Below are 42,803 nucleotides of genomic sequence, written 5' to 3'. Positions count from 1 at the left end.
ACAGGATTTGAACCTGCGGCCTCCCGCTCCCAAAGCGGGCGCTCTACCAAGCTGAGCTACGCCCCGAAACCGTGACCGTGGACCACGTCAGCGTCACGACAGGGCGTCGCGTCGAAAAATGGCCTCGGCAAGTCTAGCCGAGTCGTGCGGGGCTGCCGCCGGGAGCCGAGCTAGATGCGTTACGCTGGATAGTGGGTACGAAAACCGGCGGAAATCCGCCGAATTCGGGGCTGTAGCTTAGTGGTAAAGCCTCTGTCTTCCAAACAGATGATGCGAGTTCGATTCTCGTCAGCCCCTCGATATTCACTTCTTGCTGCGCCGCCGCTCCTGCGGCGCAGCGCGCTCCGCGCGACGAGCGCGGTCGTCGCATTCCGCGCATCGCGACCCTCGTTGCTCGCACCGCCGCTCCCGCGGGTCAGCAGCTGTAGCCCACCGAGGCACCGCAGCGCTCGACCGACAGAGGTCCCTCCTGGCCCGCCGAGTCGACGGCGCGCACGCGGTAGAACGCCACGGTCGCCGACGAATCGACGAAGGGCGCGAACTCGAACTGGGTTACCTCTTGGCGCGACGCCGAGCCGATGCGCGTCAGAGCGCCGCCCGAAGTCGTCGCTCGGAACACGGTGTACGAGACGACATCCAGCTCGGGGTTCTGAGCCCAGCGCACCAGCACTTCTCCGCTTCCTCCCCCCTCTGCCGTGGTGAGTCCTTGAACCTGCTGCGGCACGGCATTGGACGGAGGGGGCGGCGGAGCGGTCGTCTCCGGGGTGGTGGGAACCGTCGGGGTCGCCGTCGGTGATGAGGAAGAACTCGTGGTCGACGGCGATGCCTCTGCGGAGGGCGTCGACGCTGAGGGCGCGGGTGACGAGGGATCAGCAGATGGCGAGGATGCGCACGCCGCGAGAACCATGCAGAAGACCACTGCGGCCACCGCGCTCAGAGCTCGACTCGACATCGCATCATGATGCGGCAGTGCGAGAGCGCGCACCAGAGTAGAAGGTCCCGACCCAGATCACGCCGAGCCCGGCACTGCACCGGGCATCGTTGACCTCCTGCGCACGACGACGCCCCCGCGGCCCAACCCGCGGGGGCGACGTCTTCAGGAGGGTCTAGTCCTCGACCACGGTCTCTTCGACGTAGGGCATGATCTCGCCCTCGAAGGGGGCCGGCAGCTCGATGACGCCCTCAATGAGGGAGACGATCGTGTTGAACCAGCCGTCGGGGTGCGGCATCGCGTAGCCGGGCACGAGCCAGGCGTTGCCCTCGGAGTCCCACATGAGCAGCAGCGTGGCCTCGGCCTCGTCGATCGTGATCGTCACCGTCTCCGGCTCGGGCAGGGGTTCCGGCAGCGGCTCGGTGCCGGGGTCGACGGGCAGCGGCTCCTCGCCCGTGCCGGGGTCGGTCGGCTCGACGGGGTCAGTGGGCTCCGTGCCCGGGTCGACCGGCTCGGTGGGCTTGGCAGGCTCGGTGGGCGCGGGCTCACTCGGCTCGGTGGTGCCGGGCTCGGTGCTGACCGGCTCCTCGACCGGCGACGACACCGACGTGTCGGGCGAGCCGACTGCGGCATCAGCATCCCGCGCCACTCCTGTCTCGGCCGCCAAGATGCTCATGCCGCCCTGGTAGTCGGGGCCCGCGGCGCCGAACCAGCGCCAGTCGCTCAAGCGCTCGACGGCGGTGACGGCCGAGACGGTGTCGAACTCGCCGCGGTCGACGACGTCGATCGCGTGACCGGTGGCCCAGGCGATGTCGCCGGTCGGCGACCAGGCCATGGCGTACTCGACCGCAGTCGCGACACCGTCGACGGTGAGGCTCGCGGCGGCCATCGTCTGCCACTCGTCGGCGATGATGCGCACGTCGTCGGCGTCGACCTCGAGGCCCGTCGAGGCGAAGACTTCGGCGGCGAGCGCCTGGGCCTCAGCTCCGCCCGGCGCGAGCGAGTTCTCGATCTCGGGCTGCACGCAGTCGTCGTACTCGAACGATTCGCCGTTCTCGTCTTGCCCGGTGACGCGCTCGCACACGGGCGGCGGGTAGGCCAGAGGGTTGCTGTACCACCAGCTGCCGGTGCCGGTCCAGGTCACGGTGAGCGAGGGCGCGGTGCCGTCTTCGGCGCCGATCACGTAGGTCGGATAGGCGGGGTCGAAGTAGGCGCTCTCTACCGGGTCACCTGCGAGCCCGAACTCGGCGGCGGCATCACGGAGCACCTGCTCGGGGGTGCCGACTCGTTGCAGTTGGTAGACGCTCCCGCGACCGGAATCACTCGAGAGGCCCTCGCCGGCGAGGTACTCGTAGTTGATCCACATCGCGATGCGGGCGTCTTCGGCGAGCGCCGACGATTGCGCCGATGCTGGGCCGCTGCCCTCCGCCGCCGTGAACAGCGGTGCCCGCGGAGCGACGGGGTTGGCGATGACCAGCGACCCGACGGCCACGGCCGCGACCGCTGCCATCGAGACACTCGCCGCGCGCGTCACCCGACCGTGGTTGATGAGACGAGGGGCGCGACGGCTCGAGGCCGACGTCACGAGCTCGGGCGCGAGCTCAGGGGCGGTATCAGCTGTACCGGCGCTGCGACGAAGGCGCTCAGCCGGGTCATCAGTGGTGTTGTTCATACCCGGTTTATGTCGCGGGGCGGCCTGATCTTTCAGAATCGTCGGCAGAATTCTGAGCGAGCTGGTCGGCGAGCGCCTTCTTGGCGCGATGAAGGCGGATGCTCACGGCATTCGCCGACACCCCGAGCGTCACAGCGGCATCGCTCACCGACAGGTCGTCGAGCACGACGAGCGCGAGCACTTCGCGATCGCGCGGGCTGAGGGCGTTCCATGCGCGGGCGAGCTCGGCGTCTGCCGTGACGAGAGACTCGGCCGACGGGGCCGAGTCGGGCACCGACAGCAACCCGAGCACCGACGCCCGGGCGGCGAGGCGGCGACGGTGGTTCGCCACGAGGTACCCCGCGATGCGGTACAGCCACGGCAGTTCTTCGCCGGGCCGCACTGACGCACGCTTGCGCCACGCGACCGCAAACACGTCGGCGGCGAGATCGTCGACGTCATCACGGGCGACGCGTCGAGCGAGATAGCGGCTCACGGCACCGAGGTGCTCGGTGTAGACGGCGGCGAACGCCTCCGGGGTGTCGGGCATGGGCTCATTCTGGCGAGCGCGTCGCCGAAAGTGCACCCCAACGTTTTTCGAGGCTGCCGTGCACAGGCTGCACTCGCTTCGTGACCGCGGGGCAGCGAGGGCAATAGTGTGTGCGGCATGACAGCGACGCCACCGCCACCCGCCGACCCGACTGGTGACCGCGCGTGGGCAGGCCGCGTCGTGTTTCCGCGATCGAGCGCCGAACTGCGGTCGACGACGAGCTGCCCTGCCTGCTTCGTGCCGCTGACCGCCACGGTGTGCGCCTCGTGCGGGCTCGATCTGCGGCACGAGGCCTCGGCAGAGCTCGCGCGTGCCTCGGTCGCGGCCGCCGATGCGGTGGATGCTCGCCTCGACCTCATCGGCCGAATCCGCCGCGAGACCGCGAGCGCTGCGGTTCGACCCGCCACCGCGCCCGCCGCATCGCAGTCCGCTTCGACCGCGGCCGCTGCCGTTGCGACCTCCGCTCCCCCGCTCCTGGCCGCACCGGCCGACCCGCAGACCGGCGCGGCTGCACCCTCTGAGCCACGGCGCTCGGGCATCCAGATCGCCCTCGTGGTCGTGGGCGTCAGCCTGCTCTCGGTCTTCGCGGTCTTTGCGCTCGTGTTCGCCTTCGTCACCTACGGCACCGAGGTGCGCATGGCGATCATCACGGGCGGCACGCTGCTGACCATGATCGCGGCGGGCGCCCTCAAGCGACGCGGTCTGGATGCCACGGGTGAGGGCATCGCCGTGCTCGGCACGATCATGCTCATGCTGGTCACCTGGGCACTGCGGGTCGACAGCCCCATCGGGCTCGATCTCGTGCCCGACGAGCTGTACTGGGGCGCCGCCCTCCTGATCGTGGCGGGCTTCTGCGGTCTGTGGTCGCTCACCAACCGCCTCAGCACTCCGGCCATCGTGGCCGCAGGGCTACTGCCCGTCGGCGCCGCACTGTTGACGGGGCACCTCGTCGATGAGGTGCTGCCGAGCATCGGCGGCGCCGCCCTCACGGCGGGAGCGCTCGCCAGCGTCATCACCGCCGCTCTCTCGTGGCGCATCGTGCGACCGGTGTTCGCGCGCACACGCGATGCTGCGCGCATCGTTGCGCAGTCTCTCGGCGCGATCGGCGCGACCATCGCGCTCGTGAGCCTGGGCGGGCTCGACGATGGCAACCGATGGGCGCCGGTCGTCGGCGGGCTCGTGCTCGCCGCTGCCGCGCTGCTACACGTGGCGACGAGCGCCTCGGCCGTTCGGCGACCTCGGCGAGCCCTCGACACGCTGCTTCTGGTGGCGCTTGGCGGCGGAGCCGTGTTCGCGGCCATGGCCGGAGCCGTGCTGTCGGCGCTGCGATTCGACCAAGATCGCGTGATCGTCAGCGCCCCGGTGATCGCCGCCGTCGTGCTTGCCGTCGTCGCCGAGCAAGCGTGGCGACGGTCGGCCGTCGACTCTGCCGCACGCACGGCGTTCGCGAGCGCCACGCTCGTCGCGGCCGCGCACGCCGCCCTCGCCGGCGGGCTCACGGCGGTCGTGGGCGCATCCGCTTTCGCCGAGGCGGCGACCCAGTCGCTGCGCACGCTTCCGATCGGGGTGGGCGACCCGGTCACCTCAGCCGAGCCCGCGACCGTCGCGGCCCTGGGCGCTCTCGCGATGTCGCTGGGTCTGATCGCGGTGAGCTGGGCCACACTCGGCGTGCTCGTGCACCGCTCTCGCGTCGTCACCCTCATCGGTTCGATTCTCGTCGTCGCGATCGTTCCACTGCTCGGCCCGTGGTGGCTCGTCATGGCGCTCTTCGCGCTGCTCGCCGTCGGAGGTGCAGTGGCCCTACACCGCATCGCCGCGGTCAGGTCGTCGGATGCTCGCCGAGCGCTGCTTGCCCTCTGCATCACGCTCGCGTCAGGTGCGGCTTTCGGCGCCTTCCTCACGGGCTGGGCGACACCCCGCGGAGGCGTCATCGGTCTCATCATCGCGCTCGTGGCGATCGGCATCGCCCGCCCCGCGACGGCGCAGCGGTCGTTGCGCGCGGCAGCCATCGCACTCGCCGCCGCGCTCGTGCTGGGCAGTGTTCCTTCGCTCGCGCGTGATGCAGCCCTCGTCGGCCTGCCTGACCTCAGCACCGCGGCCGTGCTCGTGCTCACCGGCGCCCTGCTCATCGCCCTGACGCAGTTCGGCCGCCTGAGCGCCGCCGAACGCCACGCGGGCGGTGGTGTCGCCGTCGCGGTGGCTCTCGTAGCGTCGATCGCTCTCGGGCTCGCCGCTCGCCCTGGCTCCTCCAGCGTCGAGGGGCTCGACGAGATCGTGGCCCTCTCTGCACTCGTGGTCGCCCTCGGCCTCGTGGCCGTGCGTCGACCCGGCATCGAGCGGTCGATCGCTCGCGCAGCTCTGCCACTGCCCGTCGTCGCCCTCGCACTCTCGGCCGTGTCGCCCTGGCAACTCGAGGCCTCGGTCAGCGCGACCGTCGCCATTGGCGCGATCGTCGTCGTCGGCGCCTTCGGTCTGCTGCAGGGGCGCGAGGCGACCGGCTCGCGCATCGATCGCGTGCTGGGCGACGTCACCGGCGGCGTGCTGGGCATCGTCGTTCTCGCAGCGGGCTGGGGAGCATCGCCGACCACCGCACACGCCTGGGCGCCCGTACTCGCCCTCGCGGTGCTCGAGCTCGTCACGGCCATTAGCCGCGACGGGCTCATCGGCTCGCGGTCGCGGCGTCGCTTCATCGGCTGGGTGGCTCTCGCCCTCGGCACGGCCGCTCTCTGGATCGCCCTGGTCGACAACGGCATCGATCAGCCCGAGGCCTACTCGTTGCCCCTCGCCGGCGCGGTGCTCGCGATCGCGGCGGCGAACGCCCTCCTCGCCCGGAGGTCGGCTGACGGCGAATCGGTCGATCGCACCGCCGCCCCGCTCACCGCAGCCGCTCTCATCGTGGCGCTCGTGCCGACGGCGCTCGCGAGCGTCGACGGCACCTGGGCGCGATACGTCGCCGTCGCCGTCGTAGCGATCGCACTGGCCATCGTGCCCTTGCTGCGACCGGCAACGATCGACGCTCATGTGCCGCGCCTGTCGAGCGCGCTCGTCGCCACCGGTTTCGCAGCGCTCGGGCTGCTGACGATCGCCCACACGCTAGACCTCGTCGCCGTCGGCGCCCTCGCGACCGGCGCCGAGCTCGTGCGGGCCGTCGTCATCGTCGCGCTTCCCGCCGCGGCTTCGGTAGCGGCGTGGATGCTCGCGACAGGCCGCCTGCGCGATGCCGTCACCGCTGCCGGCACGGGCGTGACCGCGCTCAGCGCCGGGCTGCTCGGTCTCACCGGCATCGTCGATCCGGTCGAGCTCGTGAGCCTGCCGCTCGCAGCCTGCCTGCTCGCCATCGGGGCGATGAAGCTGAGCGACGAGCCGACCGCGCGCAGCTGGCCGTGGCTCGGCCCCGGAGTCGCAGTGCTGCTCGTTCCGTCGCTGCTGGCGATCGACGCCGTGGGCGAACCACTGTGGCGCGCCGTCGCCCTCGGGGTCGTCGCCGCTGGCGTCTTCGTGCTCGCGCTGCGTCTGACGCTGCAGGCGCCCTTCGTCATCGGTGGCACCGTGCTGCTCGTGCACCTGCTCGTGCAGAGCTGGCCGTTGCTCGAGCTCGTTGGCGACACGGTCGAGTGGTGGGTGTGGCTCGGCCTCGCGGGCATCGCCGTCATCGCGCTGGGTGCTCGCTACGAGCGCCGCCTGCAGAACGTGCGCGCGGTCGCCGTGCGCATCTCACATCTGAGGTAGCTGCTCGCGTCGTGTGTCAACCCCCCGCGGCCGTCCAGACGGCTGTTCTACCGTGAATCGACCGCTGGTGACACACGGAAGGACACCTCATGACGACTGTCGATGCCGCCCCCAAAGGCGCAAAGGACCCTGAACTGACCTCGGGGGTCGCCCAATACCTGGGCCCCGTGGTGATCGACCTGACGGCGCTCGCGCTCGAAGGCAAGCAAGCGCATTGGCACGTGCGCGGCAGCAACTTCATCGCCGTGCACGAGCTGCTCGACACACTCGTCGACCACGCACGCGCCGGTCTCGATCAAGCCGCTGAGCGCATCGCCGCACTCGGTCTTCCACTCGATGCCCGCACGACGACGGTCGCCAAGAAGACCTCGGTGCCGTCGGTGCGCGAGGGCTTTCAGCAGAGCGACCTGCTGATCGCCGACATCGTGACAGCGATCGACGCTGTGCTCGTGACCCTGCGCGCAGCCATGGAGGGCCTCGGCGAGCTCGACCCGGTGAGCGAAGACATCGTGATCGGCATCACCGATCAGATCGAGCTCGACCGCTGGTTCTTGTTCTCCCACATCGCCGAGTAGTCGAGCGCGCGGTCGGCGTGCGTCACGCGACCGCCGAGCAGAGTCGCCGCGACCGGCATGGTGCGCAGCGTCGCCGCATCGGCTGTGAGCGGGTCGACGTCGAGAACGACCAGGTCGGCGGCCTCGCCCATGCTGACGAGCGTGCGCGTCGACGCCGCGAGCGCTTCGACGACAGTGATCGCCTGCTCGGGGTGGAACGCGGGGCGCTCGTCGCGCGTGCGTGCCGTCGCCGCGGCGATCGCGACCCACGGGTCGAGAGGCGCGACCGGCGCGTCGGAGCCCAGCACGACGTGCGCGCCGGCGTCGAGCAGTGAGCGCAGTGCGAACGCCCGTTGCGTGCGGCCGGGCCAGTAGCGCTCGGCCACATCGCGATCGTCGAGGGCATGCTCGGGCTGCACGCTCGCGGTGACGCCCAGGGCCGCGAAGCGGGCGAAGTCGCTCTCGTGCACGAGCTGCGCGTGCTCGATGCGTCCGCCGCGGCCGAGCTTGGCGAACACATCGAGAGCCAGACGGTTGGCCGCGTCACCGATCGCGTGCACGGCGAGGTCGAAGCCCGCATCGCTCGCGCGGGCGAGCAGTGGGTGCAACTCGCAGGGCGGCACGTTGAGGCGGCCGTACGACCCGGCAGGAGCATCCGGATACGGGTCGCAGCAGTAGGCGGTGCGCGTGTTGAGCGAGCCGTCGGTGATGACCTTGAGCGGCCCGACGGCGACCGTGCCGGCGACGGCCGTGCCGGTGCGCAGCCCCTGCTCGATCGCGCGATCGAGGTGCTGCGGGTAGACGCCGAACTCGACGCGGAGGTCGTCGAAGCCCGCCTCGACGCGGCGTTGCCAGTCGTCGTGGTTCCAGCGCATCTCGAGGTCGACGACACCGACGACACCGCGGGCCGCTGCCTCGCGCGCGGCCTCGCCGACCCAGCGGTCGAGCTCGTCGTCGCCCGCCGAGTCGAGCCGGGCGGTGATCGCGAACGCGGCGTCTTCGCGCAGTACGCCGTCGCACTCGTCGGCGACCGACGCGTCGACGCCGAAGCGCACGAGCGCAGCGCTGTTGAGCCAGACGCAGTGCACGTCGCCGCTGATGAGCACGATGGGCCGGTCGAGCGCGATGGCGTCGAGCAGGGCGACCGAGGGCGCATCCGGCCAGAGTCCGTCTCTGAAGCCGACGCCCACGACGACCTCGTCACGCGCGTCGCCCTGGTGGATGCTCGATCGCACGATCGCGGCCGCCTCGGCCGCGCTCTCGGCGGCGCTCAGGTCGATGCGGCGGCGGTGCTGCGCCCACTGCGTGAGGTGCACGTGCTCGTCCCACAGCCCCGGCATGATGAAGCGGCCGCCGAGGTCGAGGTCATCGGGGCCGACCGCCTCGATGCCGGCCGGCAGAATCGCGGTGATGAGACCGTCGTCGACGATGAGGTCGATCGGGTCGTGGCCGCCGAGCGGCCGCGCGTTACGCATCGCGCGCATCGTGGTGTCTCCTCATCTCGCGTGCCAACTCGGCATGCCCGTACGGTGCGTCGCTCTCGAGGGCGCCGATGATGTTCTCGACGACCTCGGGCGGCTTGTTCTGGCTCAGTTTTGCGCGGGCATCGACCCTGGTCACCCGCACTCGAACGCCGACCGTGCCGCGGGCGATACGTCGAGAATACTCGGGGTCGAGGTGCAGCCCGCGGGGCTTGACAACGCGGCTCTCGAAGTGGTCGGTGAGCTCGGTGAGCGCCTGCAGATTCTGCTCGTCGGTGAGCAGCTCGGGTGTGCCCCAGAGGTGCGCCGTCACGTGGTTCCAGGTCGGAATGATGTCGCCTTCGGCGTACCAGCTTGGCGAGATGTAGCCGTGAGGGCCCTGCACGATGATGAGCACCTCGTGCGCACCGAGCTCGTGCGCCTGCTCGTCGGGCCGGCCGACGTGGCCGATGAGCACGATCTCGTCGCCGGTCGACGCCGCTTCGTCGAGCAGGAAGGCGTAGTGCGAGGCGACGATGCCGCGGTCGGGCGGGTGCGACACGATCGTCATCCACGGGTTCTCGCGAATCAGCCGCCGAATCTCGTCGCGGTCGTCGAGCACGAAGTGCGGCGTGTGCCTCACGGATGCTCCTCTCTCGTCGCCCGCTGGCGCGACGCTCTCGTGCTCACGACGCTGGCGCCTGGCAGCTCGGGCACCAGTAGAGCTTGCGCGCCGCGAGCAGCTGCATCGTGATGTGGGTGCCGCAGATACGGCACGGCAGGCCTTCGCGCTTGTAGACCCAGTGGCGGTCGGCTCGATTGCGCAAGGCCGCCCGCTGGGCGTCGTCGTCGAGGCCGTCCATCGTGAGCATCTGGCCGGTCTCGATGCCGACACCGAGCAGGTAGCGCCAGTCGCGCCACAGATCGCGCACGAGCTCATCGGGCAGCGAGGCGCCCGTCGCGAAAGGGTCGAGCCTGGCACGAAAGAGCATTTCGGCGCGGTACACATTGCCGATGCCGCTTACGACTGACTGGTCCATGAGCAGCAGAGCGATCGGCACGCGGCGGCGCCGCACGCGCTCGACCATGCGCTGCTCGCCGATCTCGGGGTCGTCGTTCTCGGGGTCGGGGCCGAGCGCGTCGACGACGGCCTGCACGGCCACCGCATCGAGCACTTCGCACGCCGTCGGCCCGCGCAGGTCGGCGACGGCCGTCTCGGTGAGCAACCGCACGCGTACCTGCCCGACGGGCTCGGGAGGAAAGGTGCTGTCGACCTCGGTCTCAGAGTCGGCCTCGGCCATGCGCAGACGCGTGCGGCGAGGAGCCCCGATCGAGGCGAGCGAGTCTTCGTGCTCGCCGACGACCGTCGTGCGGGCATCCGGCGCCTCATCAAGGTCGGTACCGCGCTGGTTCGTCTGGCCCATACGCCCGCCCGCCGAACGCTGCGTGGCGTCTTGTTCGATAGAGCCGAAGAAGTCCCACGCGCCGTAGATGCCGAGGTGCACCCGCAGCCAGATGGCGTCGTCGAACTCGAGGAACATCTGCTTGCCCACCGCTCGCGCATCGGTCATGGTGCGGCCGTCGAGCACCTTCGCACCGTCGGCGAAGCGACCCTGCGGCGAACTGACCGCCACCTGTGCGCCGACGAAGTGCCGCGCGAACTGACGCGCGATGCGGTGGACGGAGTGACCTTCGGGCACGACGACGCTAGACGATCTCGTGCCCGGCGATGGCCCCAGTGGTCTCGTACTCGGCGAGTTGTCCGATGCGACGGGCGTGGCGCTCATCGCCGGGGAACGGGGTCGAAACGAAGACGTCGATGAAGCTCAGGGCCTCATCGACGGTGTGCTGACGGGCGCCGATCGCGATGACGTTGGCGTCGTTGTGCTCGCGGGCGAGCTGCGCGGTCGCCTCGCTCCAGACGAGGGCGGCGCGGATGCCCTGCACCTTGTTCGCGGCGATCTGTTCGCCGTTGCCTGAGCCGCCGAAGACGATGCCGAGGGCCTCGATTCCCGCCGCCTGGTCACGCGCGACGGCGCGGGCGGCGTTGATGCAGAAGCTCGGGTAGTCGTCGAGCGCGTCGTACTCGACCGGCCCGTGGTCGTGCACCTCGTGCCCCTGGGCGGCCACGTGCTCGCGCACCGTCTGGCTGAACTCGAGGCCGGCGTGATCGGTCGCGACGTGGATGCGCATGGCCTCGATTCTACGAGGCGCGATTCGGCGGCCAGGACGTTCGGCCCTTTACGCGGCCGACCAGCGGTGGCACCGTGGAGACCACCGAGCGAAAGGAATCATCATGACTCGCACCTACCTCGTCACCGGCGCGGCGAGCGGCATCGGAGCCGCCACCGCCGCCGCACTCACCGCCCAGGGCCACCGCGTGATCGGCGTCGATCTGCACGATGCCGACATCACGGTCGATCTCACGACGCACGAAGGCCGCGATGCCCTCGTCGCGCAGGCGACCGAGCTCAGCGGCGGCACGCTCGACGCCGTCATCGCCAACGCTGGTCTCGCGACCGAGTCGGTCGCCACGGTCGCGGTCAACTACTTTGGCGCGCTCGCCACCCTCGAAGGGTTGCGTTCGCTTCTGACGGGGTCGGATGCTCCGCGCGCGGTCGCGACAGCCTCGATGGCCTCGCTCTTCCCCGTCGACGATGAGCTCGTCGACGCGTGCCTCGCGCACGACGAGCCCGCCGCGCTGCACCGCGCGCACGAGCTGCTTGACGCCGGCAAGGGCGGGCTCATCTACGGCTCGACCAAGAAATCGCTCGCACTGTGGATTCGCCGCAATGCTGCGACGCCCGAGTGGGCCGGTGCGGGCATCCCGCTGAACGCCGTGGCTCCTGGCATCATCCGCACGCCGATGACCGCCGACTACACCGCGACCGACGAGTCGACGAAGGCGATTCTCGAGATGGTGCCGATGCCGCTCAACGGCATCGCCGAGCCCGCCGTCGTGGCGAACCTCATCGTGTTTCTGTCGAGCGTCGAGAACTCGCACTTGTGCGGTCAGGTCGTCTTCGTCGACGGCGGCAGCGACGTCGTGATTCGAGGCGACTCGACCTGGTGAAACGCGGCGCGCTGCGCTACGCGAAGTAGATCTTGCGCAGCGTCTCGTGCACCTGCCACTCGGTTTCTTCGCCGTCGTCGAGGCGGCCGATCGAGCCCGCGACGAGCTCGACCTGCGTGCCGTCGCCGCGCGTGAGGGTGGCGTGACCGCGCAGCACGATGAAGATCTCGTCGACCTCGACGTCGGTGACGGTGCCGGGCGTGATTTCCCACACCCCGACCTCCCAGTCGTCGAGCTCGGTGAGTGCGGCGATGCCGGTGGTCGGCGTTCCGTCGACAACCTGCTCGGCGTCGACTGGCTCGTGCTCGAGTTCGATCTCGAGGGCCTGTAGCACGGTGGCTGCATCGAGGGGAAGGGTCACGAATCGAACCCTAGACCCACCTTGTCGAGCGTGCGCAAGAAGAGATTTCTCGTGCCCGAATTGTGATCGGCGCGGTCGAGCGCCCAGCGCACCGACTGCACGGCCGGGTAGGTCGCAGGCTCGGGCGGAAACGGCAGAGGCATGCTGCGCACCATGTCGAGTGACGTGCGCTCGGTGGTCTCGCCGGCGAGCTGGTCGAGCATGACGTTCGCCGCGAAACGGGTGGCGGCTACACCGAGCCCGGTGAAGCCCGCCGAGTAGGCGACGCGACCCTGGTGGGCCGTGGCGTGGAAGGCGCAGAAGCGACTGCACGTGTCGATCACGCCCGCCCAACGGTGACTGAACCGCACACCCTCGAGCTGCGGGAAGGTCGTGAAGAAGTGGCTCGCGAGCTTCTCGTACGACTCAGCCCGGTCGTCGTACTCGGGCCGGATGCGCCCGCCGAAGTGGTAGATCGCGTCGTATCCACCCCACAAGATGCGGTTGTCGGCACTGAGGCGGTAGTAGTGAAACTGGTTGGCGCTGTCGGCGATGCCCTGCCGGCCCTGCCATCCGATCGAGGCGAGTTGAGCATCCGTGAGTGGTTCGGTCATGAGCACGTAGTCGTAGACCGGCACGGTGTGCAGGCGGTAGCGCTTGAGCAGCGAGGGAAACGCGTTGGTCGCGAGCGCGACGCGATCGGCGCGCACCGTGACGCCGCTCTTCAGTCGCAGCTCGACGGCGTTCGGCTCGGCCCGCAGGTCGACGACGGGGCTCGATTCGTGAATCTCGACGCCGGCCTCGAGGCAGTCGTCGCGCAAGACCGAGGCGAGCTTTCCGGGATGCACGAGCGCCGTATCGCGCGTCGACCACAGCCCGCCCTCGTAGGTCGGCGAGTTGACGAGCGCGCGCATCGCGGCGGCGTCGTAGAAGTGCTCGGTCTCGCCGTCGTGGGCCGCGGCGAGGTCGGGCACCTGGTACGACTCGGTAGCGACGGCGATCGAGCCGACCCGCTCGAAGTCGACCGCCCAGCCACGGGTCTCGACTGTCGCCTGAATCTCGTCGAGATTCTGCATGCCGAGTGCGTCGAGCGTCTCGAGCTCGTCGGCGAAGCGGGTCTCGCCGTTCTTCTCGCCGTGCGTGAGCGTGGCTTCGACGAAGCCGCCGTTGCGGCCGCTCGCCGCCCAGCCGATGCTCTTGCCCTCGAGCAGAACGACGCGTCGGCTCGGGTCGCGCTCTTTCGCGAGCAGCGCCGTCCAGAGCCCGGTGTACCCGCCGCCGACAATCGCCAGGTCGCAGTGCACGTCGCTCGTCGGCGCCGCGAGGGTCGGGCGCTCGGGCAGGTCGTCGAGCCAGAACGGTGAGAGGCGCGAGCCGGCGAGGCTCTCGGCGATGACGCGGGCGTCGGGTCGATCGCGCTCGAAGACGGTCGTGTGCATGAGCACCATCGTCGCACGAGTTATCCGCTTGGACAACAGCCAATCCCGCCTGGAACCGGTCCCAGCACGTCGACGTAGACTGGCGCGCGTGCCGATCACCGACGACAGGATGCGGGCGCTCAACGACGTGCGCCGCCCCGACACCGCGCCCGCTCGCTGGTCGGCCCTGGTCGCGCGCATCGAGCGCGAGCTGCCCCGACTGCAGAGTCTCTTCGAGCGCATATACGGCGAGTCAGATCAGACCGAGGCCGAGCTGCGCTCTCTGCTCGTGCAAGTCGCCGTCTCAGCGCAAGAGCGCAGCGACGAGCTGACGGCGCTCGACGCCCGGCGCGAGAGCAACCCGACCTGGTTCCAGTCGAACGACATGCTCGGCGGCGTCTGCTACGTCGACCGCTATGCCGAGACGCTCGACGGGGTGCGGGCGCGCATCCCCTATTTCAGAGAACTGGGCCTGACCTACCTGCACCTCATGCCGCTCTTCGCGGCGCCGGAGGAGAACAGCGACGGCGGGTACGCGGTGTCGAGCTACCGGCAGGTGAACCCCGCCCTCGGCGACATGCAGCAGCTCGAAGCGCTGGCGGCCGAGCTGCGCGCGAACGGCATCGCGCTCGTCGTCGACTTCATCTTCAACCACACCTCGAACGAGCACCAGTGGGCGAAGCTCGCGCAGAGCGGCGATGCGCGCTTCGAGCAGTACTACTACGTCTTCGACGGGCGCGAGATGCCCGACGCCTACGAGCGCACGGTGCGCGAGATCTTTCCCGACGATCACCCCGGCGCGTTCGTGCCCTTCCCCCTCCCCGACGGCACCGTGCCGAGCCGCGACGAGGCCGAGCGCTGGATCTGGGCGACCTTCCACAGCTTCCAGTGGGATCTCAACTACAGCAACCCCGCGGTCTTCCGCGCGATGGCGGGCGAGATGATGTTTCTCGCCAATCGCGGCGTCGACATTCTGCGCATGGACGCGGTCGCCTTCATCTGGAAGCAGCTCGGCACGACGTGCGAGAACCTGCCCGAAGCGCACCTGCTCATCCAGGCGTTCAACGCCGTGCTCGCCATGGCCGCGCCCGCCGTGCTGTTCAAGAGCGAAGCGATCGTGCACCCCGACCAGGTCATCGAGTACATCAGTGTCGACGAGTGCCGCATCAGCTACAACCCGCTGCAGATGGCCCTCATCTGGAACTCGCTCGCCACTCGTGACGGCCGGCTGCTGCAGCAGGCGCTCGACCGCCGCCACACCCTGCCCGAGGGCACCGTGTGGGTCAACTACGTGCGCAGCCACGACGACATCGGCTGGACCTTCGCCGACGAAGACGCCGCAGAGCTCGGCATCGACGGCTTCGACCACCGCCGCTTCTTGAACAGCTTCTACGTCGGCAGGCACGAGGGCAGCTTCGCGCGGGGCATTCCCTTTCAAGACAACCCCGCCACGGGCGACTGTCGCATCTCGGGCACGACGGCGTCGCTCGCAGGGCTCGAAGCGGGCGATGCCGGTGCGATCGGCCGCATCCTGCTCGCGCACTCGATCATTTTGTCGACCGGCGGAATCCCCCTGCTCTACCTCGGCGACGAGGTCGGCCAGCTCAACGACCCGCACTGGGCCGACGACCCCGCGCAGGCCGACGACAGCCGCTGGGCGAACCGCCCGCCCTACCCCGCCGAGCGCTACGCCCAGCGACATGACCCCACCACCGACGCGGGCCGCATCTACTCCGGCCTGCAGCACCTGCTCGAGGTTCGCCGCACGACACCCGAGTTCGCCGGCACGACGCTCATCGGCTTCGACGCGAAGAACCCGCACATCGTGGCCTACCAGCGCCCTGGCCCCGACTCACTCGTGCTCTGCCTCGCGAACGTCGCCGACACCGAGCAGCTCATCGCGCCGCTCACCCTGTCGGGTCTGCCGCCCCTCGCCGTCGACCTGCTGACGGATGCCCGCCACGACCTGCGCCGCGGCCTGAGTCTGCCCGCCCACGGCGCACTGTGGCTGCGCGTCTAGGCTTGTCTTTCGTGCGGCCACGAGCCGCGCATCCGTACCCCGAGTGCTGATCAGCACCGTGCCCCAAGGAGGCCAACGCCGTGCCCGCAGAGAACCTGACCCGCGTCGAAGCGCAAGAGCGCAAGGCCATTGTCGAGACCGAGAGCTATGTCATCGGTCTTGACCTGACGACGGGCGACGAGGTGTTCCGGTCGACGTCGACCGTCACCTTCTCGGCCACCGCGGGCGCGAGCACCTTCATCGATGCGATCACCCGCACGGCGCACAGCGTCACCCTCAACGGCGTCGAGCTCGACGCTTCCGCGGTCGCCGACGGCACGCGCATCCAGCTCGATAACCTCGCCGAGCAGAACGTGCTCACGGTCGTCGCCGACCACGAGTACACGAACTCGGGCGAAGGCCTGCACCGCTTCGTCGACCCGGTCGACGGCGAGGTCTACCTGTACTCGCAGTTCGAGGTGCCCGACAGCCGCCGCGTGTTCGCGGTGTTCGAGCAGCCCGACTTGAAGGCCACGTTCCAGTTCACCGTCACTGCGCCCGCGAGCTGGGTCGTCGTCTCCAACGCGCCCGTCGACAACCGCACCGAGAACGGTGACGCAGCCACGACGGTCTTCGCCGCCACGAAGCGCATCTCGAGCTACATCACCGCGATCATCGCTGGCCCCTACCAGAGCGTGCACAGCGAGCTGACGAGCAGCGACGGACGCACGATTCCCCTCGGCATCTTCGCCCGCGCGAGCCTCTTCGAGCACCTCGACGCTGACTACATCTTCGACATCACGCGCAAGGGCTTCGAGTACTTCGAGTCGAAGTTCGGCGTCGCCTACCCCTTCGAGAAGTACGACCAGCTCTTCGTACCCGAGTTCAATGCCGGCGCCATGGAGAACGCGGGGGCCGTGACCTTCACCGAGGTCTACATCTTCCGCAGTAAGGTCACCGACGCGGTGAAAGAGCGCCGCGTCGTCACGATCTTGCACGAGCTCGCGCACATGTGGTTCGGCGACCTGGTCACCATGAAGTGGTGGAACGACCTGTGGCTCAACGAGTCGTTCGCCGAATGGGCGTCGACGATCGCCACGGCCGAAGCCACCGAGTGGACCGAGGCGTGGACAACCTTCCAGGCCATGGAGAAGAGCTGGGCATACCGTCAAGACCAGCTGCCGAGCACGCACCCCGTCGTCGCGACCATCAACGACCTCGAAGACGTGCAGGTCAACTTCGACGGCATCACCTACGCCAAGGGCGGCAGCGTGCTCAAGCAACTCGTCGCCTGGGTCGGCCAAGACGCCTTCTTCGCTGGCGTCGGCCGCTACTTCGACAAGCACGCCTGGGGCAACACCGAGCTGAGCGACCTGCTGCACGAGCTCGAGCAGACGAGCGGCCGCCAACTCGGTGACTGGTCGAAACTCTGGCTCGAGACCTCCGGTGTCAACACACTGCGCCCCGAACTGACGGTCGACGAGTCGGGCGTCATCACGAGCTTCGCCGTGCTGCAGAGCGCGCACCCCGACTACCCGACGATCCGTCCGCACCGCATGGCGGTGGGCTTCTACGAGCTGGTGGATGGTGCGCTGACGCGCACTCACCGTCTCGAGCTCGACGTCGACGGCACCCGCACCGAGGTGCCCGAGCTGATCGGCATGCCGCGCCCGGCGCTCGTGCTGCTCAACGACGACGACCTCGCCTACGCCAAGATTCGCCTCGACGAAGACTCGCTCGCGGTCGCGATCGAGCACCTGGCGAAGATCGAGAACCCCCTTGCCCGCTCGCTCGTGTGGGGCTCGGCGTGGGATTCGACGCGCGATGCCGAGACGGCACCTCGCGACTACGTGCGCCTCGTGCTCGGCAACATCGCGAGCGAGACCGAATCGACCACGGTGCGCACGACGCTCACGCAGCTGCTCACCGTGGCCCGCCTCTACGTCGACCCGGCTGCGCGCCCCGGCACGATCGCCGAGATCGGCGATGCGCTGTGGTCGCTCGCTCAGTCTGCCGAGGCCGGAAGCGACAGCCAGTTCCAGTTCGTGAAGTTCTTCGCGAACGTCGCGAGCACGCCGTCCCACGTCGAAACGCTCGCTGGCTTGCGCGACGGCTCGATCACCCTGCCCGGCGTCGAGATCGACACCGACCTCGAGTGGGAGCTACTCGAGGGCCTCGCGATCAACGGCGCAGCATCCCGAGCCGACATCGACGCAGCGCTCGCCCGCGACAACACCTCGAACGGCCAGCAGGCGGCCGCTCGTGCCGCGGCTGCACTGCCCGGCGTCGACGACAAGCGCGCGGCGTTCGACTCGCTCGTGGCGAGCGACGAACTGCCCAACGTCATCGTGCGCATGACGGCGATGGGCTACACGCACGTCAACGACCCCGCCAACCTCGAGCCGCTCGTGGCCCCCTACTTCGACGCCCTGCGCGAGGTGTGGTCGAGCCGCACGCACGCGATCGCCGAGTACATCGTTCTCGGGCTCTACCCGGCGCCGCTCGCCTCGAGCGAGCTCGTCGAGGCGACGAACGCCTGGCTCGAGGCGAACAGCGATGCCCCGCCCGCCCTGCGCCGCCTCGTCACCGAGAACCTCGCTGGGGTCGAGCGCGCACTCGCCGCGCAAGACCGCGACCGAACGTGAGCTGAGTGGCGGCGAGAATCACGACCATGGGGCGGCCCGAAACGCAACCCCTGTCGAGCGTGACGCACCCGAACTACCGTGTCGTGCTGACAGCACACCACACGACAGGACGGAGTTGTCATGGACATCATTGAGCAGGTTCGCGAGGGAATGGACGTCGTCGACGCGAACGGGGAGAAGATTGGCACTGTGCGCTATGTGCGCATGGGCGACCCCGACGCGGCCACCGACGAGGGGCAGTCGGTGCCTCGTGAACCCATGGCTGACTTTCTCGTGAGAATCTTCGGGTCGACCCCTGATCTGAGCGACGAGCAGGCCGCGAGGCTGGCCCGCGTCGGTTTTGTGCAAGTCGATCGCGCCTTGTTCGAGAGCGATGTTTTCGTGGCGAGCGACCAACTGGCTCGGGTCGATGACGATGTGCTGCACCTGAGCATCGCCGTCGATTAGCGCCCAGACTCGTCGATGCAGGCCACGCCCTAGACTCGGAGTCGATGGAGACCTTCGACTGGGCAGCCTTCTGGGCTGCCATCGGCACGTTCTTGACGACGTACGACGCGCCCTTCCGCATCGTCGGCGTCATCATCGGCGCGATGCTGCTGCGGGTGATTCTCGTCGCCATCATCCGCCGGGTGGTCGACCGGGTCGTCTCGGGCGTCAAGAAGTCGCAGAACGTCGATGACACCGTCGAGCTCAACGCCTCCCCTCTCTACGCCGTGCGCGTCGTGCAGCGCACGCGCACGATGGGCTCGGTGCTCAACAACCTCGTCACGTGGGGCATCGTCTCGGTCGCGTTCGTGCTCATTCTCGGCGAGCTCAACTTCTCGGTCACGGCGCTCATCGCCTCGGCCGGCATCTTGGGCGCGGCGCTGGGCTTCGGCGCGCAGAACGTCGTGAAAGACATGCTCAACGGCCTATTCATGGTGTTCGAAGACCAGCTCGGCGTCGGCGACATCGTTGAGCTGCAGTCGACGCAGGGGCCGGTCGGCGGCGTCGTCGAGACGGTCGGCGTGCGCGTCACCCAGGTGCGCGACGTCGGCGGAACCCTCTGGTACGTGCGCAACGGCGAGATCATCAATGTCGGCAACAAGTCGCAAGGCTGGGCGCGCGTCATCATCGACATTCCCGCCCCCTACTCGTCTGACGTCGACGCGGTGCAGCAGGTGCTGCTCGACACCGCTCAAGCCATGGCCGACGAGCCCGAGTACAAGCGCAAGGTGCTCGAGAAGCCCGAGGTCTGGGGCATCGAGTCGATCTCGGCCGAGGCCCTCGTGATCCGTCTCGTCATGAAGGTACGCACGGCCGACCAGTTCGACATCGCCCGCGTGCTGCGACTGCGCCTCAAGCTCGCGCTCGACCAGATGGGCGTTGCCGTGCCCTCGCTCAACCGCGTGGTCATGGACGGCCTCGCGTCGCCGTCGCCCAAGTCAGGCAGCCGCCGCCCGTCGGCCGCGCCGCCGGAAGACAGCGACCTGTGACCGCCGTCGGCGGGGAGGGGTGACGCATGGTCGAGCTCGGTCAGCGCAGCGGTGATGACCCGCAGACCACCTTTTACGAGCAGGTGGGCGGCCACGAGACGTTCGAGTTGCTGGTGCGCCGGTTCTACGACGGCGTCGCGGCCGACCCGGTGCTGAAGCCCATGTACCCCGACGACGACATGGAGGGGGCCATCTGGCGCCTGACAGCCTTTCTCGAGCAGTACTGGGGCGGGCCGGGCACCTACAGCCAACAGCGCGGGCACCCTCGCTTGCGCATGCGGCACAACCCCTTTCACATCAATCCGGATGCTCGCGATCGGTGGCTCTCTCACATGAGGGCGGCTGTCGAAAGCCTGACCCTGTCGCCCTTGCACGAGGCGACGCTCTGGGACTACCTGGAGCGCGCCGCCTTCGCCATGGTCAACACCTTCGAGGAGACCCCATGACCGACCCTGACCCCACCACGCCTCGGCCCGACCCGTACGCGTCGGCGCCCAACCCGTACTCGCGCGAAACGCCCGCGGCAGCGCTGCGCGCCCCCGAGGGCACCGACCCGTACACGCTGTGGATCTGGCTGATCGTGGCCCTTCCGGTCGTGCAGACGCTGCCCATCTTCTTCATCGACTGGTCGAGCTTCATCGACGCGAGCCTCGCCGACCCGACCGGACTCGGGGCCTACTCGGTGCTGTTCTCACCCGCCTACCTCGTGCTCATCGCGTTCGGCTGGATCGGCACCGGGCTGATGTTCTGGTTCGCCTATCTCGACTGGCGCGAGTTGCAGCGCCGTGGCGTGCCACAGCCCTTCCACTGGGCCTGGATCTTCTTGACCCTCGCCGTGAGCTACGCCGTCTACACGATCGGCCGATCGGTCGTCGTCAAGCGCCGCACCGGCCGCGGCTCGGCACCGATGTGGATCACGATCGCGACGATCGTCGCCGGGTTCGGCGTCGGCATCTGGATCACCGTCGTCATCTTCCAAGGGCTCTTCGACGTGCTGTCGACGACCTCGTTCGGTCCCTAGACCGACTCGCTCGCTACGACGCGACTCGTGCGCGCTGCAGTACACGGCGGGCGTGGCGAACCACCGGCTCGTCGACCATGACGCCGTCGAGCACGAAGACTCCCGATGCGCCTTGCGCGGCGTCGACGACAGCGCGAGCATGAACGATGTCGGCCTCACTCGGCCGGTACGCCGCGCGCACCGTCTCGACCTGGCCGGGGTGAATGCACGCGGTCGCCGCGAAACCCTGCGCCGCCGCGTCTCGAGCTTCGAGCCCCAGGCCGTCAAGGTCGGCGATGTCGAGGTGCACCGCGTCGATCGCGGTCTTGCCGTGAGCGCCGGCGGCGACCAGGATGCGCGCCCGAGCGTGCACCGCGACATCGCGATAGCGGGCGTCGTCATGTCGGCTCGACGAGCCGCCCAGTGACGCGACGAGATCTTCGGCTCCCCACATGAGGGCGACGACGTGCGGCTGCGCGGCGAGCGCCTCGCTCGCGAGCACTCCCGCCGCCGTCTCGCACAGCGCGATGACCGAGTAGCTCTCGAGCCCCGTGGCATCGACCGCCTTCGGCAGCATGATCGTGCGGTAGGCAGTCTGCTCCAGTGCGGCGACATCGAGCGTGTGGTCATCGGTGCCGCGAGCGTTGACCCGCACGATCGTCGTGGCCGGGTCGAGTGGGTGGTCGATGAGGGCGCGGCGAGCATCCGTCTTGTCGGCGGGCGCGACAGCGTCTTCGAGATCGAGGATGACCGCGTCTGCCCGTTCGGCGGCTTTCTGGTACCGATCGGGGCGATCGGCCGGGCAGAAGAGCAGCGCGGGGCCGAGGTCGAGACTCACGACCGCGCGCCCTCGCACCACACGAGCGCTGATCGCTCGGCTGTCGCCACGACGACACCCTCCTGATTGCGAGCGCTGTGATGCAGCACGACGATGCCCTGTCCGGGTCGCGACGACGAGAGTCGCTTGCTCTCGACGAGCGTCTCGAAGTAGAGCGTGTCGCCGTGCCTCACCGGGTGCGGAAAGGCGACGGCCCCGAACCCGAGGTTGGCCACGATCGTGCCCTGGGTCAGTTGAGCGACGGATGCTCCGACCATGGTCGAGAGTGTGAACATCGAGTTCACCAGCCGCTCGCCGAAGGGCTGCTGCGCCGACCACGCCGCGTCGAGGTGCAGTGACTGCGTGTTCATGGTCATCGTGGTGAACAGCACGTTGTCGGCCTCGGTCGCGGTGCGGCCCGGCGCGTGCGCGTAGGTCGCCCCGACCTCGAACTCCTCGAACCAGAGCCCGCGCTGTTCGATACGGCGACCCGTCATGCGAGCCCCAGCTGTCGCGAAATGATCATGAGCTGCACCTCCGTCGTGCCTTCGCCGACCTCGAGAATCTTCGAGTCACGGTAGTGCCTTGCGACCGCATTCTCGTTCAAGAAGCCGTATCCGCCGAAGATGTGGCTCGCATCGCGCGCATTGGCCATGGCGGCTTCACTCGAGACGAGCTTGGCGATGCTCGCCTGCATCGAGAACGGGGTGCCTTCTACGATGCGGCGGGCGGCGTCATAGGTGACGAGCCGGGCCTGGTGCACCCGCGCCTGCATGCGGGCGATCATGAAAGCGATGTGCTGGTTGTCGCCAATCGGCCGACCGAACACGACGCGCTCTTTCGCATAGCGCAGGGCCTCTTCGAGGCAGCCCTGCGCAGCGCCCGTGCAGAGAGCCGCGAAGGCCACGCGGCCCTCGTCGAGCGTCTTCAGAAACGATGCAAAGCCCTTGCCGCGCTCGCCCAGCAGGTTCTCGCGCGGCACGCGCACGTTCTCGAACGTCAGCGGGTGCGTGTCGGAGGTGTGCCAGCCGACCTTGTCGTAGGCGGGGTGCACGGTGAGCCCCGGGGTGCCGCTCGGCACCAGAATCGCGCTCAGTTCGGGGGCTCCGTTCTCGCGTCGGCCGGTGACTGCCGTCACGGTAATGAGTCGCGTGATGTCAGAGCCCGAATTGGTGATGAACTGCTTCGAGCCGTTGATGACCCACTCGTCGCCGTCGAGCTCGGCGGTCGTCTTCGTCGCGCCCGCATCCGAGCCCGCTTCGGCCTCGGTGAGCCCGAACGCCGCGAGAGCCTCGCCCCGCGCGAGCATTGGCACCCACTGCTGCTTCTGCACCTCGGTGCCGTCGCGCAGCAGCGGCATGACGCCGAGGCCGAGGCCCGCCTCGAGGGTCACGGCGATCGATTGGTCGACGCGCGCGAGCTGCTCGACGGCGAGGCACAGCTCGACATAGGTCTTGCCCTGCCCGCCGTACTGCTCGGGCACGGCGAGGCCGAACAGCCCCATCTCGCCCATCTGCCGAATGATGTCGTAGGGCAGCTCGCGCTTCGTGTCGTACTCGTAGGCGGCGGGCGCCACGACGGTGTCGGCGAACGCGCGCACCTCGTCGCTCAGGCGCTGCTGCTCGGGGGTGAGGGTCGTCATGCGGGGTCTCCTTCGTGGGGATGTATGTGCGCGACGACCTGGTCGAGTCTGACCTGGTCGCCCACCGCGACGGTGACCGTCACGGTTCCGGCGACGGAGGCGAGCATGGTGTGCTCCATCTTCATCGCCTCGATCGTCACGAGCGGGTCTCCCGCAACGACCAAATCTCCAGTGGATGCTCGCAGCGCGACAACCGCGCCGGGCATCGCCGAGCGCACGGTCGGGTCGGCGACTCCGGCCACCCGCGTGAGGCTCGCCCGGTGGTCGGCGAGCTGCTCGGCGCGGCTGCGGCGGCGTAGCCGGTAGGTCGTGCCGTCGACGTGCACCCAGGTCATGCTCTCCGCGCGCTCGACGACGGCACGCTCGTGGCCGCGCTCGTCGGGCGCGGTCATCGCGCCGTCGATGTCGTAGCGCGCGGGGCGGTGCTCGCCGAGACGCCACCCCGAGGGCATGCACCACAGGGGGCTGTCAGAACGCTGCGCTGCAGCCTCGGCGGCACGGTGCTCGGCACGCGCGGCCACCGCTCGCACCGAGGGCGGCGTCTCGGGCAGGGTGAGGTCGCTGCGCTCGATGAGCCCCGTGTCGAGCTCACCGCTGCGCACCTCATCGAGGGCGAGCAGCGCGCGCAAAAACGCGGCGTTGGTCTGCACACCGAGCACGACGGTGTCGGCGAGCGCAGCATCCAGTCGCTCGATCGCCTGTGCGCGATCGTGACCGTGCCCGATGACTTTGGCGAGCATCGGGTCGTAGTCGGCGCCGATCTCGAGGCCCTCGATCAGTGCGCTGTCGACGCGCACGCCCGGGCCGGCGGGCTCGCGCAGCCGCAGCACCGTGCCGGTCTCGGGCACGAAGCCGCGGGAGGGGTCTTCGGCGTAGAGCCGCGCCTCGACGGCGTGGCCCGTGATCGTGAGGGGCGGCAGGTTCAGCGGCTCCCCCGCGGCAATGCGCACCTGCTGCTCGACGAGGTCGACCCCCGTCACGAGCTCGGTCACGGGGTGCTCGACCTGCAGGCGCGTGTTCATCTCCATAAAGAAGAACTCGTCGGGGCGCTCGGCAGAGACCAGAAACTCGACCGTGCCGGCCCCGACGTAGTCGACGCTGCGCGCCACCTCGCACGCCGCCTCGCCGATGCGCTCGCGCGTCTGCTCGTCGAGCAGGGCCGAGGGCGCCTCTTCGATGATCTTCTGGTGACGACGTTGCAGCGAGCACTCGCGCTCGCCTAGGTGCACGACGGTGCCGTGCCGGTCGGCGAGCACCTGCACCTCGATGTGGCGCGGCGAGGTGATGAAGCGCTCGAGCAGCAGGGTGTCGTCGCCGAAGGCCGCACGGGCGACCCGCCGCGCACTGCGCAGCGCTTCGGGCAGCTGCTCGGCGCTCTCGACGACCGACATGCCCTTGCCCCCGCCGCCCGCCGACGGCTTGATGATGAGCGGAAAGCCGACGGTCGCGGCCCCCGCAATCAGGTCGTCGTCGGTATCGCCCGCCGCACCGATGCCGGGCGTGATCGGCACGCCCCGCGCGCCGACGTGGTCGCGCGAGCGGATCTTGTCGCCCATGGTCGTGATGGCCCCGATCGGCGGCCCGATGAAGACGATGCCCGCCGCGTCGCAAGCGCTCGCGAAGTGGGCATTCTCCGAGAGGAAGCCGTAGCCGGGGTGAATCGCCTGCGCGCCGGTCTGCCGTGCGGCGTCGATCACGGCCTCGATGCTCAGGTAGCTCGACGCAGCGGGGGCCGGGCCGATGCGCACCGCGATATCCGCCTCTCGCACGTGCCGTGCATCCGCATCGGCGTCGCTGTAGACCGCCACCGAGCGGATGCCGAGCGCACGCAGGGTGCGGATCACGCGGCAGGCGATCTCACCGCGGTTGGCGACGAGCACCGTGTCGAACAGGGAGGCCATGCCCCTCACATCCGGAACAGGCCGAAGGCCGGGTCGGGCAGCGGCGTGCGGCTGCAGAGCTCGAGCGCGAGGCCGAGCACGGTGCGAGTGTCGGCGGGGTCGATGATGCCGTCATCCCACAGACGGCCGGTCGAGTAGTAGGGGCTGCCCTGACTCTCGTACTGCGCGCGGATCGGTTCTTCGAACGCCGCCTGATCGTCCGCCGACCAGTCGTCGCCGAGCTGGTCGCGGCGCACGGTCGAGAGCACCTTGGCCGCCTGCTGCCCGCCCATGACCGAGATGCGGGCGTTGGGCCACATCCACAAGAAGCGCGGCGAGTAGGCCCGCCCGCACATCGAGTAGTTGCCTGCCCCGAACGAGCCGCCGATGACGACGGTGAGCTTCGGCACGCGGGTCGTCGCGACGGCCGTGACCATCTTGGCGCCGTGCTTCGCGATGCCCCCGGCCTCGGCATCGCGACCGACCATGAAGCCCGAGATGTTCTGCAGAAACAGCAGCGGAATGCCGCGCTGATCGCACAGCTCGATGAAGTGCGCGCCCTTCACGGCGGCCTCGCTGAACAGCACGCCGTTGTTGGCGACGATGCCAACGGGGTGACCGTGGATGCTCGCGAAGCCCGTCACGAGCGTCGTGCCGTACTCGGCCTTGAACTCGTGCAACTCGCTCGCATCGACGAGCCGCGCGATGACCTCGCGCACGTCGTAGGGCGCCTGCACGTCAGTCGGCACGACGCCGTAGAGCTCGCTCTCGTCGACGACCGGAGGGCGTGCCTCGGTGACCGACCAGGCACGCTCACCGGGCTGCGGCAACGTCGCGACGATATCGCGCACGATCTCGAGCGCGTGCCGGTCGTCGTCGGCGAGGTGGTCGACGACGCCGCTCGTGCGCGCGTGCAGCTCGCCGCCACCGAGCTCTTCGGCCGTGACCTCTTCGCCGATCGCGGCCTTCACCAGCGGCGGGCCGCCGAGAAAGATCGTGCCCTGCCCGCGCACGATCACGGTCTCGTCGCTCATCGCGGGCACGTAGGCGCCGCCCGCCGTGCACGAGCCCATGACCGAGGCGATCTGCGCGATGCCGGCCGCCGACAGTCGAGCCTGGTTGTAGAAGATACGCCCGAAGTGGTCGCGGTCAGGAAAGACCTCGTCTTGCATCGGCAAGTAGGCGCCGCCCGAGTCGACGAGGTAGATGCACGGCAGGCGGTTCTCGAGCGCGACATCTTGCGCACGCAGGTGCTTCTTGACCGTGATCGGAAAGTAGGTGCCGCCCTTGACGGTCGCGTCGTTGCTGATGACGAGTACGGGCCGGCCCTCGACCATGCCGACGCCGGCAATCACGCCCGCGCCCGGCGCTTCGTCGTCGTACAGGCCCGTCGCCGCGAGCGGGGCGAGCTCGAGAAACGGGCTGCCCTCGTCGAGCAGCTGGTCGATGCGCTCGCGCGGCAGCAGCTTGCCGCGGGCGACGTGGCGCTCACGCGAGGCTTCAGAGCCCCCCAGCGCTGCGGTGGCCAGACGCTCGCGCAAGTCGTCGACCAGCGCCTGCATCGCCTCGGCGTTGCGAGCGAAGCTCTCGTGCTGCGCTGCGGTGGATGCGAGCGTCTGCATAGCCCTCCCTCGTGGGGCGCCGGTGCGTCGACGGTGACAGTGGTGGAGAGGCGCCGGGTTAGTGGCGACTAACTGAACTCGATGTTAGTCACCATTAACCGAACTGTCTAGACTGACACCCATGAGCGCGACCCCGCGTACCCAGGCGAAGGCCGATCGCCGCGATGCACTGCTCTCGGCCGCCGCCAGCATGTTTGCCGAACGCGGCTTCGAGCGCGTGTCGCTCGACGATCTCGGCGGAGCCGTCGGCGTCAGTGGCCCTGCCGTCTACCGCCACTTCTCAGGCAAGCAGGCGGTGCTCGCCGCTCTGCTCGTCGACACGAGCGAAGGACTCTGGCAGGGCGGTCAGCGCGTCGTCACCGAGGCTGCGGATGCTCGCGCGGCCTTGAGCGGACTCATCGACTTTCACGTCGACTTCGCCCTCGCGAACGCCGACGTCATCCGCGTGCAAGACCGGGACCTCGACAGCCTCACCGAGACCGACCGTCACCGGGTGCGCTTGCTGCAGCGGCAGTACGTCGAGCTCTGGGTCGATGTACTCGAGCGCGTCGTCGAGGGCGAAGCGCGCCCGACTCTGCGCACGCGAGCTCACGCCGTCTTCGGGCTCATCAACTCGACCCCGCACAGTGGCCGCGACCGCCGCAGTCGCGACCTGCTCGCGACCATGGCCCTCGCGGCCCTCACCGCCCCGAGCCGAACAGCTCGCACGACCGCTCGCTAGCGCACAGCATCCCGAAGCGGTCGAATCGCTCGCGCGAGCACGACGCTCACCTCATCATCGGCGCCGTGGCCTGGCAGGCCCAGAGCACTGCGGTGCACGCTCACTCGCACCTCGGTGAACCCTGCACCGATCATCAGATCGACCATCTCGACGACCGACAGGCACGGCGAGACGACTGCGATCTCACCGCCGGCCCGCAGCGAGGGGCGGCTCTGCGACAGCATCGCGGCCCTCTCAGGCGCGCTCAGGTCGTCGTCGAGAAAGCACACTGTCGCCGGCAGCTCTGCGCCCGAACTGACCGCGAGCGCGTGAACCCACTGCTCGATCACCATCGGTCTAGACCATCGCCAAGGCGGTGGCCGGGTCGCGCAGCAGCGCGCCGACATCGGTGAGCAGCCGTGCCCCCTGCTCGCCGTCAACCAGCCGATGGTCGAACGAGAGGCTCAGGGTGATGACGTCGCGCAGGGCGATCTCGCCCTCGTGCTCCCAGGGCAGCCGTCGCACCGCCCCCATCGCGAGAATTCCCGCTTCGCCGGGATTCAGAATGGGCGTGCCCGCGTCGACCCCGAAGACGCCGATGTTCGTGATCGTAAAGGTGCTGCCGCTCAACTGCGACGGTGCGAGCTCGCCCGCGCGCGCGGCCGCGGCGAGATCCGCAATCTCGGCCGTGAGTTCGGGCAGCGTGCGGCGGTCTGCCGAGGTGATGTGCGGCACCATGAGGCCGCGGTCGGTCGCCACCGCGATGCCGAGATTGACGGTCTCGAACTGCACGATCTCGTTCGCCTCGTCGTCCCACCGACTATTGAGCGAGGGGGTGCGGGCGATCGCCATGCAGACCGCCTTCGACACGAGACCGAGCAGCGATGCCCGCTGACCTGACTCGGTGAGGCGTTGTACGAGTTGTAGCGACCGGGTGACATCGACCGTCAAGAACTCGGTCACGTGCGGTGCTGTGAAGGCGCTCTGCACCATCGCAGCCGCGGTCGCCTTGCGCACCCCACGAATGGGCGTGCGCACCTCGCCCGTGCGCTCGGCACCCGCCACGGTCGGCGGCGTGCTGCCCTCGGCAGCGCGCGTAACGTCGGCGCGCACGATCATGCCGTTCTCGCCCGTGCCCTGCAGAGTCGCCAGGTCGACCCCGAGCTCGTGCGCGAGCTTGCGCACGGGCGGTGCCGCCAGTGCGAGCGCGTGACCCGACGAGACGGGTCGCGGCGCCGCGGGGCGCTGCGCTACGGAGGTCGGAGCGGCGAACGTGCGCTTCTTGCGCTGGGGGCGCTTGCCCGACTCGACACTGGGGCCGTAGCCCACGAGCACGGCGTTGCGCACGGGTGCGTCTGTGGTCTCTGAGGTACTGCCATGGGCGGACTCGGGCTTCTGCGTCTCGGCGGCGTGGCCTTCGGCAGCCTCGTCCGCGGAAGCGCTGTCGGGTGCTGGAGAGTCGGCAGCACCCTCGACCTCGAACCGCACAATCGGGGTGCCGACGGCGACCGTCGTGCCGGGCTCGGCGAGCAGTTCGATGACACGTCCGGCGACGGGCGACGGCAGCTGCACGATCGCCTTCGCTGTCTCGACATCGGCGATCGTCTGGTTGAGCGTCACCAGCTCGCCCGGCGCCACGTGCCACTCGACCAGCTCAGACTCGGTCAGCCCCTCCCCCAAGTCGGGCAGCCGGAACTCGCGGGCAGTCATGATGCGCTCCAGCCGGTCAGGGCGTTCTCGCGCCCCATGACGCGATCGACTGCGTCGAGCATGCGGTCGAGATCGGGAAGGAAGTGCTCTTCGAGGCGCGAGGCGGGGTACGGCACATCGAAGCCGGCCACCCGGGCAGGCGCGGCCTCGAGGTGGTAGAAGCACCGATCGGTGATCGCCGTGGCGATCTCGGCCCCGAGCCCGCCGAACTCTTGCGCCTCGTGTGCGATGACCAGCCGCCCGGTCGTGCGCACGCTCGCCTCGACCGTCTCGAGGTCGAGCGGCGAGAGGCTGCGCAGATCGATGACCTCGATCGACACTCCGTCGTCGGCCGCGGCGGCGGCCGCATCGATCGCGGTTGCGACGAGCGGGCCGTAGGTGACGATGGTGACGTCGGTGCCGGTGACGACGACCCGGGCGGCGTCCATCGGAAAGTCGGCATCCTCATCCACCTCGCCCTTCGTCCAATAGCGGCGCTTGGGCTCGAAGAAGAGCACCGGGTCGTCGCACGCGATCGCCTGGCGAATCATCGTGTGGGCATCTTGCGGCGTCGAGCACGTGACGACCCGCAGCCCCGAGGTGTGGGTGAAGTAGGCCTCGGGAGACTCAGAGTGGTGCTCGACCGCGCCGATGCCGCCCCCGTACGGAACCCTGATCGTGAGCGGCATGCGCACGGCACCTCGCGTGCGGTAGTGCAGCTTCGCCACTTGAGAGACGATCTGGTCGAAGGCCGGATAGATGAAGCCGTCGAACTGGATTTCGCACACGGGGCGAAACCCCCGATAGGCGAGCCCGACGGCCATGCCGATGATGCCCGACTCGGCCAGAGGCATATCCATGACGCGATCGGCTCCGAAGTCGCGCTGCAGTCCGTCGGTGATGCGGAAGACGCCGCCGAGTGCCCCGATGTCTTCGCCGAGGATCACGACTCGGTCGTCGTCGCTCAGAGCGCGGCGCAGGCCCGAGCCGATCGCCTTCGAGAGGGTGAGCTCGGTCATCGCTGCTCCCCCTCGCTCTGCGCCTCGCCGATCGAGGCGAGGTACGCCGCGTACTGCGAGCGCTGGCGAGCGATGCCGCGATGCGGCTCGGCGTACACGTGGTCGAAGACGTCGAGCGGTCTGGGGTCGGCCAGGTCGACGCAGCCCTTCCGAAATCGTGCGGCGATCTCATCGGCGCGCCCAGCGATCGCCTCAGCCAGCTCATCGGTGAGCACGCCGGTGTCGCGCAAGTGGGCTTCGACGCGGGCGAGCGGGTCTTTCGCCGCCCACTCTTCGCGCTGCAGCGGGTCGATGTAGCGGCTCGGGTCGTCAGAGGTGGTGTGCGGCCCCATGCGGTAGGTCACAGCCTCGATGAAGGTGGGCCCCTCGCCCGCGCGAGCGCGCTCGAGGGCCTGTCGCGTGGCCGCCATGACCGCGAGAACGTCATTGCCGTCGACGCGGATGCTCGGAATACCGAACCCGGGCGCCCGCTCGGCGATGGGTCGCTGCGCCTGCAAGCCCACCGGCTCAGAGATCGCCCACTGGTTGTTCTGGCAGAAGAAGATCACGGGCGCGCGGAACGAGGCCGCGAAGATCATCGCCTCGTTGACGTCGCCTTCACTCGTCGCGCCGTCGCCGAAGTAGGCGACCGCCACTGAGTCGACGCCGTCGCGCAGGCAGCCGACGGCGTAGCCCATGGCGTGCAGCGTCTGCGCCCCGATGACGATCGAGGGGGTCGCCATGCCGACCTCGTAGGGGTTCCACCCCGACTGCGCCGTGCCGCGCCAGACGCGCAGCAGATCGGGCAGTTCGACGCCTCGGCAGTAGGCGACGGCGTTCTCGCGGTAGCTCGAGAACACGAAGTCATCGGGTCGCAGAGTTCGAGCCGAGCCCACCTGGGCTGCCTCTTGACCGAGCAGCGGGGGCCACAGCGCCAGCTCGCCCTGCCGCTGCAGCGCAGTGGCTTCGATGTCGAGACGGCGCACGACGACGAGGTCTTCATAGAGGCTCGCGAGTTGATCGCCCGTGACGTCGGCCACGAAGGGCTCGTACTCGGGGTTCGGCACTCGCTCGCCGGCCGGGTTCAGAAGCATCAGAAGCTCTGGAGACTCAGCCCCTGGGGGCGTGTCGGCAACGGTGTCGTCGGTGCGTGAATCGTCTGACAGGGTCGTGCGCACGGCATTCTCCGATCTGCCCTCACCGTGGCTTGTGACCTCGAGCGGGCGATCCTCACAGCTGCGGCGGGTGAGCCGCGTGCTGACCCGGGCGTCGTTGCCCGGCGTTGCTATGACGGTAGCCATGCGCGGTGCTCGCCACAAGGCCACCGCGCTGAGAGTCGCGAATCTGCCCCGTCACGATCACGCCTCTGCGCGGCATACTGGCCCTGAGCACCCTGCACGGCTGTCCCTCGAGAACACTGGAGTTTTCGCATGACGTCTCTTCCCACCTCCGACGCGATCATCGTCGGCGCGGGCCTCGCCGGACTCGTCGCCGCGGCCGAGTTGGTGGATGCGGGCAAGCACATCACGATCGTCGACCAAGAGCCCGAGGCGACGTTCGGCGGGCAGGCGTGGTGGTCGTTCGGCGGCCTGTTCCTGGTCGACAGCCCCGAGCAGCGCCGCATGGGCATCCGCGATTCGATCGAGCTCGCCCGGCAAGACTGGGCTGGCACCGCCGGGTTCGACCGGCCGGAAGACGACCACGCGCGCGCCTGGGCCGACGCCTACCTCGAGTGGGCCGCGGGCGAGAAGCGCGCCTGGCTGAAGCAGAAGGGCATCGGGCTCTTCCCGGTCGTCGGCTGGGCCGAGCGCGGCGGAGACACGGCCACGCGGCACGGCAACTCGGTGCCGCGCTTTCACATCGTGTGGGGCACCGGGCCCGCGATTCTCGAGCCGTTCATCGCGACGGTGCGCCGGGGCGTGGATGCCGGCCTCGTCACCCTGCTGTTCCGTCACCGGGTCGACGCGCTCACCGTGACCAACGGGCGAGTGGTCGGCGTGAGCGGCAGCGTGCTTGCCCCCGACGACGCAGAGCGAGGCGCGCCCTCGAACCGCGACATCGTCGGTGAGTTCAGCCTCAAGGCGAGCGCGGTCGTCATGGCGTCGGGCGGCATCGGCGGCAACCACGACCTCGTGCGGGCAGCGTGGCCCGAGCGGCTCGGCACTCCCCCGGCGCACATGGTGAGCGGCGTGCCCGCGCACGTCGACGGCCGTGGACTCGGCATCGCCGAGACGGCCGGCGCGCGCCTGGTCAACGGCGACCGCATGTGGCACTACGTCGAGGGCATCCAGAACCACTCCCCGGTGTGGGCGAAGCACGGCATCCGCATCTTGCCCGGCCCCTCGAGCCTGTGGCTCGACGCGACGGGCCGCCGCCTGCCGACCCCGCTCTTCCCGGGCTTCGACACGCTCGGCACCCTCGCCCACTTGCGCACGACGGGCCACGACCACAGTTGGTTTGTGACGACCCAGTCGATCATCGAGAAGGAGTTCGCGCTCAGCGGCAGCGAGCAGAACCCCGACCTGACGGGCCGCAGCGTGCGCGAGCTGCTGAACCAGCGGCTCGGCAAGGGTGCCACGGGCCCGGTCGAGGCCTTCAAGCAGAAAGGCGCGGACTTCATCGTCGCGAGCACGGTCGACGAGCTGGTCGTCCGCATGGCGGCGCTCGAACCGGATGCTCCGCTCGACGTCGACCGCGTGCGCACCGAGATCGCCGCGCGTGACCGCATGCTCGACAACGAGTTCGGCAAAGACGCCCAGCTCACGGCCATTCGCGGCGCGCGGAAGTATCGGGGCGACAAGCTCATCCGCGTCGCGCCGCCGCATAAGCTGACCGACCCGAAGCACGGCCCGCTCATCGCCGTGCGGCTGCACGTGCTGACCCGCAAGAGCCTCGGAGGTATCCAGACCGACCTCGACAGCCGCGCGCTCGCCGCCGACGGCTCACCGTTGCCGGGCCTCTACGCGGTCGGCGAGGCGGCGGGCTTCGGCGGCGGCGGCGTGCACGGCTACCGCTCGCTCGAAGGCACTTTCCTCGGCGGGTGCCTGCACACCGGGCTGCGGGCGGGCCGCGCCATCGCCGGCGCTTAGCCGCCGAGCGACCACGCGCTCTGTTTGACGAGCACGTGCCCGCGGGCCGTGCTCAGGCGAATCCACGGGCCGGCCGCGAACTGCTGCACAGGGTCGTCACCGAGAAAGCCGAGACTCTCGAGCGCGAAAGCCGCTCCCGCCGGCAAGTGCCCGGCATCGGGCAGCGGTCGGCCCCACACCTCGCTGCGCACGCGGTGCACGATCTGCTCGCCCGTGCCCTCAGGAATCGCCGTCGCCACCTCTTCGATGCCCGCGCGCGCCGCCGCGACGAAACCCGCCGCATCGACCGGTGCCATGCGCTGCCAGCCGCCGCGGGGCGGCGAGACCGCCGACCACACCACGGTGTTAACGGCGGCGGGCACGCCGATCGTGACCGCGCCCTCTGCCTCCGAGCCGTCTCCGACCGACGCGAGCGCAGCATCCACCCGCACCTGCATCGATCGAATCGGCACGACCGCATCGAAGCCGCCGTCGCTGAGCGCGAAGGTGCGCAGGCCCAGCACGGTCGGGCCGCGGTCGAGCAGGCCCTTCGGCGTGATGACGGCGACATAGACCGCGAGCACTCCGCTGTCGGCGATGAGCCGCACGGCGCCGGCCTCGTCGAGGCGCAAGGCGCGCCCGAGCAGCACCGAGAGGTCGTGAGCGGCGGGGAGGGAGGTGAGGGTGAACGACGTGTTCATCGCTCTTTAGACTACGCGTGTGACTGACCCGACTCGTGACCCCGTTACAGACATGCTCGCCGCCTTGACGCTCACCGACACCGACGCCCGCACGAGCGAAGACATCTTCACGGCGCCGAGCCTCTGGACCCCGCAGCGGCGCGTGTTCGGTGGGCAGGTCGCCGCGCAGGCGGTGCTCGCAGCGATGCGCACGGTCGAGGCCGATCGCTTCATCCACTCGATGCACGGCTACTTCTTGCGCCCGGGCGACGACGAGCAGTCGATCACGTTCTCGGTCGACCGCATTCACGACGGGCGCTCGTTCTCGACGCGGCGCACGCAGGCGTACCAGAACGGCCAGCCGATTCTCTCGATGATCGCGAGCTTCCAAGACGTCGACCCCGGTCTCGAGCACCAGGCGGAGATGCCTTCCGGCATTCCCGGCCCCGACGATCTGCCGAGCGCGCGCGAGATTCTCGCACCCCTCGATCACCCCGTCGCGCAGTACTGGGCGAACAGCCGCCCCTTCGACCTGCGGCACGTGGATGCTCCCGTGTACTTCGCCCCCGGGCCCGACGCCGTGGCGCACCAGGCCGTGTGGTTTCGCACGACCGCGCCTCTGCCCGACGACGAGAACCTGCACCGCGCCGCACTGGCGTATGCGAGCGACTACACGATACTCGAGCCCATTCTTCGCCGGCACGGCGCCACCTGGGCCACACCGGGTCTGAAGATGGCGAGCCTCGACCACGCGATGTGGTGGCACCGCTTCGCGCGCGTCGACGACTGGCTGCTCTATGTGCAAGAGTCGCCGAGCGCCCAGGGCGGCCGCGGTCTCTCGCAGGGACGCATCTTCACGCGCGACGGCCTGCTCGTGGCGAGCGTCGCGCAAGAGGGCATGGTGCGGGTGCCGTCCGCCTGAACACGGCGCCCTATCGTCGTGCGCGAGCCGCCTTCAGCACGCCGTCGATGCACTCCCACAGCGAGATCGCCGCGACCGCGATCGCGGTGATCACCATGGCTTGCCCGCCGAGCTCAATGAGTTCGGGTACGTCGGCGAGCTGGGCCGAGAACGCCGGGTTGACGATCGAGTCGCTGAGCACCAGCACGATCATCGGCACCGCGAACGCGAGGGTGAGCACGATGTTGCCGACAGCGAGCCCGAGGCTCCACGACCGACGCCGGTAGAGCACGATGGCGAAGACGAGTTCGGCGACGAGCACGACGATGAAGTACGGAATCCACCACGACCACAGTTCAGGCGCGAGGAAGGGGATCGCCCCGCCCTCGGCATCGCGGAACGCGGGGAAGACCGACTGCGAGACGAGCCCGGCGACGAGCAACAGCAGCCCGAGCACGCCGCCGACGAGCACGTCGACGCCCACTTGCGGCTTCGCGGTCGTCGTCGGCAGGCTGTCGAGCGACCAGGCCACGAGAGGGCGATCGGCCGCGCCCGTGCGCTCGATGATCGCGAAGATCACCGTCACCCAGAAGGCCATGGCGATGCCGACACTGACGACCGTGCCCATGGTGCCGAGCACAATGTCGACCGGCCCAGCGCCCGCGAGCGCCTGCGCGATGATGAGAGCGCCGGCGACGATCGGCAGCACGATGCTCAGCAGCACCGTGAGCAGACGACGCCAATCGAGGTACACGGCAGGGCCGATGAGTTGCAGCGGCGTACCCGCGAAGCCCGCGGCGAGGCGGTCGGGGTCGCCGAGCTCGGTGAGAGCATCCCGTTCGGCGATCTGAGGGTCGGTGCCGTCGGCGAGGCGGGCCTCGATGTCGTCAGCGATGGATGCCCGCAACTCGCTCGCGACGTCAGCGCGGCTCTTCTCGGGCAGTCGGCGTACGACCGCGGCAACGTAGCGCTCGGTCAGGGTGGGGGTGGTCACGGTGCTTCTCCTTCAGACAAGCGCACGAGCGCGTCGGTGATGCGGCGGGATTCGTCGAGCAGGCGGCCGGCGAGCGACTCGCCCGCGGCGCTGGTGCGGTAGAACTTGCGCGGTCGGCTGTCATCGGTGTTCCACTCGCTCGTGAGCAGGCCCTGGCTCTCGAGCCGACGCAGCAGCGGGTAGAGGGTGTTGGCGTCGACCTCGACACCGGCATCAGACAAGTGCTCCAGCAGTGCATAGCCGTAGCCGGGGGTGCGCAGCGCGAGCAGGCTCGCGAGCACGACGGTGCCGCGCCGCAGTTCTTGCAGATGGCCGGCGTCGAGCGCCTCAGCGTCGGGGGTCGTTTCACTCACGGATCACACTTTACTGTGCGCCACACACTATAGTCAACTACACCATGTAGTACGTGACTGCAGAACGCGTGCCTTACTGCTGCCGAAACACCAGTGGATCTTCGACATACGGCAGCCAGGCCTCGCGCTCGCTGTCGTCGATGCGCCGTGGCGCCCCCGACTCGCGCTCGGCCAGCACGATCGTCGTCGCCGCCCTCACGTAGAGCGTGCGGGGTTGCTCCCCCGCCGGGCTGTACACCTCGTAGCAGACCTGCAGGCTCGCGCCTCCGAGCTTGCCGATCCATAGTTCGACGTCGAGCGGCTCGCGGTGGTACGGAATCTGCGCGCGATATTCGATCTGCTGGCCGGCGATGAGGGTGATCGACTCTGCACCCGGTCCTGTGGCGAGTACCGCCGTCGGCGCCCCGCTCGTGCCACCGCCCCAGAACGCCGCGATGCGCGCTTCTTCGAGCAGAGTGAACATGCGGGCGTTGTTCACGTGCGCGTAGGCGTCGAGATCGCTCCAGCGCAGGGGAACAGCGACGTGCAGGCGAGTCATCGGGCCTCCTCCGTGGTCCAGGTCGCCGCGGCTCGCAGGCGGTCGCGGTCTTCGGGCAGCAGCGCGTCTGAGTCTGCTCCACGCAGCACGCGATCGGCCGCAGCCACCAGGTCGAGGCGCCGGTGCGCGTCGCGAGAGCGTGAGGCGAGCCGCTCGAGCAGATCGAGCAGCCTCTCGGCGACGATCGGCTGCCCGGTGCTGTAGACCCGTATCGCGTCGACCGCCTCGGTGACGACGTCGATCCAGCGCCGCTGCGCGAGCCGCAGCCGCGGGTGCGCGTCGGCATCCACGACGACGGGCGACGGATCAGCGTGCCCCGCGGTGCCTGCGAAGGCCGCGGTCAATGCGTCGATGGCGGCGACCGCCGTGTACGGGTCGTTGATGCCGGGGCTGATCGCCCGCGCGGCGATGTCGACGAGCTGTCGCGCCAGGTGCTCGACGTCTTGATAGGGCGTGCGTTCATCCCGCACGGCCACCGCCGACCGCACCGCCGATTCGACGCGACTCACGCGCTCGTCGACCGGCGCTCTCGCACTGTGGTCGTCTTCGAGCGCCACCGTCGCCACGAGGTCGCCGTGGCACACGAAGGTGCCGGGCCTCACGAGCAAATCGATGCGCGCTGCGCCCGATCGCGCCGCCGCGACGAGTTCTGATTCACCGATGTCGGCCACGTAGCCATCTGACCGCGCGCGGATCTCGTGATCGGTGCCGTCAGTCAAGGGCCAGAGCGCGTCGGGCCGACGATCGTCGGCCACGCACTCGGGGTAGTTGTGCAGCATGCGGGCAGCGAGCTCGACGCGCACGCCGCCGGCCAGTGTTGAGATCTGGATGCCCGTGCTGATGTGATGGATGAAATAGATGAGCAGGGCGATGCAGAGCACCGTGAGCCCGAGAGCGAGCGAGACGCCGACGCTGGGCACGAACTCGTCGTCGCCCGATCGCACGCGCCGCAGCACCAGCAGAGCGTAGAGCGCAGTCGAGACCAGCGTGGCGAGCACGAGCTGATTGCCGCGGTCTGACATGAAGTTGCGCACGAGCCTCGGCCCATACGCCGATGCCGTCAGTGCGAGCACAGCGATAGTGATCGAGAACATCGTGGCGGCTGCAGCGAGCATCGAGGTGGCGATCGCCGCCAGCAGCCCGCGGGCACCGTCGGGGCCAACATCGATGATCAGTAGCCCACCGATGTCGAGCGCACGATCGAGCACGACGACCGACTCGGCCAGCACCACCGCGAGCACGATTGCGACCGCTGGCACGAACCAGAACGAGTCGCGCACGCGCGCCGCGACGAACGCGAGCCGATTCACGGGTCGCCGCGCTAGTCGCGCGTGAGCTTGCGGTAGGCCGAGCGGTGCGGCTTCGCCGCTTCGGGCCCGAGGCGCTCGATCTTGTTCGCCTCGTACGACTCGAAGTTGCCCTCGAACCAGTGCCAGTAGCTCGGGTTCTCGTCGGTGCCCTCATACGCCAGGATGTGCGTGGCGATGCGGTCGAGGAACCACCGGTCGTGCGTGATGACCACCGCGCACCCGGGGTACTCGAGCAACGCGTTCTCGAGGCTGCCGAGAGTCTCGACGTCGAGGTCGTTGGTGGGCTCGTCAAGAAGCAGAAGGTTGCCGCCCTGCTTGAGCGTGAGCGCAAGGTTGAGGCGGTTGCGCTCACCACCCGAGAGCACGCCGGCCTTCTTCTGCTGGTCGGGGCCCTTGAAGCCGAACTGCGAAACGTATGCCCGAGAAGGAATCTCGGTCTTGCCGACCTGGATGTAGTCGAGGCCGTCGCTCACGACCTCCCACAGGGTCTTGTTCGGATCGATGCCGCCGCGGCTCTGGTCGACGTACGAGATGTCGACCGTCTCGCCAATCTTGAGCGTGCCACCGTCGAGCTCTTCGAGCCCCACGATGGTCTTGAACAGCGTGGTCTTTCCGACGCCGTTGGGGCCGATGATGCCGACGATACCGTTGCGCGGCAACGTGAACGAGAGCCCGTCGATGAGCACGCGGTCACCGAAGCCCTTCTTGAGCTTCGTCGCCTCGATGACCTGTGAACCGAGACGCGGACCGACCGGAATCACGATCTCTTCGAAGTCGAGCTTGCGCGTCTTCTCAGCCTCTGACGCCATTTCCTCGTAGCGCGCGAGGCGAGCCTTCGACTTGGCCTGCCGACCCTTGGCGTTGCTGCGTACCCACTCGAGCTCGCTCTCGAGGCGCTTGGCGAGCTTGGCGTCTTTCTTGCCCTGCACCTGCAAGCGGGCCGCCTTCTTCTCGAGGTAGGTCGAGTAGTTGCCCTCGTAGGGGTAGAGACGGCCGCGGTCGACCTCGGCGATCCACTCGGCGACGTGGTCGAGAAAGTACCGGTCGTGGGTAATGGCGATGACAGCGCCTGGGTACTTCTGCAGGTGTTGCTCGAGCCACAGCACGCTCTCGGCGTCGAGGTGGTTAGTGGGCTCGTCGAGCAGAAGCAGATCGGGCTTCTCCAGCAGCAGCTTGCACAGTGCCACGCGGCGCTTTTCTCCACCCGAGAGATGGGTGACGAGCTCGTCGCCGGGCGGGCAGCGCAGAGCATCCATCGCCTGCTCCAGCTGCGAATCGAGATCCCACCCGTTCTGGGCGTCGAGTTCTTCCTGCAGCCCGCCCATCTCGGCCAAGAGAGCATCGAAGTCGGCGTCGGGGTCGGCCATCGCGGCCGAGATCTCATTGAACCGGTGCAGCTTGTCGGCGAGCTCGCGCACGCCTTCTTGCACGTTCTCGAGCACCGTCTTCGACTCGTCGAGCTCGGGCTCTTGCATGAGAATGCCCACGGTGTAGTCGGGGCTCAGCCGCGCTTCGCCGTTCGACGGCGTGTCGAGACCCGCCATGATCTTGATGATCGTCGATTTTCCGGCACCGTTGGGGCCGACCATGCCGATCTTGGCTCCGGGGAAGAACGACATCGTCACGTCATCGAGAATGAGCTTGTCGCCGACCGCCTTGCGCGCGCGGACCATGGTGTAAATGAATTCGGCCATGCCTACCAGTCTATGGAGAGCGTCTCGCCGATGAGACACCGCCCCGTGCCGAGCACGTCGGCCAACTGCGACGTCAGCCCAGAGTCGATGATCTGGCCGATGAGGCACTGGTCGCCGATGAGCACCGAGACCAAGATCGAGTCTGCGCGCTGGCCGACCGGGGTCGTGTCGGCCGTCACCTGCATGCTCGCCTTGTCGAAGCCGCCGCTGACGAGGGCATTGACGACTGTCTCGCTCGACGGCTCGGGATTGCGCTCGAGCATGCCCGTCAGCAGAAACTCGAAGTAGGGCCGGTTCTGCCCGGCGGTGCCGCCGTCGACGAATTCGGGCTCAGGTTGGGGAGTCGCGCTGGCCGTCGGTTCGGCTGACGGCCCGTCGGTCGGTGAGGGTTGCGCATCGATGGGTGCGCACCCGGCGACGAGCAGCGCGAGGCCGAGCACGGCGACGACGGATGCCCGCACCACCTCGATCCGCATAACTGCCCTCTCACGCTCGCGCCCGTTGGCGCACGTCCGATTCTAGGGTCGCCTTTCGTGAACCCCTCTCGCGAGAGCTCGAAGGCCCGTGGTTCGCATTGCGAACACCCCGGCGTGGCAGCGCTTGCACTCTCCACAACCCAGAGACCATGATCAAGCAACGGAACGAAGCGGACGGTGATCGGGGGATCGCCGGGGGCCGCTTCGAGCTCCGGTGGTTCTGAGTCGTTCGGGTCGACGCAGAACCGCTGCGACAGCGGTCGTTCCTGGTCTCTTCGGGTGAGACCAGGAACGACCGCCTCAGTTAAGGCATCATCGGAGCGTTGCGACTTGCACGCACCGACCGTGCGGCTGAAGGCGAGTTATCCCGAATGACGTTGCGCGAAGCGCTCGGCGGCCCGTGGGCGACCCACTGGGCGATGTGGGTCGGCCTGTTCGTGCCGACCGCGCTCATCGTCGGCCTGCGCGAGAGCATCACGGGCTTTGAGTCGTGGTGGTGGCCTCTGCTGTCGGCCGTGGTTCAGCATCTTGCGGTGGGTGTCATCGTGCTCGGCGGCGGAGCACTGGCCCGACGGCGCAGTGCCCTGCTCCCTCTAGCGGTCGTCACCGTGCTCTGGATCGCCGCGGCCATCGCTCGCGGAGTCATCGGCGGAGCACTGGCGCAGTCTGTCGCCGGCGCTGACCCCGAATACGTCGAGCGGTCGCTCGTCTGGCTTCTGGGCAGCGTTGTCTGGGTTCCGCTCGTCGTCTACACCGCCGCGCAGATCGATCGACGGCGACTGCTATTGGGCGCTCTGGACTCGACGACGGCAGACATCGAAGAGCAGCGCACACAAGCTGGCGAGTCGGGCAATGAGGTGCGGCGGTCGCTCAACATCGCCGTTCGCGAGTCGCTGCAGCCGGCCCTCAGCGAGCTCGTGGCGAGCCTCGAGTCGACGCGCGACCGCCTGAGCGCAGGTTCGCTCGCAGAATTGAGTCTGCGTGTGTCACAGCTGCATGACCGCACAGCCGACCTTCTCGAGCCCACGAGAGGCCCAGTACCGGATCTCGCCCCGGTGCGCTCGAGCGTGCGCCGCGCGTTCGATGTGCCTCCGCGCCTGCCCTGGGTCATCGCAGGTCTCACTGCGCTGTCGACGACGGCTGTGCTGTTGCCCGACGTCTGGCGAGTCTTCGGCTCTCTCGCGGCGATCGAGCTGATCGTCTCGATCACCGTGGCCTCGCTGATCATTGGCCTCGTACCGTGGCTCGTCACCCGCTTCGCGCCCGATAGCCGCTGGGCGCGCGACCAGCGCGCCACCGTGCTCGCCTGCACCGCAGGCATCGGAGCCACGGTGTATCTTATGCTGAACAGCGGAATTGATCCGATCACGACCAACGGTCTGGCAGTGGTACCTCTGCTCGTCGTCGCCCTCGCGATCGCGTGCGTCGTGCTGGTCGGTGCGGTCGTGCTCGCCGACGCGAACCGTGAGGCGTGCGACGCGGTCAGGCAGAAGAGTGAGCAGCTCGAGCTCGAGCGCAATGCGCACGACGCACGGGTCGATCGAGAGCGGTTGCGCCTCGTCGAGCTCATGCACGGGCCCGTACAGGGGCGGCTCGCGGCATGCGTCATGGCCCTGAACTTCACAGCGACGGCCTCGCCCGCCGATGCCGCATCGAGCTCTGCGGTCGACTCGACGCTCGTCGACTCGGTGCTCGACCACCTGCGCGCCGCCTCTCGAGACCTCACGGTCATCGCCTCTGTCGACTCACCCTCCTCCCCCTAACGGGGGCCTCGTTGCGAGGCCCCGCAGGTGTCCGCCACGACAGACCCGCGCCTACACTGAGGGCATGACCACGCCCGAAGGGTCGAACGTCTCGGTGCTCATCGCCGACGACGATCCTCTGGTGCGCCGTGTGCTGCGTATGGCCCTCGAGTCTCAGGGGTATGACGTGCACGAAGCGGGTGACGTGCAAGAAGTCATCGCACAGGCTGAGCAACGGCACGACCTCGTGGTGCTCGACATCAACATGCCGGGCGGTACGGTGCGTGACACGCTCGGCGGGCTCCGCAACGTGCATCCCGATCTTCCGATCCTGGTGCTGAGCGGTGAAGCGACGCCGCCCGACGATCTTCCTGCGATTCGTGCCGACTACGCCCGCAAGCCGATCGACCTCGACGACCTGCTGTCGAGGGTTCGGAGGCTGCTCGAGGGCTCGGTGATCGCACCACCATGATCGACGCCACCGGAACCCCGCCTCTGGCTACCGACGTCGATGGTGTCGGCGCGCTCGCCATGGCGTTCACGGTGCTGGTCGATGCGCATCCCGATGCGGCTTACCTTCTCGACCTCGACGGTCGCTTCCTCGCCGTCAACGACGCTCTGTGCGAGCGCGTGCAGGCAGACCGCGCGAGCTTGCTCGGTCAGACGTTCGATGACACGGTGGCGGCGATCGACTTGCGCTTCGTGCGCAAGAAGTTCGGCGAGGCGGCACGCGGCGAGAGTGTGCAGTACGAAGCCTCGGGTGTGCGGCCCGACGGCACGGACTTTCTCGCGCAGATCACCAACCTTCCGGTAAGGCTCGGCGGCGAGACCGTGGCCGTTGTCGGCTGCGCCGTCGACGTCTCTGACCGAGCGC

General features: G+C 68.9%; 41 protein-coding genes and 1 tRNA gene (1 of these 42 running past the window's edge). 17 read left to right on the top strand and 25 right to left on the bottom strand.

The features are described 5' to 3' along the window. Window positions 1–226: 226 nt before the first annotated feature. Window positions 227–297: transfer RNA gene (locus tag KL788_RS14005), tRNA-Gly, on the top strand. Between the two features lie 118 nt (window positions 298–415). Here the strand turns inward: KL788_RS14005 and KL788_RS14000 are convergent. After that, window positions 416–724 (bottom strand): hypothetical protein, encoded by a 309-nt coding sequence (locus tag KL788_RS14000; RefSeq protein ID WP_293173076.1) that lies wholly within the window; start codon window positions 722–724, stop codon window positions 416–418. 43 nt (window positions 725–767) lie between these two features. Here KL788_RS14000 and KL788_RS13995 point away from each other — a divergent pair, with 43 nt between their 5' ends. Beyond that, window positions 768–962 (top strand): hypothetical protein, encoded by a 195-nt coding sequence (locus KL788_RS13995; RefSeq protein ID WP_293173073.1) that lies wholly within the window; start codon window positions 768–770, stop codon window positions 960–962. A gap of 144 nt (window positions 963–1,106) precedes the next feature. On the opposite strand, the gene KL788_RS13990 is transcribed toward KL788_RS13995, so the two are convergent. After that, complete coding sequence (locus tag KL788_RS13990; protein WP_293173070.1) at window positions 1,107–2,603, bottom strand: hypothetical protein; 1,497 nt, start codon at window positions 2,601–2,603, stop codon at window positions 1,107–1,109. Between the two features lie 7 nt (window positions 2,604–2,610). Continuing rightward, window positions 2,611–3,132 (bottom strand): RNA polymerase sigma factor, encoded by a 522-nt coding sequence (locus KL788_RS13985; RefSeq protein WP_293173067.1) that lies wholly within the window; start codon window positions 3,130–3,132, stop codon window positions 2,611–2,613. Window positions 3,133–3,249: 117 nt separating this feature from the next. On the opposite strand from KL788_RS13985, the gene KL788_RS13980 reads away from it, so the two are divergent. Continuing rightward, window positions 3,250–6,861 (top strand): SCO7613 C-terminal domain-containing membrane protein, encoded by a 3,612-nt coding sequence (locus tag KL788_RS13980; protein WP_293173064.1) that lies wholly within the window; start codon window positions 3,250–3,252, stop codon window positions 6,859–6,861. An 89-nt stretch (window positions 6,862–6,950) separates the two neighbouring features. After that, entirely contained in the window at window positions 6,951–7,436 is a 486-nt protein-coding gene (locus KL788_RS13975; protein WP_293173061.1) for a Dps family protein, read from the top strand. Here KL788_RS13975 and KL788_RS13970 read toward each other — a convergent pair. The 4 genes from KL788_RS13970 to KL788_RS13955 are packed head-to-tail and all read right to left on the bottom strand — an operon-like array spanning window position 7,388 to window position 11,068. Continuing rightward, on the bottom strand, window positions 7,388–8,899 hold the full coding sequence (locus tag KL788_RS13970; RefSeq protein ID WP_293173058.1) for an amidohydrolase: 1,512 nt from the start codon (window positions 8,897–8,899) through the stop codon (window positions 7,388–7,390). The genes KL788_RS13975 and KL788_RS13970 overlap by 49 nt on opposite strands. Beyond that, window positions 8,883–9,518 carry an FMN-binding negative transcriptional regulator gene (locus KL788_RS13965; RefSeq protein WP_293173055.1) on the bottom strand — a complete coding sequence of 212 codons (636 nt, stop codon included), beginning with the start codon at window positions 9,516–9,518 and terminating at the stop codon, window positions 8,883–8,885. The genes KL788_RS13970 and KL788_RS13965 overlap by 17 nt, the downstream gene beginning before the upstream one ends. A gap of 43 nt (window positions 9,519–9,561) precedes the next feature. After that, a complete protein-coding gene (locus KL788_RS13960; protein WP_293173052.1) occupies window positions 9,562–10,575 on the bottom strand; it encodes an Fpg/Nei family DNA glycosylase in 1,014 nt (337 codons plus the stop codon). Between the two features lie 7 nt (window positions 10,576–10,582). Next, window positions 10,583–11,068 carry a ribose-5-phosphate isomerase gene (locus KL788_RS13955; RefSeq protein ID WP_293173049.1) on the bottom strand — a complete coding sequence of 162 codons (486 nt, stop codon included), beginning with the start codon at window positions 11,066–11,068 and terminating at the stop codon, window positions 10,583–10,585. Window positions 11,069–11,171: 103 nt separating this feature from the next. Between KL788_RS13955 and KL788_RS13950 the strand changes: the two genes are divergently transcribed. Continuing rightward, window positions 11,172–11,948 (top strand): SDR family oxidoreductase, encoded by a 777-nt coding sequence (locus tag KL788_RS13950; protein ID WP_293173046.1) that lies wholly within the window; start codon window positions 11,172–11,174, stop codon window positions 11,946–11,948. Window positions 11,949–11,964: 16 nt separating this feature from the next. Here KL788_RS13950 and KL788_RS13945 read toward each other — a convergent pair whose 3' ends face one another. Together KL788_RS13945 and KL788_RS13940 are read right to left on the bottom strand one after the other, a co-directional pair. After that, the gene (locus KL788_RS13945; protein WP_293173043.1) at window positions 11,965–12,309 is read right to left on the bottom strand and encodes a cupin domain-containing protein; all 345 of its coding nucleotides are present in this window, start codon (window positions 12,307–12,309) and stop codon (window positions 11,965–11,967) included. Further along, window positions 12,306–13,727: an NAD(P)/FAD-dependent oxidoreductase gene (locus tag KL788_RS13940; protein ID WP_293173040.1), complete on the bottom strand. Its 1,422-nt coding sequence runs from the start codon at window positions 13,725–13,727 to the stop codon at window positions 12,306–12,308. The genes KL788_RS13945 and KL788_RS13940 overlap by 4 nt, the downstream gene beginning before the upstream one ends. 109 nt (window positions 13,728–13,836) lie before the next feature. On the opposite strand from KL788_RS13940, the gene KL788_RS13935 reads away from it, so the two are divergent. From KL788_RS13935 to KL788_RS13910, 6 genes are all read left to right on the top strand, one after another. After that, the gene (locus KL788_RS13935) at window positions 13,837–15,726 is read left to right on the top strand and encodes an amylosucrase (protein WP_293173369.1); all 1,890 of its coding nucleotides are present in this window, start codon (window positions 13,837–13,839) and stop codon (window positions 15,724–15,726) included. 80 nt (window positions 15,727–15,806) lie between these two features. After that, window positions 15,807–18,350, top strand: coding sequence for an aminopeptidase N (gene pepN, locus KL788_RS13930; RefSeq protein ID WP_293173038.1), 2,544 nt, complete (start codon window positions 15,807–15,809; stop codon window positions 18,348–18,350). A 120-nt stretch (window positions 18,351–18,470) separates the two neighbouring features. Next, the gene (locus tag KL788_RS13925) at window positions 18,471–18,797 is read left to right on the top strand and encodes a hypothetical protein (RefSeq protein WP_293173035.1); all 327 of its coding nucleotides are present in this window, start codon (window positions 18,471–18,473) and stop codon (window positions 18,795–18,797) included. A 44-nt stretch (window positions 18,798–18,841) separates the two neighbouring features. Next, a complete protein-coding gene (locus KL788_RS13920; protein WP_293173032.1) occupies window positions 18,842–19,825 on the top strand; it encodes a mechanosensitive ion channel family protein in 984 nt (327 codons plus the stop codon). A gap of 26 nt (window positions 19,826–19,851) precedes the next feature. After that, complete coding sequence (locus tag KL788_RS13915) at window positions 19,852–20,271, top strand: globin (protein ID WP_293173029.1); 420 nt, start codon at window positions 19,852–19,854, stop codon at window positions 20,269–20,271. Then, entirely contained in the window at window positions 20,268–20,846 is a 579-nt protein-coding gene (locus KL788_RS13910) for a hypothetical protein (protein WP_293173026.1), read from the top strand. Before KL788_RS13915 ends, KL788_RS13910 begins: the two co-directional genes overlap by 4 nt. A 13-nt stretch (window positions 20,847–20,859) precedes the next feature. Here the strand turns inward: KL788_RS13910 and KL788_RS13905 are convergent, their stop codons facing one another. From KL788_RS13905 to KL788_RS13885, 5 genes are read right to left on the bottom strand one after another with little or no spacing between them, the layout of a single operon-like run. Further along, on the bottom strand, window positions 20,860–21,663 hold the full coding sequence (locus tag KL788_RS13905) for an HpcH/HpaI aldolase/citrate lyase family protein (RefSeq protein WP_293173023.1): 804 nt from the start codon (window positions 21,661–21,663) through the stop codon (window positions 20,860–20,862). After that, window positions 21,660–22,139, bottom strand: a complete 480-nt coding sequence (locus KL788_RS13900; RefSeq protein WP_293173020.1) for a MaoC family dehydratase — start codon at window positions 22,137–22,139, stop codon at window positions 21,660–21,662. The genes KL788_RS13905 and KL788_RS13900 overlap by 4 nt, the downstream gene beginning before the upstream one ends. Further along, complete coding sequence (locus KL788_RS13895) at window positions 22,136–23,284, bottom strand: acyl-CoA dehydrogenase family protein (RefSeq protein WP_293173017.1); 1,149 nt, start codon at window positions 23,282–23,284, stop codon at window positions 22,136–22,138. The genes KL788_RS13900 and KL788_RS13895 overlap by 4 nt, the downstream gene beginning before the upstream one ends. Then, a complete protein-coding gene (locus tag KL788_RS13890) occupies window positions 23,281–25,185 on the bottom strand; it encodes an acetyl/propionyl/methylcrotonyl-CoA carboxylase subunit alpha (RefSeq protein ID WP_293173014.1) in 1,905 nt (634 codons plus the stop codon). Before KL788_RS13890 ends, KL788_RS13895 begins: the two co-directional genes overlap by 4 nt. A gap of 5 nt (window positions 25,186–25,190) precedes the next feature. Continuing rightward, window positions 25,191–26,786: a carboxyl transferase domain-containing protein gene (locus KL788_RS13885; RefSeq protein ID WP_293173011.1), complete on the bottom strand. Its 1,596-nt coding sequence runs from the start codon at window positions 26,784–26,786 to the stop codon at window positions 25,191–25,193. Between the two features lie 121 nt (window positions 26,787–26,907). On the opposite strand from KL788_RS13885, the gene KL788_RS13880 reads away from it, so the two are divergent. Continuing rightward, on the top strand, window positions 26,908–27,507 hold the full coding sequence (locus KL788_RS13880; protein ID WP_293173008.1) for an SACE_7040 family transcriptional regulator: 600 nt from the start codon (window positions 26,908–26,910) through the stop codon (window positions 27,505–27,507). Here the strand turns inward: KL788_RS13880 and KL788_RS13875 are convergent. The 4 genes from KL788_RS13875 to pdhA are packed head-to-tail and all read right to left on the bottom strand — an operon-like array spanning window position 27,504 to window position 31,267. Continuing rightward, the gene (locus KL788_RS13875) at window positions 27,504–27,839 is read right to left on the bottom strand and encodes a hypothetical protein (RefSeq protein ID WP_293173005.1); all 336 of its coding nucleotides are present in this window, start codon (window positions 27,837–27,839) and stop codon (window positions 27,504–27,506) included. The genes KL788_RS13880 and KL788_RS13875 overlap by 4 nt on opposite strands. A gap of 4 nt (window positions 27,840–27,843) precedes the next feature. Next, window positions 27,844–29,196, bottom strand: coding sequence for a dihydrolipoamide acetyltransferase family protein (locus tag KL788_RS13870; protein WP_293173002.1), 1,353 nt, complete (start codon window positions 29,194–29,196; stop codon window positions 27,844–27,846). Then, window positions 29,193–30,194, bottom strand: a complete 1,002-nt coding sequence (locus KL788_RS13865) for an alpha-ketoacid dehydrogenase subunit beta (protein WP_293172999.1) — start codon at window positions 30,192–30,194, stop codon at window positions 29,193–29,195. Before KL788_RS13865 ends, KL788_RS13870 begins: the two co-directional genes overlap by 4 nt. Next, complete coding sequence (gene pdhA / locus KL788_RS13860; protein WP_293172996.1) at window positions 30,191–31,267, bottom strand: pyruvate dehydrogenase (acetyl-transferring) E1 component subunit alpha; 1,077 nt, start codon at window positions 31,265–31,267, stop codon at window positions 30,191–30,193. Before pdhA ends, KL788_RS13865 begins: the two co-directional genes overlap by 4 nt. Before the next feature lie 336 nt (window positions 31,268–31,603). Here pdhA and KL788_RS13855 point away from each other — a divergent pair, with 336 nt between their 5' ends. After that, complete coding sequence (locus KL788_RS13855) at window positions 31,604–33,262, top strand: FAD-binding dehydrogenase (RefSeq protein WP_293172993.1); 1,659 nt, start codon at window positions 31,604–31,606, stop codon at window positions 33,260–33,262. Here the strand turns inward: KL788_RS13855 and KL788_RS13850 are convergent. After that, the gene (locus tag KL788_RS13850; protein ID WP_293172990.1) at window positions 33,259–33,942 is read right to left on the bottom strand and encodes a hypothetical protein; all 684 of its coding nucleotides are present in this window, start codon (window positions 33,940–33,942) and stop codon (window positions 33,259–33,261) included. The two genes, KL788_RS13855 and KL788_RS13850, sit on opposite strands and share 4 nt — an antisense overlap. Before the next feature lie 52 nt (window positions 33,943–33,994). On the opposite strand from KL788_RS13850, the gene KL788_RS13845 reads away from it, so the two are divergent. After that, window positions 33,995–34,843, top strand: a complete 849-nt coding sequence (locus KL788_RS13845) for an acyl-CoA thioesterase (RefSeq protein WP_293173367.1) — start codon at window positions 33,995–33,997, stop codon at window positions 34,841–34,843. A gap of 10 nt (window positions 34,844–34,853) precedes the next feature. On the opposite strand, the gene KL788_RS13840 is transcribed toward KL788_RS13845, so the two are convergent. From KL788_RS13840 to KL788_RS13815, 6 genes are all read right to left on the bottom strand, one after another. Continuing rightward, the gene (locus KL788_RS13840; protein WP_293172987.1) at window positions 34,854–35,816 is read right to left on the bottom strand and encodes a permease prefix domain 1-containing protein; all 963 of its coding nucleotides are present in this window, start codon (window positions 35,814–35,816) and stop codon (window positions 34,854–34,856) included. Next, window positions 35,813–36,169: a PadR family transcriptional regulator gene (locus KL788_RS13835; RefSeq protein ID WP_293172984.1), complete on the bottom strand. Its 357-nt coding sequence runs from the start codon at window positions 36,167–36,169 to the stop codon at window positions 35,813–35,815. Before KL788_RS13835 ends, KL788_RS13840 begins: the two co-directional genes overlap by 4 nt. A 73-nt stretch (window positions 36,170–36,242) precedes the next feature. Continuing rightward, the gene (locus KL788_RS13830; protein WP_293172981.1) at window positions 36,243–36,707 is read right to left on the bottom strand and encodes an acyl-CoA thioesterase; all 465 of its coding nucleotides are present in this window, start codon (window positions 36,705–36,707) and stop codon (window positions 36,243–36,245) included. Then, window positions 36,704–38,017 (bottom strand): DUF2254 domain-containing protein, encoded by a 1,314-nt coding sequence (locus KL788_RS13825; protein ID WP_293172978.1) that lies wholly within the window; start codon window positions 38,015–38,017, stop codon window positions 36,704–36,706. The genes KL788_RS13830 and KL788_RS13825 overlap by 4 nt, the downstream gene beginning before the upstream one ends. Window positions 38,018–38,028: 11 nt before the next feature. Beyond that, window positions 38,029–39,711 carry an energy-dependent translational throttle protein EttA gene (gene ettA, locus KL788_RS13820; protein WP_293172975.1) on the bottom strand — a complete coding sequence of 561 codons (1,683 nt, stop codon included), beginning with the start codon at window positions 39,709–39,711 and terminating at the stop codon, window positions 38,029–38,031. Window positions 39,712–39,713: 2 nt separating this feature from the next. Continuing rightward, complete coding sequence (locus tag KL788_RS13815) at window positions 39,714–40,187, bottom strand: DUF6993 domain-containing protein (protein ID WP_293172972.1); 474 nt, start codon at window positions 40,185–40,187, stop codon at window positions 39,714–39,716. Between the two features lie 371 nt (window positions 40,188–40,558). On the opposite strand from KL788_RS13815, the gene KL788_RS13810 reads away from it, so the two are divergent. The 3 genes from KL788_RS13810 to KL788_RS13800 all read left to right on the top strand — a co-directional run. Then, window positions 40,559–41,950 (top strand): hypothetical protein, encoded by a 1,392-nt coding sequence (locus KL788_RS13810; RefSeq protein ID WP_293172969.1) that lies wholly within the window; start codon window positions 40,559–40,561, stop codon window positions 41,948–41,950. A gap of 64 nt (window positions 41,951–42,014) precedes the next feature. Continuing rightward, a complete protein-coding gene (locus KL788_RS13805; RefSeq protein WP_293172966.1) occupies window positions 42,015–42,401 on the top strand; it encodes a response regulator in 387 nt (128 codons plus the stop codon). Next, window positions 42,398–42,803, top strand: the 5' end (the start) of a protein-coding gene (locus KL788_RS13800) for a PAS domain S-box protein (RefSeq protein WP_293172963.1). The gene runs 2,291 nt beyond the window's last position; only the first 406 of its 2,697 coding nucleotides appear in the window; its start codon is at window positions 42,398–42,400; its stop codon lies off the right edge, out of view. The genes KL788_RS13805 and KL788_RS13800 overlap by 4 nt, the downstream gene beginning before the upstream one ends.

This window comes from Microcella sp., assembly GCF_019739195.1.
Taxonomy (GTDB): Bacteria; Actinomycetota; Actinomycetes; order Actinomycetales; family Microbacteriaceae; genus Microcella.
This window is presented reverse-complemented; position numbering and strand designations above follow the sequence as displayed.

Excerpts from the sequence above, each read along its gene's own strand:
- KL788_RS13990 (WP_293173070.1), bottom strand. The coding sequence starts at position 2,603 with ATGAACAACACCACTGATGACCCGGCTGAGCGCCTTCGTCGCAGCGCC.
- KL788_RS13985 (WP_293173067.1), bottom strand. The coding sequence starts at position 3,132 with ATGCCCGACACCCCGGAGGCGTTCGCCGCCGTCTACACCGAGCACCTC.
- KL788_RS13980 (WP_293173064.1), top strand. The coding sequence starts at position 3,250 with ATGACAGCGACGCCACCGCCACCCGCCGACCCGACTGGTGACCGCGCG.
- KL788_RS13975 (WP_293173061.1), top strand. The coding sequence starts at position 6,951 with ATGACGACTGTCGATGCCGCCCCCAAAGGCGCAAAGGACCCTGAACTG.
- KL788_RS13970 (WP_293173058.1), bottom strand. The coding sequence starts at position 8,899 with ATGCGCGCGATGCGTAACGCGCGGCCGCTCGGCGGCCACGACCCGATC.
- KL788_RS13955 (WP_293173049.1), bottom strand. The coding sequence starts at position 11,068 with ATGCGCATCCACGTCGCGACCGATCACGCCGGCCTCGAGTTCAGCCAG.
- KL788_RS13950 (WP_293173046.1), top strand. The coding sequence starts at position 11,172 with ATGACTCGCACCTACCTCGTCACCGGCGCGGCGAGCGGCATCGGAGCC.
- KL788_RS13940 (WP_293173040.1), bottom strand. The coding sequence starts at position 13,727 with ATGCACACGACCGTCTTCGAGCGCGATCGACCCGACGCCCGCGTCATC.
- KL788_RS13935 (WP_293173369.1), top strand. The coding sequence starts at position 13,837 with ATGCGGGCGCTCAACGACGTGCGCCGCCCCGACACCGCGCCCGCTCGC.
- KL788_RS13925 (WP_293173035.1), top strand. The coding sequence starts at position 18,471 with ATGGACATCATTGAGCAGGTTCGCGAGGGAATGGACGTCGTCGACGCG.
- KL788_RS13920 (WP_293173032.1), top strand. The coding sequence starts at position 18,842 with ATGGAGACCTTCGACTGGGCAGCCTTCTGGGCTGCCATCGGCACGTTC.
- KL788_RS13915 (WP_293173029.1), top strand. The coding sequence starts at position 19,852 with ATGGTCGAGCTCGGTCAGCGCAGCGGTGATGACCCGCAGACCACCTTT.
- KL788_RS13910 (WP_293173026.1), top strand. The coding sequence starts at position 20,268 with ATGACCGACCCTGACCCCACCACGCCTCGGCCCGACCCGTACGCGTCG.
- KL788_RS13900 (WP_293173020.1), bottom strand. The coding sequence starts at position 22,139 with ATGACGGGTCGCCGTATCGAACAGCGCGGGCTCTGGTTCGAGGAGTTC.
- KL788_RS13895 (WP_293173017.1), bottom strand. The coding sequence starts at position 23,284 with ATGACGACCCTCACCCCCGAGCAGCAGCGCCTGAGCGACGAGGTGCGC.
- KL788_RS13890 (WP_293173014.1), bottom strand. The coding sequence starts at position 25,185 with ATGGCCTCCCTGTTCGACACGGTGCTCGTCGCCAACCGCGGTGAGATC.
- KL788_RS13885 (WP_293173011.1), bottom strand. The coding sequence starts at position 26,786 with ATGCAGACGCTCGCATCCACCGCAGCGCAGCACGAGAGCTTCGCTCGC.
- KL788_RS13880 (WP_293173008.1), top strand. The coding sequence starts at position 26,908 with ATGAGCGCGACCCCGCGTACCCAGGCGAAGGCCGATCGCCGCGATGCA.
- KL788_RS13875 (WP_293173005.1), bottom strand. The coding sequence starts at position 27,839 with ATGGTGATCGAGCAGTGGGTTCACGCGCTCGCGGTCAGTTCGGGCGCA.
- KL788_RS13870 (WP_293173002.1), bottom strand. The coding sequence starts at position 29,196 with ATGACTGCCCGCGAGTTCCGGCTGCCCGACTTGGGGGAGGGGCTGACC.
- KL788_RS13865 (WP_293172999.1), bottom strand. The coding sequence starts at position 30,194 with ATGACCGAGCTCACCCTCTCGAAGGCGATCGGCTCGGGCCTGCGCCGC.
- pdhA (WP_293172996.1), bottom strand. The coding sequence starts at position 31,267 with ATGCTTCTGAACCCGGCCGGCGAGCGAGTGCCGAACCCCGAGTACGAG.
- KL788_RS13855 (WP_293172993.1), top strand. The coding sequence starts at position 31,604 with ATGACGTCTCTTCCCACCTCCGACGCGATCATCGTCGGCGCGGGCCTC.
- KL788_RS13850 (WP_293172990.1), bottom strand. The coding sequence starts at position 33,942 with ATGAACACGTCGTTCACCCTCACCTCCCTCCCCGCCGCTCACGACCTC.
- KL788_RS13845 (WP_293173367.1), top strand. The coding sequence starts at position 33,995 with ATGCTCGCCGCCTTGACGCTCACCGACACCGACGCCCGCACGAGCGAA.
- KL788_RS13830 (WP_293172981.1), bottom strand. The coding sequence starts at position 36,707 with ATGACTCGCCTGCACGTCGCTGTTCCCCTGCGCTGGAGCGATCTCGAC.
- ettA (WP_293172975.1), bottom strand. The coding sequence starts at position 39,711 with ATGGCCGAATTCATTTACACCATGGTCCGCGCGCGCAAGGCGGTCGGC.
- KL788_RS13815 (WP_293172972.1), bottom strand. The coding sequence starts at position 40,187 with ATGCGGATCGAGGTGGTGCGGGCATCCGTCGTCGCCGTGCTCGGCCTC.
- KL788_RS13810 (WP_293172969.1), top strand. The coding sequence starts at position 40,559 with ATGACGTTGCGCGAAGCGCTCGGCGGCCCGTGGGCGACCCACTGGGCG.
- KL788_RS13805 (WP_293172966.1), top strand. The coding sequence starts at position 42,015 with ATGACCACGCCCGAAGGGTCGAACGTCTCGGTGCTCATCGCCGACGAC.